Genomic DNA, 56,002 nt, shown 5'->3' on the forward strand with positions numbered 1-56,002 from the left:
GCTGCCGCGCGAACCGTCGACGCGGTCTGCGCCGCAATCGGCCGCGCACTCGATGCCTTCACATCCGAGGAATGCGCCAACTACCTCAAAAATTCAGGCTATCGAACCTAATGCCATCACGCTTTAGTCGACCGCCATGCGCGGGCGGCGGTGACCGGTCTGGAGCTCCGGATAGCCTGTGAGCATCAGCTTGTCAGCGCGCACCCCCCAGCTCTCCAGCCGGTCGAGGAAGCTCATGCCGAGCAGATTGGTCTTCATCTGCCCGCGTTGCACGATGAGGGCTGGCACCGATTTCTCGACGAGGTGGCCGACGGAGAGGCGGTCGATCGTGAGGCGGGCCGCCTTGGTATGGCCGCCCGCGGTTTCGAGATCGACGTCGTATTCGAGCATCTCGAGCGGCAGTCCGATCGCCTTCGCGGTTTCCCAGGTCAGCACCACCGAGGTCGCGCCGGTGTCGATCACCATCGGTGCGGCCACGCCGTTGATCTTCGCGCGCAGCGCGAATTCGCCGCCCTGGCCGCGCTGGATCTGTACGGCGGGGGCAGGCGATGCGATCTGTGTGCGGAAGATGTGCGAAACCTTGCTGCTCGCGCGCGCGATCTGGTCGGAATCGCCGTAGGCGACGACGGCACCTGCGGTGCCGGCGAGCATGATGAGAACGAGCAGGAAGCGGATCATTGCGCACCTCCGGATGCGCGCAGGCCGGTCAAGTGCGTTTCGGCGATCCCGCGACGGCCGCAAGTCCAGCCTGATTCATACGCGTGGGCAGCCGCGCCATGACCGCTAGCCGTTCCGCGCTTTCCATGGCGTGCCAGCGCGCGATCTCCGGCAAGGTGCGTCCGCAGCCGAAGCACAGTTTTGTCTTGGGATCGATCATGCAGACGGCCACGCACGGCGTTTCTTTGCTCATTCGGGCATAGTGGGGGATGGTCGGCCATGTCTGCAAGCATCTCGTTACAAGCCTGTACCTGCGCTCATGATCGGCTTGTGGCGAGGCCTGCGCTTCTCGTCCGCCACCGCGGAACTCTCCGGCTGGAGCGGCGGAGAATCATCCGACATCGGCGCCAGCGCGCTCATCACGCGCTCCGGCGGGAAGGTGACGATCACTTCGGTGCCGATGCGCAGCTTCGATTTCAGCGTGAATGTACCGCCATGCAGGTCGATCAGATTTTTGGCGATCGGCAGGCCGAGACCCGCGCCCTGTTCAGCCGATTTGATCGAGTTGGAGCCTTGGCCGAACGAGGCGAGCACGACAGGGATCTCGTCCTCGGGAATGCCGGAGCCGGAATCCTTCACCGAGAGATATTGTCCGCCCGAGGCGGTCCAGCCGGCCTTGAGCCAGATCTCGCCACCCTGCGGGGTGAACTTGATCGAGTTGGAGAGCAGATTGAGCATGACCTGGCGGATCGCGCGCTCGTCGGCCCAGAGCCGCGGCATTGCCTGCTCGAACACCTCGTGGATGGTGATGCCGCGGCTCGAGGCGCGCAGCTTCATCAAATGATGGCAGTCGGCGACAATGCCGACCAGCGAGACCGCTTCCTCGTTGAGCTCGTAACGGCCGGCCTCGATTCGCGACAGATCGAGGATCTCGTTGATGAGGTTGAGCAGGTGGACGCCGGAATTATGGATGTCGCCCGAATATTCCTTGTAGACGGCGACCTGATGCGCGCCGAAGATTTCGCTCTTCATCACCTCGGAGAAGCCGAGGATGGCGTTCAGCGGCGTGCGCAGTTCGTGGCTCATCTGCGCAAGAAAGCGCGACTTGGCGACGTTGGCGGATTCAGCGCGGTGACGGGCTTCGTCCGAGATCGCCTTGGCCTGTTCGAGCTCGCCGATCAGCGCGTCCTTCTCGGCGCGCGCCTCGAGCGTGGCGAAGGTCGAGGAGTGCAGGCGGTGCGCCAGCAGCACGAAATAGCCTTCGGCCGAGAGCGCGAGCGCGGCCAGGACGTAATTGTCCAGCGAGCCGGTCATCACAAAGCTCAGCGCCATCGCGACCGCGACCGGCGCGGTGGCGGCAAGGGCTGCGATCGGCAGATTGGCGGCCAGCATGCTCGATACTGCGATCACCAGCAGCATCAGGAACATCATCAGCGTTTCCGTGACCATGTCGAGCACGGGATGGATCAGGATCGCCATCCAGCACAGGCCATAGAGCAGGTCGAGCACGACGAAGCGTGTCCGCCAGGCGCGCGTCGCGGTCGGCGAGGAGGGCTCGGCCAGGAAGCGGTGGCAGCTGCGGATCATCGCTGCGTGGATGCAGAGCATGCCGGCGGTCCAGGCCGCGGCCGGGATCGGCTGCATCCACAGCCCGAACAGCACGCCGGTGGCAACGACCAGCAGCATCGCGACGTAGGAAGCCGACAGCCGCGTCTGGGCATATTGGCGCAGCATCTCGGCGTCGAAAGCCGGCCGGGTTCCGCTGGTCGACGTTAACTTGTCGCGCGCCTCGCGTACCCGCTGCGCCGCAGCCCTACGGCTGCTCGCCGACGGCGCGCTCACCGGCTCGGCCGGAAGCTGCACAACCTCGGGCTTTTCAGCGGGTTTACTCATCGCACAACAACAGTTCCTGCCCGCGCGAGACGGGCCTTCTGCATTGTCTATCTCTGGCAAGAAATCCTTAAGAGGTGACTTAAGGAGCTAAAGAATTACGTTAACCCGGCGTTAATTTGGATCGCGCCTGTGCCGCTCAATGCAGCGCCGCATGCTGTGCGATATACACCACGGCTCCCGCCAGATAGCCGGCGAGCGCCGGAGCGGCGATGCGGCGGGCGTACCAGAGGAACTCGATGCGCTCGAGCCCCATGGCGGCGACGCCTGCGGCCGAGCCGATAATCAAGATCGAACCACCGGTGCCGGCGCAATAGGCGATGAACTCCCAGAGGAAGCTGTCGGCCGGATAATGCGTGAGGTCGTACATGCCCATCGTCGCGGCCACCAGCGGCACGTTATCGATGACGGCGCTGAGCAGCCCGAGCACGACGACGATGACGTCCTGGCGGCCAATCGCGGTGTCCAGCCATTTAGCCAGCATGGAGAGCAGGCCGGCATGTTCAAGGCAGGCGACTGCGAGCAAGATGCCGAGGAAGAACACGATCGAGCCCATGTCGATCCGCGTCAGCGCATGCGCAAGCGTGAGCGGGCCGCGGACATGCTCATCCTTGTTGCGATGCACGATCTCGCCGACCAACCACACGATGCCAAGCCCGAGCAGGACGCCCATGAAGGGCGGCAGCTGCGTGACCGTCTTGAAGGCGGGCACCGCGATCAGTACGCCGAGTCCGAGATAGAACATCACGTTCCGCTCGAACGGATCGACGCCCTGCAACCCGTCCTCTTTCGTCGGCGGTGCGATGGTCTTGCCCCGTAGCGAAAAGCTGATGAATGCGAGCGGCACCAGCAGGTTGAGCAGCGAAGGCAGGAACACCGCGCCCATGATTTTCAAGGGCGAGATCTGCCCGCCGATCCACAGCATGGTCGTGGTGACGTCGCCGATCACGGTCCATGCACCGCCGGCATTTGCGGCGATGACGATGAGGGAGGCGAACAGCAGGCGGTCGTCGCGCTTGGCGATCAGCCGCTGGATCAGTGAGACCATGACGATGGTGGTGGTCAGATTGTCGAGGATTGCACTGAGGAAGAAGGTCACGAAGCCAATCAGCCATATCAGACGGACCTGGCTCGTCGTGCTGATGCGCGAGGTGATGACCTCGAAACCGTCATGGGCGTCGATCACTTCGACGATGGTCATCGCGCCAACCAGGAAGAACACGATCTGCGCGGTGGAGGCGACGGACTCGTCAAGCTGACGCCCGACCAGCGTGTGGTCTCCCGTCGCGAGCGCGTAGATTGTCCAGAGCACGCCTGCGCCGAGTAGCGCAGACGCACTCTTGTTCACCCCGATCGGGTGCTCGAGCGCGATCGCCGCATAGGCGAGGACGAAGACTGCGGCGAGTGCGATCAGCAAGGCGGGGTCACCTCGTCAGGTGTCAGCGATTAAGGCGCGCGAGCAGGCTCGATGTATCCCAGCGCTTGCCGCCCATCTTCTCGACCTCGGCGTAGAACTGGTCGACCAGCGCGGTCACCGGCAGATTGGCGCCGTTGCGGCGGGCTTCGGCCAGCGAGATCGAGAGGTCCTTGCGCATCCATTCGACCGCGAAGCCAAAATCGTACTTGTCGTCGTTCATGGTCTTGTAGCGGTTCTCCATCTGCCAGGACTGCGCCGCCCCTTTTGAGATGGTCTCGATCACGGCGGCGACGTCGAGGCCGCTCTTCTTGGCGAAGTGGATGCCCTCGGAGAGTCCCTGAACCAGGCCGGCGATGCAGATCTGGTTGACCATCTTGGTCAGCTGGCCCGAGCCGGCGGGTCCGAGCAATTTGCACATCCGCGCATAGGCGCTGTTGATGATCGGCTCGGCGCCGGCATAGGCGCCCTCGGCGCCGCCGCACATCACCGTCAGCACGCCGTTCTCGGCACCGGCCTGGCCGCCGGAGACCGGGGCGTCGATGAACTTGAAGCCACCCTTGGTGGCGGCCGCATCGAGCTCACGCGCGACCTCGGCGGAGGCGGTGGTGTGGTCGACGAAGGTCGCACCCTTCTTGATGCCGGCAAACGCACCGTCGGCGCCGATCGTGACCGCGCGCAGATCATTGTCGTTGCCGACGCAGCACATCACGAAGTCCTGGCCCTCGGCCGCAGCCTTCGGGGTCGCCGCAGTCTTGCCGCCGAACTTGTCCGCCCACTCCTTCGCCTTGGCCGCCGTGCGGTTGTAGACGGTGACCTCATGGCCCCCTTTTTTCACGAGGTGTCCGGCCATGGGGAAGCCCATGACGCCGAGACCGAGGAAAGCGACTTTAGCCATGTGTGGTACCTTGTCCGTAGTTCGGGTTTTACGGTTTTTGCCGGCCGAGGACGCCAATCGGCGCCCTCAAAAGTTCCGCCATTGCGGCAGATCGCGCGCACCATAAACCGTTGAGGCCGGAGGGCAACGGCTTCGTTTGATGCCCTCCTGTGCTAGGATGGCGGACCTAAGGACTTCGAAAAAGGGAGCGAAAGCATGAGCGGCGTAAGCGTGGGCGTGCTCGATCATTTCAACATCCGGACCCGGAATCTGGCCGAGACCGTCCGCTTCTACGAGGAGGTGCTGGGCCTGGAAAATGGCGCCCGGCCGAATTTCGCCTTCCCCGGCGCCTGGATGTACAGCGAAGGCAGGCCGGTGGTGCACCTCGTCGATATTTCGCCGACCGCGGAGCCACAAAAGCCGGATTCCGGCGTTGTCCACCACGTCGCCTTCGTCAGCCGCGGGTTTGACGGCATGAAGCAGCGTCTGGCCTCAAAGGGCATGAAGTTCGACTCCCGCCAGGTGCCCGGCGGCGACCTCTGGCAGATCTTCGTCCACGACCCCAACGGGGTCATGATCGAGCTCAACTATGAGGCGGCCCTGGAGCAGGGGGCCGCCCCCGCCGAGATGGCTGGCGATATCGGCAGGCAGTAGCCTTTTGGGTGTTTCCGCTCTAATGGGGCACCCTAAAGCATTGAGCACGATTGTCGGAAAACCGCTCTACCCTTTTCCGCATCGTGCTCCGTTCAGGAGATGCGCTTTGAGCGTGACGCAGCAACAGGTTCTCGACAGCCTCGCCAGGATCAAGTCGCCCCGCGGGGTCGCGCTCGCCAATGCCAATGTGCTGAGCGCGATCAGCGCCGCCGACGGCAAGGTGTTCTTCTCGATCAATGTCGATGCCGCCGAGGCGCGGGCCTGGGAATCCGTCCGGGCCGAAGCGGAGGCCGCCGTGCGCGCCATTCCCGGCGTCACCACAGTGTTGGTGGCGCTGACCGCCGAGCGCAAGCCCGGCGCGGCGCCGCCTGCGCCGCCAACGCCGAGCCGCGGCACGCCAGGCGTCCAGCCGGTCCACGCCCACAAGCCGCCGCAGGGCGGAGGGTCGCCGATGGCGCGGCAGTCCGAGATTCCGGGCGTCGCTGCCGTGATCGCGGTCGCCTCGGGCAAGGGCGGCGTCGGCAAGTCCACCACCGCGCTCAATCTGTCGCTGGGCTTGCGCGATCTCGGCCTCAAGGTCGGGCTGCTCGATGCCGACATCTACGGCCCCTCGATGCCGCGGCTGACGGGCCTGCACGACAAGCCGGAGCTGAACGCCGAGCGCAAGATGATTCCGCTCAGGCGTTTCGGCCTCGCCATCATGTCGATCGGCTTCCTGGTGGAGGAAGAGACCGCGATGATCTGGCGCGGTCCCATGGTGATGTCGGCGGTGACGCAGATGCTGCGCGACGTCGAATGGGGCACTCTCGACGTCCTCGTCGTCGACATGCCGCCGGGCACCGGCGATGCCCAACTCACCCTGGCGCAGAACGTGCCGCTGAAAGGCGCCGTGATCGTCTCGACCCCGCAGGACCTGTCCCTGATCGACGCAAGGCGGGGACTTGCGATGTTCAAGAAGGTCAACGTGCCCGTGCTCGGCATCGTCGAGAACATGAGCTATTTCCAGTGCCCGCATTGCGGCACGAAATCGGATATTTTCGGCCATGGCGGCGCGCGCCACGAGGCCGAGAAGCTCGCGGTGCCGTTCCTGGGCGAGGTCCCCCTGCACATGGCGATTCGCGCCACCTCGGATGCCGGCACCCCCGTGGTCGACAGCGAGCCGGACGGTCCCCATGCGGCGATCTACCGCGCCATTGCGGGACAGGTCCGGGACCAGCTCAAGGGCGTCATCGCCGCGGCATGACCCGGCCCTGCGTCCATCGGCTGGGGACATGCGACTTTCGTAGAGCCCCGTCATGCCAATGTCGCGTTTCGAAAGCTGGGCTTCCGTGTTAAAGGCCCACGGCAGTCAAGCCCCTTCGGTTCGACGCGGCCCAAGAACGCGTCGCCGGAATGAGCGGCAGCAAAGAGGAAGTTAGGGGAAACGCCCCAACAAGGAGAGACTGAAGATGAAGCGTCGTGATTTCTTGAAAGTGTCGGCAGCAGGCGCGGCGGCGACCGCCGCGGTGGCCTCGCCGGCGATCGCGCAGTCCTCGCCCGAGATCAAGTGGCGCCTGACGTCGAGCTTCCCGAAGTCGCTCGACACCATCTATGGCGGTGCCGAGCAGATGGCGAAATACGTCGCCGAGATGACCGACAACAAGTTTCAGATACAGGTCTTCCAGGCGGGTGAAATCGTTCCGGGTCTGCAGGCGCTGGATGCGACGCAGAAGGGCACCGTCGAGATGTGCCACACGGTGTCGTATTATTACGTCGGCAAAGACCCGACCTTCGCAATCTTCGCGTCGGTGCCTTTCGGCCTGAACGCACGCCAGCAGAATTCCTGGCTCTACCAGGGCGGCGGCAACGAGCTTGCCAACGAGTTCTTCAAGAAGTCGAACGTGGTGGGCTTCCCCTGCGGCAACACCGGCACCCAGATGGGCGGCTGGTTCCGCAAGGAGATCAAGACCGTTGCCGACCTCTCGGGCCTCAAGATGCGCATCGGCGGCATTGCCGGCCAGGTGCTCCAGAAGGTCGGCGTGGTGCCGCAGCAGCTCGCCGGCGGCGACATCTATCCGTCGCTGGAGAAGGGCACGATCGACGCCGCCGAATGGGTCGGCCCCTACGATGACGAGAAGCTCGGCTTCGCCAAGGTCGCGAAGTACTACTATTACCCGGGCTTCTGGGAAGGTGGTCCGACCGTCCACGCCTTCGCCAATATCGACAAGTGGAACGAGCTGCCGAAGAACTATCAAGCGATTCTCACCAACGCGACCGTCAACACCAACACCTGGATGGCCGCGCGTTACGACATGCAGAACCCGGGCGCGCTGAAGCGTCTGGTCGCCGGCGGCACCCAGCTTCGTCCGTTCACCAACGAGGTGCTCGAAGCCTGCCTCAAGGCGACCAATGAGCTGTGGGGCGAGATCTCGGCCAAGAACGCCGACTTCAAGAAGTCGATCGACGCCATGCAGGCCTACCGCTCCGACGAATATCTGTGGTGGCAGGTTGCCGAATATACCTACGACAGCTTCATGATCCGCTCGCGTACCCGCGGCTGATCGTCTTAAGACCAAAGTCGAGAACGGGAAAGCCCGACCTCCTCAGGAGGCCGGGCTTTTTCTTTGCCGCAGTGCGATCACGATGGAAATCGGCAACGCGATGTTCCATGCTCGATCCCAAGCCTCGGCAAGAAGGCTCAAAATCACAATCCATCAGGGTAGGACATCATGAAAAGAAGAGACTTCATCAAAGTCACGGGACTTGGTGCGGCTGGCGCCGCGACGTTTGCCGCGCCGGCCATCGCGCAGTCGATGCCGGAGATCAAATGGCGCATGCCGACGAGCTGGCCGAAATCGCTCGACACGCTCTATGGCGGCGCCGAGATGATGGCCAAGATGGTGGCGGAAGCGACCGACAACAAATTTCAGATTCAGACATTTGCCGGCGGTGAAATCGTGCCGGGCCTTCAGGTGCTAGATGCCGTGCAGAACGGCACCTGCGAAATCGGTCACACCGCATCTTATTACTATTTCGGCAAGGATCCGACTTTCACTTTCGGCTCGTCCGTGCCGTTCGGACCGAACATGCGCATCAACCAGGCCTGGTACATGTTGGGGGGCGGCAGGGAAATCCTCAACGAGTTCTACAAGAAGTACAACGTCGTCTCGCTGCTCGCCGGCAACACCGGCTGTCAGATGGGCGGCTGGTTTCGCAAGGAAGTCAAAGTGCCCCAGGACTTCAACGGCCTGAAGTTTCGCATCGGCGGCTTTGCGGGTCGCGTGCTGCAGAAGCTCGGCGCGGTGCCGCAGCAGATCGCGGGCGGCGACATTTACCCGGCGCTCGAGAAGGGCACCATCGACGCCGCCGAATGGGTCGGACCGTACGACGACGAGAAGCTCGGCTTCGTCAAGGTGGCGCCGCGTTACTACTTTCCGGGCTGGTGGGAAGGCGGGCCGATGCTGCTGGCGTTCGTCAACCAGGACAGATGGAATGCGCTGCCAAAGCACTATCAGAGCATCCTCGAGCAGGCGGGGCACTTCGCCAACAACTGGATGATGGCGAAGTACGATCAATCCAACCCGCCGGCGTTGCGCCGCTTGCTCGCCGCCGGCGCCAAGCTGCATCCGTTCTCGCCGGAGATCATGCAGGCCTGCTTCAAGGCGGCGAAGGAGCTGCACACCGAGGTCTCCTCGACCAACGCGGATTTCAAGAAGGTGTACGATTCGCTGACGGCCTTCTCGAACAACGGCTACCAGTGGTTCCAGGTCGCCGAGGTCGGGTACGACAATTTCATGGCGCGCAACTCGCAGAGCTGATCGCGCCACATCGCGAATGCAAGGCCCCGGTGCGAAAGGCCGGGGCCTTTGGTTTTGCGACCGGGCTCGGGGGCTCACAAAAAAAAATCTGGAAAACAACCCCATGCACAGTAGACGAGGGGTGAGGGCATGAGGCGCCGTGAAGGCGGCTAACGGCTTGATACGTCGGGGATAGTTCGAGCGGGAAGGCGCGATCAACGCGCAATTGGGTCAACTGCGAACTTTGAGTCCAGATCAAGCGCACGGAGACCGCCGGGTCGGAAACCGGCCGAGCGATGGGCGGCCGCCACGTCGCTGTTCCCATCCTGCGAGCAACGAAGCCGTTTGACTCGTCAGGCAAAACAGTGGCAAACAGCGATAATCGCATAATCCGAAATGAGAGTCCTTTGCATGGATCCCGGGGGCGATGAGCTTCGGCCCTGACGAAGTCCAACGCGCGCTGCGCAAGGCCTGGTCGTTGTCGACTGCCAGCCAGTGGACCGCGAACAATCCGGCGGCAGGGCAATGCAACGTCACGTCGCTGCTCGTTCACGAACTCGGAGCCGCCTCAGGCTGCTGGGTGATGCTGGACCTGGATCAACGGCGTGGCCGCGACGCCAGGGGCATCTGTCCATGAGCGCGCGGCGGCTTGTTAGGACCCGGCCAACGGCCGGATCGGTCAAGAACGCACTTCGAAGATCATGTTGAACGGCGTCTCGGTGGCGCGGCGGAAGCGCCTGAAGCCCGCTTCAGTCGCGACCTGACGCAATCTGCTTTCACCCGCTTGTGCGCCGAGCCCCAAGCCCACTTCCTGAGACAGTGACGCCGGCGTACAAATGAATGTCGAGGCGTGATAGAAGATGCATCCGACCGGGTTGAGATTGTCCTTGAGATTGTCATGAGCAAACGGCTCGACGATCATCCACGACCCATCCTTGGCTAGCGTTTCCTTGACATGCTTGCCTGCACCTACGGGATCGCCCATGTCATGCAGGCAATCGAAGAACGCCACCAGATCATAGTCTTTCGCCGGAAAATCCTTGGCACTGGCCTGCGCGAACGTGATGCGGTCTCCAACTCCTGCTTCTTGCGCCAAGACCTTCGCGCGTTCAATCGAAGGCTTGTGGTAATCGAACCCGAAGAATTCTGAATTGGGGTAGGCCTGCGCCATCACAATCGTAGAGGTGCCGTGGCCGCATCCGACATCGGCCACCCTGGCGCCAGCTTTCAGTTTCGCTTCGACGCCTTCGAGCGTCGGAATCCAGTTCGAAACCAGATTGGCGTTATAGCCCGGCCTGAAGAAGCGTTCGGTGCCAGAGAAAAGACACTTCGAATGCTCGTGCCAACCAACGCCTTTCCCGGTTCGAAACGCTTCGGCGACTTTGGGTTCGTCGAGATAGGTGGACTGCACGACATCGAATGCGCCGGCAAAGAAGGCTGGCGACCCCTCTTCGGCGAACGCCATGGCTTGCTCCGCCGAGAGTGAGAACGCATTTCTTTCGGGATGGTAGTCGATGTATCCGGAAGCGGCCTGCCCGGACAGCCATTCGCGCACATAACGCTCATGCAGGCCGGTCTTCTTCGCAAGCTCGGACGGAGTGATCACAGCACCATCCGCCATCGCCTTGTAGAGCCCGAGGCGATCGCCGAGCAGTATGCTTGCGCCACCAAGCGAGATGCCGAGGTCGCCGACCAGCTTTCCTACGAGCGCGTTCAACTTTTCAAGGTTTGGTTCACGCATTGCAGCTTCCTCCTCTTTGAGAACAGCCTCATCGTTGGTCAAAAAGCCCCGGGCGACCGGCGGATCGCAAGTGTGAAAGGGGGCACGTTCCGGCGAATAGCCGTGGGCCGCTCGATGTCAGATTGGGTCAGAAGCAATAACGTTTAATCGAGCCGCGGATTCCTGCCTGCGGCCCAAGAGCCGACATGCGCGGCCGTATGGGCACGCGCCTGCCTAGCTTACACCAACCTGACAGAGTTAAAAGCGGAACCGGGACGCTTTTGTTCTGGCCGAAACCGTGCGGATGATGGAAGAGATCGTAAATGCGGCGCGAGCCGTGCTTGCACCGGAGCATCCGGCGGGAATGCCATGCGTCTACTGATCGTCGAGGACAATGCGGAGCTGTCGCGGCTCGTTGCCGGCGGGCTGTCGGCGGCCGGCTATGAGAGCGACATCGTCGGCAGCGCGGCCGAGGCGCGCGAGGCGGTGAGCAGCGTCAGCTATGCCGCGATGATCCTCGACCTCGGACTGCCCGACGGCGACGGCCTGTCGGTGCTGCGCGAGCTGCGTCGGCAAATGGAGCCGTTGCCGGTGCTGGTGCTGACCGCGCGCGGCGGCTTGCAGGATCGCGTCAGCGGCCTGCGCAGCGGCGCCGACGACTATCTCGCAAAACCGTTCGCGATGGAGGAGCTGGTGGCGCGGCTGGAGGCGATCTTGCGCCGTCCGGGCCAGTTGCTCGGTCGCTCGCTGCGCCTCGCCAACCTCGTCTACGACACCGAAAGCCGCCAGATCTTCGTCGACGACCAGCCGCGCATCATTTCCGCGCGCGAGACCTCGGTGCTTGAGATTTTGCTGCGCCGGCAGGGGCGGGTGGTGCCGAAGAAGAACGTCGAGGACCACATCTTCGGGCTCGACGGCGAGGTCGCCTCCAATGCGGTCGAGGTCTACGTCTCGCGGCTGCGCAAGCAGCTCACGGAGCACGGCGCCAAGGTCGTGATCCACACCATCCGCGGCGTCGGCTATCTCATGGCCGAGGAGAAGTAGCGTGGCCCAGGTCGGATCTCGCGCCGGCATCTATGCGAGATCGCCGACCTTCAAATCGCTGATCTGGCGCATCGTGTTCCTGCACATCGTGGCGGTCGCGGTGGTCGCGATCTTCCTGCCGCTGGTGCTGTTCTGGCTGCTCAATTCCGAGATCGACCAGTTGCACCGGGATGCCATGCGCGCGCAGGCCGAGGTGCTTGCCGAGCGCATCGTCGCCCAGCCGGACGGCCTGTTGACGTTCAACCTGCCGGACAGTCTCAAGGGCCTCTATTCGGAAGCCTATGGTCGCTACCAATACGATATTCGCGATGCCGAGGGACATCTGCTGTTCTCGTCGCGCCGCAAGACCGGCACTGCCACGGCCGCGCCGCCGCCGCTCTCCGAGACGATTTCCGGCGCCGGCGTCACCCGCATTGTCGACGGCAAGGTGATACGAATTCGCGTCGCGGAGGACCTCGCGCATCGCGACGTCATCATCGACGACATCGTCTCGAATTTCTTTCGGCGGGTGGGATGGACCACCATTCCGATCCTGCTGATCCTGCTCGCCACCGACATCATCATCTTCCGTCGCGCGATCGCGCCGCTGTGGAAGGCCTCGGAACAGGCCAGCAATATCGGGCCAGCGCGCACCGACATCCGCCTGCCGACCGAGCAGATTCCGCGCGAGATCATGCCGCTCGTCACCGCCGTCAACCAGGCGCTCGATCGCCTCGAGGACGGCTTTCGCGTGCAGCGGCAGTTCACGGCCGACGCCGCGCATCAATTGCGCACGCCGCTCGCAATCCTGCGCACGCGGATCGAGACGCTTCACGACGGCGCCGCACGGCAGGCGCTGCATGCCGACATCGAAGCCATGAGCCGCATCGTCGCCCAACTGCTGGAGATCGCCGAGCTCGACACGCTGGTGCTCGATCCCGGCGAGACCGCGGATTTGCGCGCCGTCTGCGCCGAGGTGGTCGGCGCGATCGCACCGTTCGCGCTCGCCCAACACAAGGACATCGCCCTCAAGGGCAGCGACGCGCCGGTGCTGATCCACGGCAATTCCGAGATGCTCCAGCGCGCGATCTTCAATCTCGCCGAAAACGCCATCAAGTTCACGGCCAAGGACAGCTCCGTCGATGTCGAGGTGAGCGAGGACGGTGCGGTGCGGGTGCGCGATTGCGGCCCGGGCATCGCGGAAGCCGAGCGTGAGTTGATCTTCCAGCGCTTCTGGCGCGCCGACCGCCAGCGCAGCGACGGCGCCGGCCTCGGGCTCTCGATCGTGCGCGCCGTGGCCGACGATCACGCGGCGACGGTCGCGGTGGAGAACCTTCCGGGAGGCGGCGCGGAGTTTACGCTGCGGTTCAGGCTGGCGGAGGGAGCAAAGGTCGCTGAGAAGAATTGGCGCAGCACTGACGCTGCACCCTCTCCCCTTGTGGGAGAGGGTGGCTCGTCGCGATAGCGACGAGACGGGTGAGGGGTTTCTCTCCGCGAGTCCATTTCTCAATGGAGTGCGCGGAGGCAACCCCTCATCCGGCGCTTCGCGCCACCTTCTCCCACATCCGCCCTTCGCCAAGGCTTCGGCGGACATGAGGGGAGAAGGAAGAAAGCGCTATTTCAGCTTGCCGGTGGACAGGTCGATGATCATGCGCGTGGCCAGGTAAAGACGCGGCACGATGCTGTTGAGCTGCACATATTCGGCATCGTTGGAATGCGCGCCGAAGCCCGACAGGCCCATGCCCTCCACCACGGCGCCGCTGGTCTTCAGCGCTGCAAACGCAGCGTCGGTGCCGCCGCCGGTCGCCTTCTCGTCGACCTTGAGGGGCAGTCCGAGCTCCCCATAGATCGTCTTGCCGTAAGCTGCCACGCGGCGCGAGGCGTCGTTGGCCTCGAGCGGCGGGCGGCGCACCTCGAATTTCAAGTCGACCTTGGACTCGGGCAGCAGGTGATTCTTGATCTTGTTCTGGAGCGCCTTCTCCAGCTCGTCGAAATCCGCCACCTTGAGCGCGCGTGCATCGGCCTGGGCCGTGGCGTCGGCGGGGATCACGTTGCGGTTGGTGCCGGCCTTGGAGACCGTCCAGTTCAGTTTCAGGCTCTGCTCGGGTTTGGATAGGTCCTTCATCTGCAGCACCTGATGCGAGAGCTCGTACAGCGCGTTAACGCCGCCCTCGGGCCGTGCGCCCGCATGCGACGACTTGCCCTGCACCGTGAGATAGGCCGAGCCGATGCCGCTGGTGGCCAGCCGCAGCGTGCCGTCGGTGCCGCCGCCTTCAAACGAGAACACCACGTCCTGATCCGAGGCGAACTTGGTGATGGTGCCGCGCCAGCCGGGCGAGGAGATCTCCTCGTCGCCATTGGTGAGCACCGTGAGCGTGCCGTAATCCCTGAAGTTCAGCTTCTGGAGCAATGCCACGGTGTGGAGAATGAGCGCAACGCCTTGCTTGTCGTCGGCAATGCCGAGGCCGTAGGCCTTGTCGCCGTCGATGCGGAACGGCTGGTCCTTCAGCATGCCCTTCAGGTAGACCGTGTCCATGTGGGCGATCAGCATGATCTTCTTGCTGCCGGTGCCCTTGAAGACGGCGTGCACGGCCGGGCCGATCTTCTCGGGCGTGTCGTCGAGGCGGTAGACGTCGGTGGGTTGCAGGATCTCCACCGCTCCGCCGAGGTGCTTGAGCTGGCCGGCAACACGCTCGGCGATCTGGTTCAGACCTTCGAAATCCTTGCTGCCGGATTCGATGCTGACGAGATCGCGCAGCGTGTCGAGCAGCGGCTGCTGCTCCTTTTGCGCCAGCGCATGGACGTCGGCCACGACATTGGCATTGGGCTCGGCATGCGCCATCGTTGCGGCGCTTGCGAGCCAGAACGAGGCTAGCAACGAACCGGCGAACGACGGAGCAGAGTGCGATCGGAACATGCGCGGCGGTCCCTGGGTTGGAGGATGGCCCGGTATGCCTGCGTTTCCAGCGCTTGTCACGCCGGCCGGCTCTCGATCGTGCGCGGCGTCGCCATAGCCGAAGCTCCGCTTCGGCGTTCTTGAGAACGGCGGCCGAAGGCCGCCTATGGCACCTTCTCCGACAAGGGAGAAGCGGGCAGCGGGAACCGCGCCAGCTACTGCTTCGGCTGGCCGAAGTCGAGCGGCGGCAGTTCGATCTGCGGAATCTCGATCTTGATGCTGTTGGGATCGACGGTGGACTGCACGCCCTTGTAGTGCATCACCATCGACGGGAACGTGATCACGAGCAGCACCATGATGACCTGGATGACCACGAACGGCACCGCGCCCCAATAGATCTGTCCTGTCGTGACCGGATCCATCCTCTTGCCGGTGACACGATCGGTGTAGCGCTCCTTCGGCGCGACCGAGCGCAAATAGAACAGCGCAAATCCGAACGGCGGATGCATGAACGAGGTCTGCATGTTGACGCCGAGGATGACGCCGAACCAGATCAGGTCGATGCCGAGATGCTCGGCAGCCGGCCCGAGCAGCGGGATCACGATGAAGGCGAGCTCGAAGAAATCGAGGAAGAACGCCAGGATGAAGACGAAGGCGTTGACGAAGATCAGGAAGCCGATCTGGCCGCCGGGCAGGGAGGTCAGCAGGTGCTCGACCCAGACATGGCCGCTGACGCCGTAGAAAGTGAGCGAGAACACGCGGGCACCGACCAGGATGAAGACGACGAAGGCCGAAAGCTTTGCCGTCGCCTCGGTGGCCTGGCGGACCAGGTCCCAGGTCAGCCGCCGCTTCGCCGCGCCGAGAATGAGGGCGCCGGCTGCGCCCATCGCGCCGCCTTCCGTCGGAGTGGCGATGCCGATGAAGATCGTCCCCAGGACCAGGAAGATCAGGAACAGCGGCGGCACCATCACGAAGGTGGTCTGCTGCGCCATCTTCGAGAGGAAACGGAAGCCAGTGAGCTTGTCGACGATCCAGTTCACGACTGCGACGGCAAACGCGAACAGGATGCCAAAGAACATGCTCAGCACCACGAAATCGGCGCCATGCGTGTCCGAACTCCGCATCATGAGCCATCCGAACGCGCAGCTTGCGAGGAACAGCACGCCGAGCGAAGGCAAGCCACGGCTGCCGCTTTCCTCGCGGAAGCCGATCGCTTCCTTCGGCAGGCCCGGCACCGCCTTCGGGAAGATCAGGCTGACCAGAAAGGCATATCCCGCATACAGGCCTGCGAGCACGAGGCCCGGAATGAATGCACCCTCGTACATGTCGCCGACCGACTTGCCGAGCTGATCGGCCATCACGATGAGAACGAGCGAGGGCGGAATGATCTGGGCCAGCGTGCCGGACGCGGCGATGATGCCGGTCGCCACCCGGCGGTCGTAGCCATAGCGCAGCATGATCGGGAGGGAGATCAGCCCCATGGAGATCACCGATGCCGCGACCACACCCGTGGTGGCCGCGAGCAGCGCGCCGACGAAGACGACGGCATAGGCAAGGCCGCCGCGGATCGTGCCGAACAATTGGCCGATGGTGTCGAGCAGGTCTTCGGCCATGCCGGAGCGCTCGAGCACCAGTCCCATGAAAGTGAAAAACGGAATCGCAAGCAGCGTGTCGTTGTTCATCACGCCGTAGACGCGCTCGGGCAGAGCCTGCAGGAAATCCGGATGGAATTGGCCGAGCTGGATGCCGATCACGGCGAAGAACAGCCCCACGGCGCCGAGCGAAAATGCCGCCGGGTAGCCGAGCAGCAGTACGACCACCAGCGCCGCAAACATGATCGGTGCCATATTGGCGATAATAAACGCGGTCATTGAATCCCCCTACGAAGCCGCTCGCCGATTACTTCTTTTCGATCGCTTCGACGAGGTGCTCGACCTCGGCCTCCAGCGCCGAAACCTGCGACTCGTGAGGATCCGGGATCATGCCGCGCATGATGGCGATCCGCTTGATCAACTCGGAGATGCCCTGAACGAGCAGCATCGCGAAGCCGATCATGATGAGTGATTTGGCCGGCCATTGCGGCAAGCCACCGGCGTTGCCTGATTGCTCGTTGATCTGGAACGAACGCAGGAAGAACGGTACGCCCGTGATGATCATGACGACGGTCAGCGGTATCAGGAAGAACAGGTGCCCGACCAGGTCGATCACGTTGCGCATCCGCTTCGGCAGCATGGCGTTGACGATGTCGATCCGGATGTGCTCGTTGTCCAGCAGCGTCCAGGACGAGCACAGCAGGAACACGATGCTGAACAGCACCCATTGCAGCTCGAGCCAGGAATTCGAAGACGTGTCGAAGGTCTTGCGCACGATCGCATTGACCGCCGAGATGATCACGGCGACCAAAATCAACCAGGCCAGGCGCTTGCCCGTCCAACGTGTAAACGCGTCGATGCCGCCGCTCAGTTTCAGGAGCGCTGTCAAAGATAGGTCCTCCCCGCTTATGCCTCGGCCGTCTTGTCTGCGCCGACTTGGGCGCGTTCGGCTTGTCTCGCCGCGCAGGCATGAGGCAGCCGCACAAAATCAGCGGGCGTGCCGTCCGTCAATTGGAAGTTTGTTGATAGTTAAGGGAAATCGCCCGGAAGAGGCAAGTTGACGCTAGCCGCCGGTGACGCTCATGTGCCGGGAGACGCTGGGGCGGTTGTGGCGGCGGTCGATGATGAAATCGTGGCCCTTGGGCTTCAGCCCGATGGCGCGGTCGATCGTATCCGCAAGCAGCGCATCGTCGTCCGATGCACGCAGAGGTTTGCGCAAATCGGAGGCATCCTCGTGGCCGAGGCAGGTGTGCAGCGTTCCCGTGCAGGTGATGCGCACCCGGTTGCAGGATTCGCAGAAATTATGGGTCATCGGCGTGATGAAGCCGAGCTTGCCGCCGGTCTCGGCGACGCCGACATAGCGCGCCGGCCCGCCAGTGCTTTCGGCAAGATCCGTCAGCGTGAATTGCTGGGCGAGTCGCGCGCGCACCAGCGACAGCGGCAGATACTGGTCGATGCGGCCCGATCCGATCTCGCCCATCGGCATGACCTCGATCAGCGTCAGGCCCATGCCCTTGCCGTGAGCCCAGCGCATCAGGTCGGGGAGTTCGTCCTCGTTGAGGTTCTTCAGCGCCACGGCATTGATCTTCACGGCGAGGCCTGCGGCGCGCGCGGCCTCGATGCCTTCCAGCACCTTGTCGATCTCGCCCCAGCGGGTGATCTCGCGAAATTTCTTCGGATCGAGCGTGTCGAGCGAGATGTTGATGCGGCGGACACCGCAATCGGCGAGCTCCTTGGCATGCTTTGCCAGCTGGGTGCCGTTGGTGGTGAGCGTCAGCTCGTTCAGCGCGCCGCTCGTCAGATGCCGCGACAGCGAGCGCACCAACGTCATCACATTGCGGCGGACCAGCGGCTCGCCGCCGGTGAGCCGCAGCTTCTTCACGCCCTTGGCGATGAAGGCGGTGCAGAGCCGGTCCAGCTCTTCCAGCGTCAGCAGGTCCGCCTTGGGCAGGAACGTCATGTCTTCCGACATGCAGTAGAAGCAGCGCAGGTCGCAGCGGTCGGTGACGGACACGCGCAAATACGAGATGGTCCGCCCGAACGGATCGGTCATCGCGCTCGACAGCGCGGCGCGGGGGCTCGCGGAAAGTCCGTTCATACCAAATGCCTTGTCACTTGCGGCGACAGCCGCAGCTTTGCTTCAGCGGTGCCTTGGAAGCAATCTAAGCATCGGAGGCGTCGGAGACAATTGGGGGGATAACGGAGGTCAGCGCTTGCTCGCGTTCGGATCGGGGAACGGCGAACCCGCGGTCGGTGCGGCCTCGGCCGGGACGGCGGAGGACGCCGCCGGTTTCGGCTTCTTGGGCCGGTGCGGCTTGCGGACCGGTTTTGGCGGGGTGGCCGGCTGGAGCTCGGCGAAAACCGGGTTCGGATCGGTGGTGACCGAGGCGGGTGTAGTGAAATCGCCGGGATTCTTGATCACGTTCACCGGGACGCTCGCCGGCTGGTATTTTGGCAGCGCGAAAGCCACCGTGAAGGGGGCGTCGGGGGCGGGAACCGAGACGGAGCAGGGGGTCTTGCAGCCCTGTCCGAGCGAGGTCGTGGCGTCAGCACCCGGGGGATTGGATTCGAGCCGGACCTGGACGGTCGGAGGGGCCGATTTGAACACGTTCCAGGACATTGAGGAGCAGCCGGCAAGACTTGTTGCTCCCAGGATGCTTACCCCAGCTAACGCAATCGCGATGACACGACGCATGACCATCCCCCTACTGCGACGAACCGCCACATCCCCGAGCGAACTTAGGAGCGTCGTTCCAAGCAAGCAACCGGCGGGCCGCGCATAGTTAATAGATGGTTAACGCAGGGTTCCGTGGAATCACCAAGTCATGTCAGTGCCTTGAGAGGTGCCTACGCCGTCATCAGGCTGCTTGCGGCGGCCGGCAGGTCGCGCATGTGATGGATCAGCCGGTCCGGCTTGAGCTCGGCGATCGGCACGTCCGTATAGCCGAAGCTGACCCCGATCACGGGAACTCCGGCGCGCCTGGCCACGCCGACATCGGGTCCGGCGTCGCCGACCATGATGCTGGCTTTGACCTCGCCGCCGGCCCGCGCCACCGTTTCGCGGAAAATGGTCGGATCGGGCTTCTGGACGCCAAAAGTGTCGGCGCCGCAGATCGCCGCGAAGCGCCGGCTCAGATCGAGCTGGTCGAGCAGCCGCTTCGACAGCCATTCCAGCTTGTTGGTGCAGACCGCGAGGCGGTGGCCCTGGGCCGCAAAATGGTCGAGCGCGGCCTCCAGCCCCTCGAAGGGGCGGGATTCGACGGCGATATGGTCGGCGTAATAGGCGATGAAATCGACCGTCAGCCGGTCCATGTCGGCCGGCGTGACGCTGCGGCCCTCGGCCTCCAGCCCCCGCTCGATCAACTTGCGGGCGCCGGCGCCGATCATGTTGCGGGCCGAGGCCATCGGCACGGGCGGCAGCCCTTCGCGGTCGAGCACGTAATTGAGCGCAGTGATCAGGTCGGGCGCCGTATCCACAAGCGTGCCGTCGAGATCGAAGACGATGGTGTGTGGGGAGGTCATGGTCCAGCGCTACCGGCCCGGCCCCGCCCGCGCAAGGGCCGAAGCCATAAGATCACCTTATAAGATCGGCCCGGAGGCCTGTTCCCCAGACCCTGTTCTCCGAGGGAAAACGAGGCTACATAAGCCGCCGCGAGCCTATCCGGCAGCACACTCGTAATTCAGGGGCGGGCGCATCGTGAACATGGACCAGTTGAAGCGGCAGGCTGCGGCGCGCGCCCTCGAGGAGGTGCGTGACGGCATGCAGCTCGGGCTCGGTACCGGCTCGACCGCAAAACATTTCGTCGAGCTGCTCGGCGAGCGGGTCCGCGCCGGGCTGAAAGTGATCGGCGTGCCGACCTCCGAGGCCACGCGTGCCGATGCCGTGCGCTGCGGCGTGCCGCTGACCACGCTCGACGAGATCGAGCATCTCGACCTGACCATTGACGGCGCCGACGAGATCGATCCCGAGCTCAATCTGATCAAGGGCGGTGGCGGCGCGCTATTGCGCGAGAAGATCGTGGCGGCCGCCTCGGACCGCATGATTGTGATTGCCGACGACACCAAATGGGTGCCGATGCTCGGCCGCTTTCCGCTGCCGGTCGAGGTCATCCCGTTCGGGCTCGGCGCAACGCGGTACGCGATCGCGAAGGCATTTGCGGAATGCGGCGTTTCCGGGCAAATGGCGGTCCGCAAGGGCAAGGACGGCCACGTTTTCGTCACCGATGGCGGCCACTGGATCGTCGATGCCCAACTCGAACGGATTGAGGATCCCGCCCGCCTCGCCACGGCGTTGAGCGCGATCCCCGGCGTTGTCGAGCATGGTTTGTTCATCGGCTTGGCCAGCTCGGCTGTTTTGGCGGGTGGCGAGGGAATCCGCGTGATTGAACGGCGAAAGCCGAAAGGAGACTGGGAATGAAGAGTGTTTTGAAATTCTTGCCGGCCGCGATCCTCGCCGTGGGACTGGCCCTCTCGGCCGCTCCGGCCGTGGCCCAGCAAGGGACTCCGCCGAAATCGTCGCCGGCGGCCATCGCGGCCGCCAAGGAGATCCTCACGATCAAGAACGCCGGCGCGATGTACGCCAACGCGGTGCCCGGCCTGGTCGAGAAGACCAAGATCGCGCTGATCCAGCAGAACCTCAACTACCAGAAGGACCTCAACGAGGTCGCACAGGTCGTTGCCCAGCAGCTCAAGGGCCGCGAGAACGAAATCGGCGAAGGCATGGCGCAGGTCTATGCCAGCGAGTTCACCGAGCAGGAGCTGAAGGATCTCGTCACCTTCTACAAGTCGCCGCTGGGCAAGAAGCTGATCGAAGCCGAGCCGCGCGCGATCGGGCTGAGCATGGCCTTCATGAACTCCTGGGCCCAGAACTTCTCCGAGACCGTAATGGGCAACTTCCGCGCCGAGATGCGCAAGCGTGGCAAGGAGATCTGACAGACACTATCTGATCAGAAGTCTCTACAGGAGGTCGGAGTGGACAATGGCTGAATTCGACGTCGACCTCTTTGTCATCGGTGGCGGTTCGGGCGGCGTGCGTGCCGCCCGCATCGCGGCCGGCTACGGCGCCCGTGTGATGGTCGCGGAAGAGTACCGCATGGGCGGCACCTGCGTGATCCGCGGCTGCGTGCCGAAGAAGCTGTTCGTGATCGGCTCACATTTCCGTCATGAACTCGAGGACGCCGCCGGTTTCGGCTGGACCGTTCCGCCCGCAACCTTCGACTGGCCGACGCTGATCGCCAACAAGGACAAGGAGATCGCCCGGCTCGAGGCGGCCTATACGACGAATGTCGAGAAGTCGGGCGCGCAAATCGTCAAGAGCCGCGCGGTGATCGAGGACAAGCACACCGTCCGCCTGCTCGAGAACGACAGGAAGATCACGGCGAAGTACATCCTGATCGCCACTGGCGGCGCGCCGAACCACGGCGCCATGATTCCCGGTATCGAGCACGTGATCTCCTCCAACGAGGCGTTCCACCTGAAGACGCTGCCGAAGCGGATCGTGATCCAGGGCGGCGGCTACATCGCGCTGGAATTCGCCGGCATCTTTGCCGGCTACGGATCCGACGTCACCGTGATCTATCGCGGCGACAACATCTTGCGCGGCTTCGACGAGGACGTCCGCGCCCATGTCCGCGCCGAGATGGAGAAGCAGGGCATCACCATCCTCACCGGCTGCACGGTGGCGAAGGTCGATCGGCACGGCGAGGAATTCACTTCGCATCTGTCGAACGGCTCGAGCATTGCTTCCGACCAGGTCATGTTCGCGATCGGCCGCCACCCCGCCGTCGCCAATCTCGGACTGGAGAAGGCCGGCGTCGCCATCAATCCGCGGAACGGCGGCATCGCCGTCGACCATTTCTCCAACAGCTCGGTCGACAGCATCTATGCGATCGGCGACGTCACCCACCGTCACAATCTGACGCCGGTGGCAATCCGCGAGGGCCACGCGTTTGCCGACACCGTGTTCGGCAAGCGCGAGGTGCAGGTCGATCACGCCACCATCCCGACCGCCGTGTTCTCGCAGCCGGAGGTCGGCACCGTCGGCCTCACCGAGACCGAGGCGCGCGCGCAATTCAGCCATGTCGACGTTTACAAGGCCACGTTCCGTCCCATCAAGGCGACGATGTCGGGCCGCGATACCCGCGTGCTGATGAAGCTCGTCGTTGACGGCTCGACCGACCGCGTGCTCGGCTGTCACATCGTCGGCGATGCCGCGGCCGAGATCACGCAGGCGGTCGCGATCGCGGTGAAGATGAAGGCGACCAAGGCCGATTTCGACGCGACGATCGCGCTGCATCCGACCGCGGCCGAAGAGCTCGTCACCATGCGCACCCCGACCTCACGCCACGTGCGGCAGGCGGCGGAGTAACCCCGCTCAGCCGTAGAGGTACCCGACCGGCTTGCCTTCGGTGCGCAGCGGACGGACGTCCTTCTGCGTGATGATCTGACCGGCGAGGCCGTCGATCTCGTCGCGCTGTGTCGGCGACCAGCTGCAAAGCTCGTTCATGCCTTTGAGAAGGCCGAGCCGGAGGACCTGGGTGTTTTCGCCGATGCCGACGAGGCTGATCGCGTTCTTGCCCGCCGTCACGACGTCGCCAGCCGCGAGTTCAAAGGTCTCGCCGGTCGTCTTCTTGAACTCGGTCGTGCCGCGGATGACGCGATAAATCACGACCTCGCCCTTGGCGAAACAGGCAGCGTCCGCTACTGCCGACGTGCTCTTGGGCAACAGCGACTGGCCGCGCGGGTCGGTTGCGATGATGTGGCCGGTGACGAGATGACCGCTCGGCACTTCGATGCCGATGTCGCGCACATAGACCGGCATGGATGATTTGACCGGGCTGTCGGTGAGCGGCTTGAACAGCGCATCCAGCGCCAGCGGGTCCTGCAGCCAAAAGCCTGCGTCCGCAGGGCGATCATGCAAAGGGTGGCTCCATGCCACCCGTGGCGTCTCGTCTTCGTTGATCTGATCCGGACCGACGATGGTCGGGTTCGGAAAGGTCGTCGGATCGGTGATGAAGGCTTCGAGGAATTTGCCGGAATAGCCCATGGAAATCGGATCCGGCGCCACCGTCTGTGGCGTCTTCAGGTTCTCTTCGGTCGACAATCCGGACCAGGTGTAAAACAGCTGGCGGTGCACGATCGCGCTCTGCAACATCACCGCGCCCGGGCCGACATTGTAGAAGCGCCCGTCATAGTCGAAGGTGAACGCGCCCGAGGTGACCAGCACGAGCTGAAAGCCGCCCGGCGGAAGATGCAGGTGGAAATCGGTAGGGCCGGTGTCGGGACGGTAGATCGGCAGGTTGGTCGCGACTTCGTGGAGCAGGAAGGTTTCGTTGTTGGCGTGAAAGCCATCGTTGGCGCGATTGTAGAGTGCCTGCGGCCGGTACGTCGGCTCGAACTTCGCATTCCGGTCGCGATCGATCGCCACGAAATCCTGAGCGTTGAGGCGAAGGGGCGCGCCGTCCGGACGGGTGAGGCCGGTGAATTTGAGATCGCCGGCGGCATGCACGTTCATGGCATTCTCCGATCTGGGCCGCTCATCCGGTCTCTCGGCGCACGCATCTTGCTGCTCCAATTCGTGGGACGGCAGGGAATCAGGCCTGATGCTGCCTTGCGAATTTTGGGCCAGTCGAGGTGCCGCGCGGCAGGCAGGCTCTCCGGCTCGCCGCCACGCGAAGAAAAATCGAGGTTGCACCTGAGGTTAGATGACACGCGTCACCGGCCTGCCTGGCCATGTTGGCCAAGCCGGCAGGTCCAGTGACGAGACGTGGCTTGTCTATTTTGTCGGCATCCTGGCGCGGACGTGCAGTCGCGCCGGTCAGTAAATGCCGGCAGCCGGGTGTCTGAAGCCGTTCATTCGAAGGATCGACGGACGGTCCGCTCGGGCTTGCCGTACGGGCTGTCAGCCCACTTCGCCATGTCCACTGCACGCGCGTCGATGAGTTCGCACCACAGGCAGCTGAGCTCCGCGCGGCCTTTGGCCGAGAGCATCGGAATGAGTCCATGGCCGCAGCCAGCGCAACACGTGACGCGATTCATGCTTCTCTCCGCGACCTTCCGAATTCAGGAACGACATTGTCGCTCTCGAAGCTTGCGCGGGCGCTATGAGGGCGCACGGACGCTTGCGGCCGCTGCGCTCGTCCCCGAGGTTGTCGCGTGTGCGATCCAGCGCGACACAGCGGCGATGTCCTCCGCATTGTCGCGGAAGGCGCGAAGCTGGAATTCAGCCGAGCTGCCACGCTCCACGATGGTGCGGCAGTGTTCGACCTCGGCGGCGCAGTTCAGCGCGGCCGCGTCCCCGGCGATGTCGTCGATCACGCGGGAGAGCAGCTCGGAGATCGTGACCGGCCCGTCCTTGGAGGCAAAGATGCAATCGGTGCCGTAGCGCTGGGCGCGCCATTTGTTCTCCACCGCAACCGCGCGTTCGACCGCTGTGACCTCTTTCGACAGATGAGGTCGCAGGTAGAGATAGCGGGTCAGGCAGCGATAGAGCGAGGCAATCGCGACGGCGTCGTCGACGAAGGTGCAGGTGTCTGGCGCGCGAAGCTCCAGCGTCGGGTGCTTCATGGAGGGACGCATGGCCCACCAGATGTGGCTTTCATCCGGGATCACGCCGGAGCGCTGCAACGCGTCGACATATTCGTCGTAGTCCTGCCTGCTCTCGAACAATTCGGGCAGGCCGGTGCGCGGCAGCTCGGAATAGGCCGCGAGCCGGTAGCCTTTCAGTCCGGTCTTGTGTGAATTCCAGAACGGGGAGGAAGCCGACAGCGCGATGAAGAGCGGCAGATGCGGCAGCATCGCCCGCATCACCGCCATACGCTTTTCGGGATCGGGCAACTGGACGTGCACATGCATGCCGCACATCAGGTTGCGGTGGCCGATGCTACGCAGATCCTCGATCATCTCCTCGTAGCGCGGCTTGGGGCTCGGTTGCGACATGCGCCAGAGCGCGGTCGGATGCGTGCCGCAGGCCATGATCGCGAAGCCGTATTGTGCCGCGACATTCGCGACTTCGCGGCGCAGGAAGCGAAGCTCTTCACGCGCATCGGTGACGTCGACGTGAACGTTGGTGGCGACCTCGAGCTGGGATTGCAGCATCTCCCTCATCGCCTGGCCGCCGGTCGACCAGTTCGCCGATTCGAACAGCTCATCGGGAGTCTGGATCGCGACCTCCAGGCTGCGGCGATCGGCGAGGAAGTATTCCTCCTCGATGCCGAATGAATATTCCGCAGCCTTGCCGCGTCCGCCGGCCGAGCGAATGACGACATGCTGCCTGTCCTCGGAGGAATCGAGCCGCAGCAATTTCAAAACGTCTGAAGCGAATATCATCGTGCCACCCCGCCGAGGTATTACCTGCGGGCGATAATCCTTCTGACCGGAGCGGGTTCCGCGTCGGATCCACCGGAAATTGCAAGGTCGAGCGGAACAATTTTCGCGCTTTCGGATGCCTGCGCGACCAGCGCGTGATTCGCGGGCACTTCCGTCCAGTCCGGTTCCTTGTCGAACGGCTCGGACACCACGATGACCTGGCCGCCGGCCTCGCGGAAATATAGCGTGTTGGCGGCATCGTTGACTGCAACCCGGAAGGCATAGAGATCCCGGCCGTTGGCGATGGCGCTGGTGAAGCGTAGCCGTTCGCGAAGCTCGCCTTCGTTGACGAGGCCGACGAGGGCTTGCAGCACGCGCGCCGTTGCGCCGAGCGGATCGCTATCGACGCCCGCGCCCATCATCGCGAGGAACACGGCTTCCGAATCGGTCGTGCCCAGCCGCGAGGGGTAGTAGGCGTCGGGGATCAGCGCCTCGACCTTGCGCCGCAGGCGATTCCAGCTGCCGACGAAGCCGTTGTGCATGAACATCCACTGGCCGCAGGCAAAGGGATGACAATTCTGCCGCGTCACCGCCGTGCCGGTGGCGGCGCGCACATGGGCGAAGAACAAATGCGAGCGCAGATGGCGGCAGAGGTAGCGCAGATTCTCGTCCGACCAGGCGGGGCGTGTTTCACGATAAAGGCCAGGCTCCGGATGCTCGCCGTACCAGCCGAGACCAAAGCCGTCACCATTCGAGCCGGCCGTCGATTGGAGCGAGCGGATGCTCTGCGCGATCAGCGAATGCTCGGGCTCGGTGACATAAGGTTCGAACGAGGTCGTCTCGCCCCGGTATGCAATCCAGCGGCACATGGGAATCCTGTCAGGAGATGCGTGCTGAGATGCATCAACGAACCTGACAGGACGATGGTTCCCGGCAGCGAATGCCGGGAACAGAAGTGGCCATTTACACCGGAACCGGAATCAACGGCGCGACTTCGCGATCATCTGCGTTCTCGCTCGCCGCGAGACCTTGTGCGACGCCGACACGGTCGGCCTCTGGACGGTTCTGGCTCATCTTGCGCTTGCCTTCGAACCGGACGACGGGAATGCGTACGCCGACGATTCCGCGCAGCTGCGCGGCGATGAAATCGGCGGGGGCATCCGTAACGGCCCACGGCTTGGTACGCGATCCTTCGTGCCTGTTCGTGAGCCGCGTCACGACGTCGAGCAGGCGCTCCGGCTCCTGGAAGAATTCGACCGGGCCGTAAGCATGCACCGCGACGTAGTTCCAGGTCGGCACGACCTTTTCGGTCTCCTGCTTGGTCGCGTACCACGACGGCGTCACATAGGCGTCGGGACCGCTGAAGATTGCCAGCGCGTCTCCGATCGGCGGCAGCTTCCATTGCGGGTTGGCTTTCGCCACATGCCCGTACAGCACGCCGTGCTCGCCTTCGCTCTCTTCGAGGAAGAGCGGCAGCGGCGTGGCGACCGGGCCTTCGGTGGTGGCTGTTACCAGACTGGCGAGGCGGGCACCATGAATGGTCGCCCGGATGCTCTCGATGTCGTCTTTGAAGGCGGGAGGGATGTACATGGCTTGTCTCCGGTGTCGTTCGGGAGATAGCCGCAAATCTGGTCTGTGAGAAACTGCCAGTTAGTGTCTATTTCATCAGTCCAGTTCGGCGACGGCCTGCGCGAGAAGCCTGCAGCCGCGTTCGATCTGCGCGGTCTCCAGCGCAGAATAGCCCATGACGAGGCCGACTGTCTTGCGCGTTCGGCGAGGTCCGACGAACAGTGCGGAGACGGGATAGACGCCAACGCCCTTTGCACGGGCCGCCTTGATCAAGATGTCCTCACGCTTCTGCGGCAGATCATCGAACCACGCCACGATGTGCAGGCCGGCGGCCGTGCCCTCGATCCGAACGCGATCCCCGAACCGGCGGCGAAGCGCGTCGAGCAGCGCCCGCTGGCGTTCGGCGTTGCGCCGGCGCACGCGCCTGATGTGGCCGTCATAGGCGCCGCTTTCGAGCATCGCGGCGAGGGCGTCCTGTTCGATCAGCGGCGTGTGCCGGTCCATGATCTGCTTGGCGGCGGCGAACAGGGATCGCAGGGCGGCGGGCACCACCAGATAGCCGATCCGCAAGGTGGGAGAGAGCGTCTTGGAGACGGTGCCGAGATAGATCACGTTGTTGCTGCCCTCCAGCGCATGCAGCGGTGGAATCGGCTTGGTGTCGTAGCGATACTCGCTGTCGTAATCATCTTCGATCACGTAGGCGTCGTTTGTCCTGGCCCAGGCGAGCAATTGGTGCCGGCGTCCGATCGGCATGACGCCGCCGAGCGGATATTGATGCGACGGCGTGACATAGGCGAGGCGGGCCTCGATGCCGTCGAGCCGCGCTGTCTCCAGTCCATCCGCGTCAACGGGGATCGGCATCGTTTCGGCGCCCGTTGCCGCGAAAGTGTGCCGCGCCATCTGGTAGCCGGGATCCTCCATCACGAAGCGGTCGCCGGCATCGAGCAGCAGGCGCGCGCAGATGTCGAGGCCCTGCTGCGAGCCGTTCACGACGATGATCTGATCGACCTCGCAGCGGACGCTGCGCGATCGCCACAGATAACCTTGAAGCGCGGTCCGCAGCCGCAGCGCGCCGCAGGGATGGTCATAGGCCAGGCGCTCGGGCTTGCGCGCCATCGCAGCAGTCACGGCCTTCTTCCATGCCCGCACCGGGAAATCCGACGGCGCGAGCTCGCCATAGCGGAAGTTCGCGACGAGCCCGCGCGGCGGCTCGGTCCAGCGCGGCGGGTCCCGAAGCAGCCGCTCGCCGAAGGCCGACAGCCGCACCTTCCGCGCCGAGGGCCGCGACGCCACGCGCGTGCGTTCCCGCTCGACGACGGCGCGGGCCACACGCGGCCGCGCGCCATGGCGTGTCTCGATAAAGCCTTCGGCGGCGAGCTGTTCGTAGGCGACGGTGACGGTCGAGCGCGCCACGCCCATCTCGCCGGCAAGCGCGCGCGAGGACGGCAGCCACCCGTCGATCCCGTACACCCGCGCCATGATCTGATCCCTCAGGGCTTCGTAGATCTGGCGCGCGCCCATGCGGCCGGCACGGGCAGCGGGACTGGTCTTCATCTGGATCATCCACATTCCAAGCCGGCATTCGCCCGAGCGGACGATGTCGGAACGTGATTCTAATCCTGTTCACCGAGAGTTTCGACGTAAGCCTTGCCGTAGGGATAAAAATGCTCCTTGCCGCCCTGGTCCCACAGCGCCCTGAGGCCGGGCGCCGCGATATCCCAATCCGGTCGGCACTTCATGCTGACCGCCCTGAGGTCTTGGCGGAGTTCTTCGACGGTCGGACGGCCGAAGAACCAGTAGCCGTTGTAGATCTTGTGAACGACGAGGCGGGGCTCCAGCACGATTACGTGCGGAATCATCGGATTGTGGACGGCGTCGGTGTATTCGGCGATGTCGAGATCCTTCTGAAGAAGGCGCCGCGAATCCGAGAGGAAGGGCCAGTGCGCTCCAACGCCGCTGCGATATTCGCTGGTCTGGGTGATGCTGTCGGTGGTGATCGTGACCATCCGGCAATAGCCCACCTCCATCTCGCGATGGAGCTGCAGCAAGCCTTCGGCCTGGCGGCGATCCTTCGGACAGAATCCGCCGCGGCCGAGCACGAGCACCATCGGGTCGCCACCCTGTAGCTCGGAGAGCTTTCGGTGCTTGCCGGTGTGGTCGCTGAGCTCGTAATCCGGGAAGGTTGCTCCCGGCATCATGTCAGGTCGCATAAGGCTCTCCCACTTTCACAGATCAATCACGACATCGCTTCGGGGCCGCGAGCAGCAGATCAGGACGTTGCCGTCCGCCGGTCCGTCGAGCGGATCCGGCGCATAGCCAACCGCTCCCGCGATCAGTCCGCTCTCGCAATTGTGGCAGACGCCGGTCCGGCACGACCAGCGCACGGGGACGTCGCATGCTTCGGCCAGCTCCAGCAGACTGGCGTAGGATGGTCCCCAGCAGACATTGAGGCCGCTGCGGGCGAACGAAACCATCGGACCCGGGCCGGGTGCACCGACCGGCACATGTGCGGGCGTCGGCGGTGAAGCCGCGATGCCGGGCGTCAGGGATGGCCTGGCGCCGAACAATTCGGTGTGGATCTGATCGGGCGAGACGCCCAAATTTGCCAGACCCGCCGTGAGATCGCTCATGAAAGCGGCCGGTCCGCAGAGATAGAAGTCCGCATCGCGCGGCACGTTGAGCATCTGGAGCAGGCGCACATCCAGATGACCGGCGGTGTCGAAATCCGCCTCCGGGCGATCGCCCGGATCGGGTGCGCTGTAGCAGACATGGCTGTGATGGTGAGCTAGCCGGGCCAACAGCCCGCGCGCCTCGGCGGCGAACGCATGTTCGCGGCCGTTGCGGGTGCCGTGCAGCCACCACACGTCCCGCGTCGTCTCCTCCGCGGCGAGCGCGTGGAGCATTGCCAGCACGGGCGTTGCGCCGATGCCGCCGCTCAGCAGGACGACGGGCCGGGCATCTTGCCGGAGCGTGAAACTGCCGCGTGGCGCACCGAGCTGAACGGGAGCGCCGGCCAGCAGCTCGTCGGCGATGTAGTGGCTGGCGGCGCCGTGCGCTTCACGCTTGATGCTGATGCGATAGGACGCGGCATCGGGCCCGCCCGACAGCGAATAGCTGCGCGTCATCGCTTGCGCAGCGGAAGGCTCGAGCCTGACGACGACGAACTGACCGGGCAGGGCGGCGGCGACGGGATGTCCGTCGATGGGTTCGAGTATCAACGACGTCACGTTGCCGCTTTCGGCGATCTTGCGCGTTACATGAAACGGACGGAATCCGCGCCATGCCGGAGGTGGGCTCGCCACCGATCCAAGCCCAGCGTTTCCCGCGGCCCTGTTCTCCTTGCGCTGCTGCTCGAGCAGCGCCTCGAAGGAACGGCGCCAGCCGCGGCTCAGCGCGGGAATCCGTAGCGCGCGCTCCAGGCGTTCGCGCGGGTGAGGCGGCATGTAAAGCAGTGCGTTGATCTCGAACACGCTCATGCGCCCGGGCCCGGCGGCGACCTGCATGATCTCGTCACCGGCCTCGACGTCGCCTTCCTCGATCACACGAAAATAGAAACCGGGCCGGCCGTGCCTGACGAGCAGCGCGGCCATGTCCGGTTCGTCCATGCGAATGCCGAGCCGGTAGCAGGTGACGCGCGGCTGCGTCACCTCGAACAGGGCAGAGCCGATCTTGTAGCGGTCTCCGATGCACACCTTGGTGTCGGCGAGGCCCTCGACCGTAAAATTCTCGCCGAACTGGCCATGGACGAGGTTCGATCGACCCAGATGCTCCTGCCAGTACCGATAGGAATCGTCCTGATAGACGAACACGGCACGATGTTCGCCGCCATGACCGGCCGTATCGCCCTGGCCGTCGCCATCGATGTTGAGCCGGCGCACCCTGCGCGGGCCTTTGACCTGTGCCTTCCAGATGCCGGTGTGGACGGTCCTTCCCTGCCAGGCGACGTCGCGCGGCAGGCCGACATTGACCGAAAGCAGACGTGCCATTGCGTGTTCCCGATCGTGACTGCGCGGCTCTGCCGTCATCCTTGCATCCGGACCGGGTTTTTGGCTCGTTAGTCGTTGTTAGACGTTGCGAGCAAGCCTTGTCACCGGCTGCCTGCACGCCAATCTGAGATCGCGTAACGAGAACACAGTCGGCAAAGACGGGAGATCACGATGGATGATCAGGGCAAGCTGGCCGCGCTCCAGCGCCATTGGGACGCTTCGGACGCGAACGATTTCGAGGCCGAGCACGACATCTATCGCGAGGACGCAGTGCTCGACTATCCGCAGTCCGGCGAGCGCATCCGCGGTCGCGGGAACATCCAGCAGAGCCGTTTCGTGCAGCCGAACAAGAAGCGCTTCACGGTTCGGCGAATTGTCGGCGGCGGCGATCTCTGGGTGAGCGAATTCGTGCTGAGCTATGACGGGGTGCCATCTTACGTGGTGAGCATCATGGAATTTCGCGGCGGCCTGGTGGCGCACGAAACGCAGTATTTCGGCGACAGGTTCGAGCCGTCGCCCACGCGGGCGCATCTTGTCGAGCGGGTAGGATAGGCTGAGCGCTCCGCACTTCGCTGTCATTCCCCGCGCAGGCGGGGAATCCAGTACGCTGCGGCTGCTCGACAAACTACGGACGTCTCGGAGTACTGGATCGCCCGCCTGCGCGGGCGATGACAGCAAAAGACATGATCGCAGGTGCGAAGCGCGCAGAACTGCTTAGCCAATGTGGAAACACGGAACCCGATGCGGCGGCTAGTCGCAGTCTCATCGCCTTGATTCCGACAGGCCCATCTTTATTTGTTGAAGGGAATCCGGGCCCCTCTGGCGAGGATGCCGACACTGTCGGCAAAACCTCGTGATGTCGGATGACCTGTCCCGCGCGAATGCGATGGATCGGCCGATCGTCGGGCCTTCTTGAAAGTCTCTCCGACCCAATCGTCCCCATCGCAGCTCCGTGCGGTCATTTCGCAAGATAAGGGAGCAACGATGTCTGACGCCAAGCATTCAAATAAGCATTCAAATCCGATCGAAATCGAGATTACCGAGCCGTCCAGCCTGAACGAACAGGCTGCGGTGGCGCTGGTGATCGTAGGCGCACTGGTTGCAGTCGCCGACCGGCAAGTTTCGCCGGTCGAACGCGACGAGGTCGTCCGTTTCATCCGGGATCGCAAGCTGGCGCCGCACATCTCGGACGACCGGCTCTACGCGATGTTCGACGAGCTTGCCGAGCGGCTCGAGGAGCCGGATTTCGCCAATGTGGTGATCGACAATTTGCGTCCGGTCTCGGACCTGCCGCTGTCGTCTCATCTGATGGAACTGTCGGAGCGCGTCGCCGCCGCGGACGAGGACGTCCATCCCCACGAGCTGCAGGCGATCAAGCTATTGCGCTTGCTGACGCTGGTGCTGCCGCGCGCAAAGCAGGTGACGCCGGGCGGGGCGGGTGCTCAACAGCCCGCCGCCATGCAGGAGTGAGCATGAGCGTAGCTTCGGACGAGCGCACGACGGAAACCGAGGGCACCACCGGCCATCTCGCCGGTGGCGATCCGCGTCTCGACAAGCTTGTCCGTCGCCTGCCGCCGCGCGTGGGCGACACCGTCACCCATCTGCTCAAGCCGTCCAGCCGCTGGGTGAGAATCCCCTCTGGCGCGCTGCTCATTGTCGGTGGCGTGCTCTCCTTTTTGCCGGTGCTCGGCATCTGGATGCTGCCGCTCGGCCTCGCTTTGCTCGCAGAAGACGTGCCCGCGCTGCGCTCCTCGCGCGCCAAGGTTCTGGATTGGGTCGAGCGGAAGAAGCCGCAATGGCTCGATCCGTCCCCACCGAAAAATGATCGATCATGACTGAATTCATCACCACCGATGCGCTGACCGCGCTGCTTCAGGTCGTTCTGATCGACCTCGTGCTCGCCGGCGACAACGCCGTCGTCATCGGCCTTGCCGCCTCCGGCCTGCCGGCCGAGCAGCGCCGGCGCGCCATCGTCGTCGGCATCATTGCCGCCACCGCCTTGCGCATCGTCTTTGCCGGCGTCGCGACCCAGCTTCTGCAGGTGATCGGGCTCTTGCTCGCCGGCGGCGTGTTGCTGCTCTGGGTCTGCTGGAAGATGTGGCGCGAGCTGCGCGAGCAGGCCGCGCATACGAACGAGCTCGCGTTCAGCCATGGCGGCGGCAGCGCTGCTCCTGCTCCGCGCAAGACCTTCACACAGGCGGCCGTGCAGATCGTCGCCGCCGACGTCTCGATGTCGCTCGACAACGTGCTCGCGGTCGCGGGCGCCGCGCGCGAGCATCCCTACATCCTCGCCTTCGGCCTGTTGCTGTCGGTCGCGTTGATGGGCGTCGCCGCCGATTTGCTCGGCCGCGTGCTCCAGAAGCAGCGCTGGATCGGCTATGTCGGCCTCGCTATCATCGTCTACGTTGCCTTCGAGATGATCTATCGCGGCTCGCTCGAGCTCGCGCCTGTGATCGCGAGCCTGTAAGGCAACGCGTCTTGTTGGCAATCCGGAGTGATCAATGACGTCTGAACCCAACGCACCTTCGGCGGATTCCGCGCCGGGGCCGCAAATCGGCCCGTTTGCCCAGCTCATCTTCGGCTCGCGCTGGCTGCAAGTGCCGCTTTATGTCGGCCTCATCGTCGCGCAGGCCGTCTATGTGCTGCTGTTCCTGAAGGAGCTCTGGCACCTGGTCGTGCACTCGTTCGACGCCAGCGAGCAGCAGATCATGCTGGTCGTGCTCGGGCTGATCGACGTCGTGATGATCTCGAACCTGCTGGTGATGGTGATCGTCGGCGGTTACGAGACCTTCGTCTCGCGCCTGAACCTGAGCGGTCATCCGGACGAGCCGGAATGGCTCAGCCACGTCAATGCCAGCGTGCTCAAGATCAAGCTTGCGATGGCGATCATCGGCATTTCCTCGATCTCGCTGCTCAGGACCTTCATCGAGGCGGGTAATCTCGGCACGACGCGCAGCAATTTCACCGAGACCGGCGTGATGTGGCAGGTGCTGATCCACCTGACCTTCATCATCTCAGCGATCGGTATCGCCTGGGTCGACCGCCTCAGCGAGAACGGCCACCGCAAGGGAGCCGACCACGGCTGAGCGTCGACCGGCGGCGCTTAATCACGCAACTTGGGGGTGCGCCGCGTTCTCCCGCCGCTCGCGCTCGCCGAGTTCGCGCACCAGCTCCTGGAGGAATGATTCCGTGTAGGCGGGCAGGGTGCGTTCAGCGCGAACGTAGATGCCGAGATCCGACCACACCGGACTGCCGGCGTTGTCGAGCGGCAGGAAGACGAGCTGGCTGTCGCGCGACAGGCGGCCGATGCCGAGCTGGGTCTGGAACGCAACGCCGACGCCGCGCGCGGCGAGCTCGCGCATCAGGTCGATCGAGTTGGCCTGGATGGCCGGCTCCGGCGTCTCGGACAGCTGCGCGATCAGCGGCTGGAGCAGATGGTAGATCGACAGCTCCGGCAGCGCGTGGATGACGGGAAAGGCGAGACATTGGGTCAGCGTGACCGTCTTGCGGCGCGCCAGCGGATGCTCGCGGGCGACGACGGCGCCGAGGCGAAACCGCTTCAAGGCGACCTGCCGCAGGTCCGGCGGACATGGCGATGCCGATGTCGGCTTCACCACGGCTGAGCGCCTCCAGCACGTCCGAAGATCCCTTCACCTCGGTGGTGAAGTTGACGCGCCGGGCGCGGCCACGGTGCGAGGCGATCAGGTCCGGCAGCACCGACTCGGTGAGCGACTCGATGCAGGCAATGCTGACGGTGCCGTGCCAGGCGCCGGACAAGGATGCGACGTCCGAGCGGAAGCGGTCGAGGTCCTGGAGCACGTTCATAACATGCCGGGCCAGCATCTCGCCGACCGTCGTCAGCGTCAGGCCGCGCGCAGTTCGCTCGAACAAGGGCGATCCAACCTCTTGTTCCAGCTTGAGGATCTGTCGGCTGACCGCGGAGGAGGCGACGTTCAGGACGCGCGCCGCGGCCCGGATCGAGCCGGTGCGGCGGACCGCATGGAAATACTGGATCGCAGGTGAGTGAAAGCGCATGGGACCCCCGGCTGACTATAGCTGTTGCCGAAACGGCATCAACCTGTACGAAATTCTCTGCTTTTCGAGAGCGCTTGTCCCACCTAGGTTCGCCGCCGGCTTGGCTGGCCTCGCCGCCAGGCCTGCGCAACGACGCGCCAGGGGATTTTGGGGTGGAGCAGAATATCGCTTGCGAGCCTGAAGTGGTGCGGGACACCCGTCTGGTCGATCGCCGGAGAGCCGCGGCCTATGTCGGCGTGACCGCCGGCCGCTTTGAGCAACTGGTGCGCGACAATGTCGTGCCGCCACCGGTCATGGTGGACAACAAGCGGCGGTGGCTGCTCGCATTGCTTGATGTAGCCAAGGACGCGGTCGTCAGCAGCTTGCCGTGCCTGCCGCCGGTTACGGCCGATGCGATTGCCGAGGCGCGTCCCTGCGAGCGGGATCCTGCGCCGGCGCCGCAGGAATTGCCCGACCAGGCGTGGTTCGAGCAGCGTGCGCGGTTCGTCCAGCGCGTGCGCCGGTCGCTGCTCTCGGGCAACGAGATACGTCTCTTGCGCGAGTTCAAGCTGCTCAGGCAGAACCAGATCAGCATGTTCGGATATTACGGCAGCTTCGAAGCGCTGATGGTGCGCGGCTACATCGTCGAACTCGCGCGCAAGCCGCCGTCGAGCCGACCGCTGGTGACGTACCGATTGACAGTGCAAGGCGAGCAGGTGATCGCTGCGCTGAAGGACGAGCCGGTCGTCTGACCGGCGCGGACAAGACGACGACATCCTTCGGCATCATCGCACGGCGTGCATCGCCAGAAACGCCTTCACGCCGGTGACAGTGCCCGTGTCCGACGGCACATAGCCGGGCAGGGTCGCGACGGCCGCGCGAAAATCGGCGCTGCGGATGATCTCGAGGATGCGCTGCATCGGCCCCGTGTCCAGGAAGGCGCGCTTGCAGACGAAGAAATAATCCTCGGTCAGGAGCCGGATGAAGTCGAGGCCGAAATGCCGGGCCGCAGCCTCGACGCCAAAACTCGCATCCGCCATGTCGCTTGCGACATAGGCCGCGACCGCTGCGTGGGTGAATTCGATCTGCTGCGCGCCGTTGATGCGGCTCTCGTCGATGCCGTCGGCCGCGAGCAGTTGGTCGAACAGAAGTCGCGTGCCGGAATCATGGTCGCGGTTGACGAAGCGGACTTTTGGTCCAGTGAGATCATCAAGCGAAGCGATGCGCAGCGGATTGCCGCGCGCGACCATCAGCCCCATTTCGCGCGTGACAAAACTGATGATGCGGTCCTCGCGCGGATCGAGCCACTCGCGGGCAGCCTTGATGCCCTGGGCCCGCAGCGCGCCGTGCGGCAGATGCAGGCCGGAGAGATCGCAGGCGCCTTGCGCCAGCGAGACCAGCGAATTCTGGTTGCTGACGTAGCGCAGGTCGACGCCGATGCCGGGCTCGCGATCGAGGAATTCGCGCAGCTTTGCCACCGCAAAGCCGTGGCTGGCATGGACGCGGATCACCGAAGGCCGCTGCTCGAGGAACGGCTTGATCTCGCTCGCGAGCTCCTGCGCGAGGTTTTCGAGCTGGGGCCCGAGCCGCGCCTGCATGCGCTCGCCCGCCCACACCAGCCGCTCGCCGAACGCGGTCAGCTTGGTGCCCTTGCCGCGCTGGGTTTCGACAAGCGGCGTGCCGAAGAACTCCGACCATTGCTCGATCAGATTCCAGACGTGGCGGTAGGAGAGGTGGGCATCGCTGGCCGCGCTGGAGATTTTTCCGGTCTTCCGGATCTCATTGAGAATGCCGATCATGACCACCGCGGTGCGGGGGCTGCCCTCGCGGCGAAACCGCCAAACAGCCTCGATCTCGATTTGAAGCATGGGCAAGCCTTATGAAGTCAAGTTCATATATGAGACGTCCATAGGCACAGCATATCATATTTACACCGGCCATTGTCCGCCTAGTCTAGTATACCAGAAGAGGAGGAAATATGATGTCTGTTGCATATGACTTTGCACATTCGCCGGCCACCGAGTTCATGTCCCGGCCGCAGCATCTGCTGATCGACGGCCGCCGCGTCCCCGCAAGCTCCGGGCGCACTTTCAAATCGCTCAATCCCGCGACCGGGCACGTCATCGCCACCGTCGCCGAAGGCAACGAGGCTGATGTCGACCATGCGGTCGCCGCCGCGCGGCGGGCGTTCGAAGGCCCGTGGCGGACGATGCGGGCCTCCGAGCGCGGTCAGATCCTGCTGCGCTGGGCAGAGCTGCTGAAGCAGCACGCCGACGAGATCGCCGAGATCGAGTCGATGGACGCGGGCAAGCCGATCTCGGCAACGCTGCGCCAGGATTTCCCGGCCGCCATCGACACGCTGGTCTATTACGCCGGCTGGGCCGACAAGATCAGCGGCGACGTCGTTCCTGTGCGCGACGACGCCCTGACCTACACCGTGCGCGAGCCGGTCGGCGTGGTCGCCGCGATCGTGCCCTGGAATTTCCCGCTGATGATCGGCATGTGGAAGCTCGCGCCGGCGCTGGCCTGCGGCTGCACAATCGTGATGAAGCCGGCCGAGCTGACCTCGCTGTCGGCACTACGCATCGCCGAGCTGGCACTTGAAGCTGGCCTGCCGGCGGGCGTCTTCAACGTCGTCACGGGGCCGGGCCGCGTCGTCGGCGACGCGCTGGTCAATCACCCCGACGTCGACAAGGTCACCTTCACGGGCTCGCCGGGTGTGGGCCGCGGAATCATGAAGGGCGCCGCCGGCAACTTCAAGCGCGTCTCGCTCGAGCTCGGCGGCAAGTCGGCCAACGTCATCTTTGACGATGCCGATCTCGAAGCCGCATCGAAGGCGGCTGCATCCGGCATCTTCTTCAATGCTGGCCAGGTCTGCTCGGCCGGCTCCCGCGTGCTGGTGCAGGAAAAGGCCTATGACGAGGTCGTCGAGCGACTGGCGGCGCGCGCAAAGTCGCTCAGGATCGGTGATCCGCTCGATCGCAAGACCGTGCTCGGGCCCGTGATCTCGGAGACGCAGATGAAGTCGATCCTCGACTATGTCGACATCGGCCGGAAGGAGGGCGCGACCCTCGTCACCGGTGGCGAGAAGGTCGGCGATCGCGGCTACTTCATCAGCCCCGCGGTGTTCGCGAATGTCGCGCACGAGATGCGGATCTCGCAGGAGGAGATCTTCGGCCCCGTCGTCAGCGTCATCAAGTTCAAGGACGAGGCCGATGCGCTCAGGATCGCCAACGGCACGGCCTACAGCCTCGCCGCCGGCGTCTGGAGCCGCGACATCGGCAAGCTGCAGCGCTTCGCCAAGCGGGCGCGCGCGGGCACGGTCTGGATGAACACCTATGGCTACACCGACGTGCGCCTGCCCTGGGGCGGCGAGCGCGACTCCGGCCTCGGCCGCGAGCACGGCACCGCCGCGCTCGACAATTTCACCGAGCCCAAGACTGTCTGGATGAACCTGGCCGTCTGATACCTCCCGAGCGGCCAAGCCTGGAGCCCGCCTGATCGCCCGGTCCGGCGGGCTCTTTTTTTCCAGATCGGTAAAATTGTCTGCATTCCGCTCAGCGGCGGCAAACCCTGCGGACAAGAACCACGCAGCCTTAAACCCCGGCTTTGGAACCGGCGTGCATCCTGCCTGCAAAAGGGTGGGGCATCAGCATGTCAGTTCTCAGGGAGATCGTCGTCGCGGTCGCGGGAGTCTATGCGCTCCTGTTCGCCTGCGACGCATTTTTCGGGGTCGGCGAGGCGCGCTTCGACGACACTTATTACCGCGCCAGCTTCTACGCGCCGCAGCCGAAGGAGTTTCGTTTCGCCGGCGATACGCCGCCGGCGGTTCGCGTCAGCGAGGCCTTCGCGCAATTCGCGCCGGGTGAAGCCAAGCCGAACAGGCGCTACTCGTCTCTGACGACCATCATCCGTTAACCCTCTCAGGCCTGTTCGACCGCCCGGGTCTCGCTGGGATGCTGTCCCGCGCGTTGCGGGATCAGCAGCAGGCAGGCGACCATGAACGCTGCGATCACGGCGGAGGCCAGTGGCCGGCTCAAGGCGAGGCCGCCGTGATCGAGCGGCTTGTCGAGGAAGTCGCCGACGGTCGCACCCAGTGGTCGTGTCAGGATGAAGGCCGCCCAGAACAATGTGACGCGCGATACCCGTGTCCAGAAGTACAGCGCCGCGATGACGGCGAGCCCCGCCGCGAAGATCAGCGCGCCGCCGCGATAGCCCATGTCACCGGTATCGGCGATCCAGTCGCCGAGCGCGGTGCCCAGCGTCTGCGAAAAGGTGATGGCGCCCCAATAAAAAGCCTCGACACGCGGCGTGCTGACGCTGTTGACCGAGATCGTACCTTCAGAGCGATACCAGAGGCCGAGCACCAGCACGAGACAGCTGAGCAGCAGCGTCGAGCCGCCGGTATAGCCGATGCCGAGCGAGCGGTCGGCGAAGTCGGCCATCGTGGTACCGAAGGTCGTTGATGCCACGATGGTCGCCCAGTACAGCGCCGGGTGGAATCTGTCCGCGCGGATTTGCGCTGCGATCAGGGCGATCATCGCCGCCAGGAACAGGCACGTGCCCGCAAGATAACCCCAGTTCAGCGTCATGGTGACGGTATCGCCGCCGGTCTCGCCCAATGTCGTCGCGGCGATCTTGATGATCCAGAAGCCGAGCGTGATCTCCGGGACCTTGCTCTCGCTGATGATGCTGCTCTTGGTGTGATCGTGCATGGTGTCCTCTTCGTTGCGTCAGCCGGGACGGCGGTCCGCGGCTGACGGGATAACGGTGCGCGGAAGCGTCAGGCTTTGGTGACGCTGTCCATGACCGAGAGCAGATCGGTAACGACCTGCTTGCATTTTGCAGCCTCCGGTGTACCCGCGCGCAACGCCTCCAGCGCGCGATCGATCGCCTTGTCGACGGTGTGCCAGTCGGCCGCCGCGCGCGGCTTCAGGCCGGCTTCGGCCTCGTCCCATTTGGTCTCGAGGTCCTTGATCCGGGTCTTGGCGCCGGCGAGGTCGCCCTTGTCGATCAGGGCGGCGACGTCGACCACGATACTCCGGAACGGCGTGAGATCGCCGAGCTTGGCGGTCGCGGCTTCCGCGAGCGGCACGAAGATAAAGTGCTGGCTCGCATGCATCCGCGGCTCGCCGGAAAATGTCGTCACCAGGCAAACGGCGACAGCGGGAATGAGTTTCATCATGTGGGTTCTCCTGTTGTGGTCCCCGCTTGCGTGCAGGGAAGGGTGAGGCGGTTGGAGCTATTGCGCGGGATCCGCCCGGCGCGCGCCGTCGCCTTCGAACGTCACCCAGGCGACGAGTCCGACGATCACGGTCAGGAAGGCGATGCTGGTCTGGATCGTGCCGAGGCCCACGCCGCCATACTCGCGCGACTGCGACAGCAGATCGCCGAGCGAGGCGCCCATTGGACGGGTGAGGATGTAGGCGAGCCAGAAGGTGAGAACGGGATTGGCGCCGAAGTAATAGGCAATCATTACCGCCGCGATCAGCACGCCGAACGCGGCGACGCCGAGCTGGAAGCCGAGACCGAGCGCTTCGGTGGCGAGATCGCCTGCGGCCGTGCCGAGTGCGAAGGTGAACAGGATTGCCGTCCAGTAGAACAGTTCGCGCCGCATCGTGACGATGCTGTGGATCGACAGCGTGCGCTCGGCGCCGTACCAGACCGCGAAGGTCGCCGAGAGCGCGCAGGCGAACGCGGCGGTGCTGATGTAAAGACTGATCTCGAGCTTGTCGGTCAACAGATCCGTGAGCTGCGTGCCGACGATGCTGACGAGGACGACGGTGAGCCAATAGGTCCAGGGCACATAGGTGCGGCGGCTGAGCTGCAGCAGGAGCGCGGCGACGAGGAGGCCGCTCATGCAGATCGCGGTCAGGCTGGCGCCGAGGCCGACATGCACCGCGAGATAGTCGGCGCCGGTCTCGCCGACCGTGGTCGAGAGAAGCTTGATGGCCCAGAAGATCGCCGTGACCTCCGGAACCTTGTTCAGCATCCGTCTTGCGCCAAAGCCCGAATATTGCGACACGCCGAAATCTCCCAAAGCCGAAGCGATGCGGGACCGTCGCGCAGCCGACTTAGGCCCGGCTTAGGGATCAGAAATGTCGGAGCAGTGTGCTCTTCGCCGCAATTTAGGCCCGCTGAGGCTTGCTAACTCTGCGCTAATTCGGGATGGCGATGATGTGACAGCCGGACGGCCCGGCGGTTTCGAGGATCGAGCTTTGCGGGTTCTGCTGATCGAGGACGACAGGATGGTCGGCGCCGCCGTCGAGCAGGCGCTGAAGGATGCTGCCTACGCGGTCGATTGGGTGAGGGACGGCGAGACCGCACTGCTTGCCGCCGCGAGCGAATCCTACGAGGTGCTATTGCTCGATCTCGGCCTGCCGAACGCGGATGGCCGCGACGTGCTGCGGCAGCTGCGCGCGAATGGCTGCAAGTGCCCCGTCATTATCGTCACCGCGCGGGACGGTGTCGATCACAGGGTCGAAGGCCTCGATCTCGGTGCAGACGATTATCTGGTCAAGCCGTTCGAGATTCGCGAATTACTGGCGCGTATGCGGGCGGTGCTTCGCCGCGAAGGCAGCGGCGCGCCCGCTGTGCTTGGTAACGGCAAGCTCAGTCTCGATCCTGCAACCCGTGAGGCCGCGCTGTGTGGGCAAACGGCCCTCCTGACCGCGCGCGAGTTCGCGCTGCTGCAGGCCATGCTGACGCGGCCCGGCACCATCCTGTCGCGAAGCGAGCTCGAACGGCAGCTTTACGGCTGGAACGAGGAGGTCGAAAGCAATGCGGTCGAATTCCTGATCCACACCATCCGAAAAAAGCTCGGTACGGATGCGATCCGTAACGTGCGCGGGATGGGATGGATGGTGGATCGCGCGCCATGATCAACTCGCTGCGCGGCCGGCTGTTCATAAGCTTGACGACGATCGTGCTGCTGACCGGGCTCATAGGAGGCGTCTTTGCGCACCGGTGGGCATTCGATGAAGCGATCGAGACGCAGGACTCCGTGCTGATCCAGATCGCGGGCCTCGTTCAGAGCGGTGGTTTCACGGGAGCCCAGGATCTCCATGGGGTTGATGAGGACTCTGAAGTCTGGCTGATGGAATTGGGCAAGACGCCGCAAGGTACACCCGAGGAGCGCCAGCTGTGGCGGCTTCAGGATGGGATGCGCGATGCGACGCGAAAGGGAAAACCGGTGCGGGTGGTGCTGAAGACGCGATCCGACGGAAGTCGGTTTGCGGTGGCGCAGAGCACGGGGGTGAGGGATGAGATCGCAAGTGACATGGCGCTCCGCACCGTGCTTCCGATCGCGGCGCTGATCCCTTGCCTGATGCTGGCGATCGCCGTTGTCATTGCCGTATCGCTTCGACCCATGGTCCGGCTGGCGGACGAACTCAACGCGCGACGTGCGGACGACATGGCGGGCCTGCCGCTCCGCGACCTCCCAAGCGAACTGAATCCGTTCGTATCCTCGATCAACGGGTTGTTGCAGCGCATGCACGAGATGATGGGGCAGCAGCGAAGGTTTATCGCGGACGCCGCGCACGAACTGCGCACACCACTTACGGCGCTGAGCCTACAGGCCGAAAATCTCGACCAGATCGAACTGCCGCCGGCCGCGCGCGAGCGGCTCGCGGCGCTTCGGCTGAGCATGAGTCGCAGCAAGTATCTTCTGGAACAGTTGCTTGCGCTGGCGCGGCATGACGCTGCGCCCTCCGATGACGGGCGATGGGAGGTTGTGGAGCTAGATCACGCAGCGAAGAGCGTCATCGCCGATCTCCTGCAGCAGGCGATCAGCCGCGGCGTCGATCTCGGCTTCGAGCGAGCCGAGTCTGTTCCCATGCGCGGCGAGCCCGTCATGCTCGCAGCCATGATCCGCAACCTCATCGACAATGCGCTCCGTTTCACGCCGGCAGGCGGCAGTATCGATGTAGCGATCTACCGGGAGGGCGCGATGGCTGTGCTTCAGATCGAGGACAATGGACCTGGCGTTTCCCCCGACGAGATCGGTCGGATTTTCGAGCCGTTCTTCCGCGGCCAGCGCCCGGAAGGCGACGGCGTTGGTCTTGGCCTTTCGATCGTCAAGCGGATCGTCGATGGTCTTGGCGGGTCGATCGACGCTGCGAACATCAATGAGAGCGGGCGAACCGGGCTGCGTGTCATCGTCAAGCTGCCCGCGATGGCCGCGTAAGGTCACTCCCCCTGGATCCATTCCGCCACGCCGCGCCACAGCGTGTCGCGGTGCTCGGGGCGGAAGAAGCCGAAATGGCCGATCGCCTTGGCGCCGACCTCTGACGGTTTGACGGTCAGGACCTCCGGCTTGATCGCGGTGAATCCGCTCGCGAGCAGCTCGACCGCGGGCCGCGTCGCCCAGGGGTCGTCGGAGAAGCAGAGCGTGCGCAGCTCGCCCTTGAATTTGGCAAAATTCTCCAGCGCCGGCAGCTTTGAATCGAACAGATAGCGCGGGCTCGACACCCACTCGGCCCATTGCAGGAAGACGCCCTTGGGCAAATCCTCGCCGATGCCGGCCCAGCCCGGCGCATAGCCGAGCGCGTGGACGAGCGGCACGCCGACGAAATTCATGAAGGCGAAGACGCGGTATTTTTCCGGCGACGTCATCAGCCGCCAGGTCGCCGCCTGCGAGGCCAGGAACGCGGCGCGCGAGATGTCCGTGTTGTTCGCGATCAGCCCGAGCGCCTGACCGCCGAAGGAGTGGCCGACATAGGCAAGGGGAAGGGTGGTGTAGCGCTCGCGCATCCAGCGCACAGCGGCGGTGACGTCGAGCGTCGCCCAGTCCGACATCGAGGCCTTGAAGCCGACCAGCGATTTCGGCTGATTGTAGCCGACCATCGCCGGCTGCCGGGAGTCGCCGATGCCGCGATAGTCGTAGGTTAGGACCGCGCAGCCGCGATGGGCGAGATAGGAGGCAAAGCCGCGATAGATTTTTCGCGGGACGGCGGTCGCCGAATTGACCAGCACGGCGTGACGTTTGGTGCCGCGCGGCAGGAATAGCGTGCCGGTCAGCGCATACCCGTCGGTCGCCGGGAAGCTGATCTCGTCAACGAAAACGTCGTCCAATGCTGCGTCCATGGGCAGAAGGTATCCTGCCAGTTTCCTCGCCGTTTCCCAGCAAATGCGAATTTGGCTTTCCCCGCAAGGGTTTGCAGTGCCGAATGGATTTACAACTGGCGGCCGGAGATTAGCCTGTGTATAAGGCGGCGCTCGCAACCCACAGATCAGGTTGCACTTTTTGCTTCACGGAGATATTGCGATGTCCGAGCGGTGGACGCCCGAGTCCTGGCGCAGCAAGCCCGTGCTACAGGTGCCCGATTATCCCGACGCCAAGGCCTTGGCCGACGTCGAGGCGCAGCTTGCGACCTTTCCGCCGCTGGTGTTCGCGGGCGAGGCGCGCAATCTGAAGAAGGCCTTAGCGCGGGTCGCGGCAGGCGAGGCCTTCCTGCTGCAGGGCGGCGACTGCGCCGAGAGCTTTGCCGAGCACGGCGCCAACAACATCCGCGACTTCTTCCGCGTGCTGCTCCAGATGGCGGTGGTGCTAACCTATGCCGGCGCCGTCCCGGTGGTGAAAGTCGGGCGCGTCGCCGGCCAGTTTGCAAAACCGCGGTCCTCGCCGACCGAGAAGATCGAAGGTGTCGAGCTGCCGAGCTATCGCGGCGACATCGTCAACGACATCGCCTTCACCAAGGAAGCGCGCGTCCCTGATCCTCAGCGCCAGTTGATGGCCTATCGCCAGTCGGCGGCGACGCTGAACCTGCTGCGTGCGTTTGCCACCGGCGGCTACGCCAATCTCGGCAGCGTGCATCAGTGGATGCTCGGCTTCCTCAAGGACTCGCCGCAGTCCCGCCGCTACAAGGAATTGGCCGACCGCATCTCCGACGCGCTCAACTTCATGCGCGCCTGCGGCCTCGATCTCGAGGCTCACCCTGAGCTGCGCGCCACCGATTTCTACACCAGCCACGAGGCGCTCCTGCTCGGCTACGAGCAGGCCATGACCCGCGTCGATTCCACCACCGGCGACTGGTACGCGACCTCGGGCCACATGATCTGGATCGGTGACCGCACCCGCCAGCTCGATCACGGCCATATCGAATATTTCCGCGGCATCAAGAACCCGATCGGGCTCAAATGCGGTCCGTCGCTCAAGACCGACGAGCTGCTGAAGCTGATCGACGTGCTCAATCCCGACAACGAGCCGGGCCGGCTGACGCTGATCGGCCGCTTCGGCTCCGACAAGGTCGGCGAGCACCTGCCGAACATGATCCGCGCGGTGAAGCGCGAGGGCAAAGTGGTGGTCTGGTCGTGCGATCCCATGCACGGCAACACCATCACCTCGACGTCGGGTTACAAGACGCGGCCGTTCGACCGCATCCTGTCCGAGGTGAAGTCGTTCTTCGCGATCCACGCCGCGGAAGGCACCCATGCCGGCGGCGTGCATCTGGAGATGACCGGCCAGGACGTCACCGAGTGCCTCGGCGGCGCCCGCGCGATCACCGACCAGGATCTCAACGACCGCTATCACACGGTCTGCGATCCCCGCCTCAATGCCGAGCAATCCATCGACATGGCTTTCCTGGTCGCGGAGCTCCTCAAGCAGGAGCGCGCCGGCAAGGTCAGGCCGATGCCGGTCGCAGCGGGGCTCTGAGACCTTGCTGCGGATCTGGAAGGCCACGATCAATTCCCGTAACGGTCTGGCCTTTGCGTTCCGCTCGGAGCAGGCCGTCCGCGAGGAGATTTTTGCGCTCCTCTTGTCGCTGCCGCTGGCGTGGTTCGTCGGCGCGACCGCGATGCGCGCGGTCGAGCTGGTGTGTTCAGTCGCGTTCCTGCTGGTGGTCGAGCTGCTCAACACCGCGATCGAGAAGCTTGCCGACCGGCTGACCATGGATCACGACAAGCAGATCGGCCGGGTCAAGGACATGGGTTCGGCCGCGGTCGGTGTTGCGCTCCTGATGGCCGGCGCGTTCTGGATCATCGCCATCATCGAGCGATTGGGGTTCCTCTAAAGCGCGCATCGCGCTTTAGAGTGTTGTTTGAGCATGATCTTTTCGGAAAACCGCTTCACACTTTTCCGGATCATGCACTAATCGGAGCGCGGCGGCCATGACCGAACGTCTCAACGAATTCGCGGTCACGCTTGCCCAGCTCAATCCGACCATGGGCGACATCGACGGCAATGCCGCCAAGGCGCGTGCCGCGCGCGCGCAAGCCAAGTCCGACGATGCCGATCTCGTGCTGTTTCCGGAACTGTTCATCGCCGGTTACCCGCCGGAAGATCTGGTGCAGAAGTCCTCCTTTCAGGCCGCCTGCCGTGCCGCGATCGAGGCGCTGGCGCGCGAGACCGCCGATGGCGGGCCGGCTATGCTGGTCGGCACGCCCTGGGTGGAGGAGGGCAGGCTCTACAATGCCTGCGCGCTGCTCGATGGCGGCCGTATCGCGGCGCTTCGCTTCAAATGCAATCTGCCGAATTATGGCGTGTTCGACGAGAAGCGGCTGTTTTCGGGCGGCCCCGCCGCCGGGCCGGTGACCGTGCGCGGCGTGCGGATCGGCGTGCCGATCTGCGAGGACATCTGGCTGGAAGAGTCCGAGGATTACGAGAACGTGGTCGAGACGCTGGCCGAGACCGGTGCGGAGATCATTCTGGTGCCGAACGGCTCGCCTTACGCCCGCGACAAGGCCGACGTGCGTTTGTCGGTCGCGGTCGCGCGCGTCACCGAGAGCGGCCTGCCGCTGGTCTATCTCAACCAGGTCTGCGGCCAGGACGAGCTGGTGTTCGACGGTGCTTCCTTCGCGCTCAACGGCGATCTTTCCCTCGCGGCGCAATTGCCGGCGTTCGCGGAGAGCATCACCACACTGCGCTTCACGAGAAACGGCGGCGATTGGCGCTGCACCGGTCCGGTCGCGGAGCAACCCGAGGGCGACTGCGCCGACTACGCGGCCTGCGTGCTGGGCCTCCGCGACTACGTCGCCAAGAACGGCTTCCCCGGCGTGCTGCTCGGCATTTCCGGCGGCATCGACTCTGCCCTCTGCGCAGCGATCGCGGTCGATGCACTGGGTGCCGATCAGGTGCACGGCGTGATGCTGCCTTATCGCTACACTGCGGCGAGCTCGATCGCGGACGCCGGCGAGCTCGCCGGCCATCTCGGCATCCGCTACGAGGTCCTGCCGATCGCGGAAGCGGTGAACGGGTTCGAGACCATATTGTCCGGCATCTTCAGCAATCTGCCGCCTGATATCACCGAGGAAAATCTCCAGGCCCGCACCCGCGGCACGCTGCTGATGGCGATCTCCAACAAGACCGGCCTGATGGTGGTGACCACCGGCAACAAGTCCGAAATGTCGGTCGGCTACGCCACGCTCTATGGCGACATGAACGGCGGCTTCAATCCGATCAAGGACATCTACAAGACGCAGGTGTTTCGGCTGGCACGCTTGCGCAATTCGTGGAAGCCTGAGGGGGCGCTGGGGCCCGCGGGTGAGGTCATTCCGCCCGATATCATCACGCGTCCGCCGACCGCGGAGTTGCGCGAGAACCAGGCCGACCAGGATTCGTTGCCGCCTTACGACCTGCTCGATGCCATCCTGGAGCGTCTGATCGAGCGCGAAGAGCCGCTCGACACAATCATCGCCGCCGGCTTCGACCGCGTGACGGTCACCCGCATCGACCATCTCCTCAACGTCGCCGAATACAAGCGCCGCCAGGCCGCGCCCGGCGTCAAGGTGACGGCCAGGAATTTCGGCCGCGACCGCCGCTATCCCATCACCAACCGCTTTCGCGACAAAGGCGAAGCGCCGGCCGCCCCGGACGAGACGCTGGTCTCGCGCGGGAGCAAAGCGTCGATCGACGCGTTCGAGGGGTGAAGATCGGTGCGGCGTATTGCTGGCACGGTCGATTGGACGATCGCTGTCGCCACACGTCGCGCTGTCATCATCCGCGAAGGCGGATGATCCAGTACTCCGCGGCGGTCGTTGTGAAAACCAACTACCGCCGCGGAATACTGGATGCCCGCCTTCGCGGGCATGACAGTTGAATTTGTGGCCGACTACTTCTGCTGCTGCGGCAGGAAGCTCGGGCCGACCGAACGGATCGGCTTGTTCTCGGAGTTGGCAGGGCTGCCCGTATCCGCCGGCGGCGTTGCAGCCGGCGCGGTGGCAGTCGTCGGCGCCGGAGTTGCGCCCTTCTTGGCATTGCTCGCAGGCGCGCCCTTGGTGAGCTGCCGCTGCTGCATCTTCTTGGCGCTCTCCTCGGTGACGATGATGTCACCCTGCTGTTCGGCCGCCGCCTTGTCGTCGGCCGATTTGAGCGCGTCGGCCCAGGTCTGGCCCGCGGCCTTGCAGGAACAGGACGGGTTGAACTCGCTGCGAAATTTGAACGCAGTCGGCAGCGCCGTGTAGGGCTGGCCGCTGGTGGAGACCGCGGAGTTCATGTCTTCGCCGGGATTGCGATGGGTGTAGAGCACGGCTTCGGCGGCCGGGCACAGCGCCTTGCAGGTCTTCTCGTCGTCGGGGAAGCGCGCCGGCACCGTCGCAAACGAGACCGGGAAGTAAGCGCCGTCGCAGGTGCGCACGCAGACGGTGCGATAGGTGCCTGATTGCGGGCCGAGATCGGAAGGCGGCACGCCTTGCGGATTGTTGGGGTTGTTGCCGCCGAACAGATTGCTCAGGAAGTTGCCGCCTTGCGATTGCGCGGCGTTGGCATATTGCGCGCCGCAATTGTTCTGTGTCAGCGCCGCCAGCACCGAGCGGCGCTGGTTGTCACGCTCGGGGCTGAAGCCGCCGGGGCCGCCGCCGCGCAGGCGTTCGAGATTGCCGGTGATCTGGTCCAGATTGGCGCGCATCTGCTGGATCTGGGTGTTGACCGGACCGCATTGCGCCGACTGGCCGTTGAACAGCGAGAAGAAGCCGGAAGAATCGCAGCCCATGCGCTTGGCCTGCATGGTGACGCGGTCGAGCTCGGCCTGCTGCTTGGCTTGGGAATCCTGATAGCGGCGGATCTGGTCTTCGCGCGCGGGGTCACCACCGCCGCCGCCACGATCGAGCGCGGCGAGCTGGCCTTCCAGGCGCGCGCACATCGGATTCGGTCCGAGCCCGTTCTGGCCGGGCTGAGGCGGCGGCCCGGGCGGGCCGGCCTGTGCGAAAGCACCATTGGCGAGCACGACCGTGCTCAGAAGCACGGTGCAGGCAAGGATCGAGCGAGCACGGGAGAGAGACAAAAATTCAGGCATATCCGCCATTCTAGCGAGGTCACGGCCACGCGTGATTTGGGGGCCGAAGCGCGCCCTCCCATAGCCGCTTCCTGCGGCATCGTCACGTCGTTTCAGGGGCCAAGGATGGGCCTAAGGTACGCCAGATCCGAGCGAATTCAGCGCTGGCAGGTGATTGCGACATATTCGTCGCAATGGCCATGGGAGCAGTTTGCGCCGGATTTGGGGACAGAGCCGGTAATTTCGTCGGGATCGACCCGGCGATAGGCCGAAGCCTGGGCAAAATCGCGTGACTGGCAATAGCTGCGCGCAACCTGCGCGCCGCATTTGTCGCCCTTGGCCAGGCACTGGTCGACGCCGTAGCCGTCCGCCTGGTTGGCAATGATGAAGACGCGGGTCTCGGCGAAAGCGCTGGATGCCGCAAGGATGGAGGCGCAGGACATGAGCGCGAGCAATGATCGCATGAAAACACCGGGGGCAAAGAGAAGGAACTGCCGGTTCCAGAATGGGCTCAAATGGTTAAGGATGATGAACCATCAAGGCGGGGCGGCTCGCGCATTGCGGAGACAAACCGGCATTTTCGGGGCTCTCTTGACGCAACACCCCTTCGTGGCCCATATGTCGCCGCATGAACGGTCTCCTCGCCATTTGCGCCATTTGCCGCGAGATTACGAGCTAGCGATTCGCTGGCTGGAGCCGTCTTTTCTCAAAACCATTGAGAGCCCTGGACGCCCGGCCAACAGCCGACGGGTATCCATATGGAATTGCGCCTTTACGATACGCTGAGCAAGGAGAAGCGCACCTTCGTGCCGCTCGATGCGAAGGACGTCCGCATGTATGTCTGCGGACCGACCGTCTATGACTTCGCCCATATCGGCAACGCGCGGCCGGTGATCGTGTTCGACGTGCTGTTTCGGCTGCTGCGCCATCTCTACGGCGAGGCGCATGTCAAATATGTCCGCAACATCACCGACGTCGACGACAAGATCAACGACCGCGCCGCGCGTGATTTCCCCGGCCTGCCGCTGAACGAGGCGATCCGGAAAGTCACGGAGCAGACCGGCAAACAGTTTCACGCCGACGTCGATGCGCTCGGCGCACTGCGGCCGGGCGTCGAACCGCGCGCGACCGAGCATATCGGCGAGATGCGCGAGATCATCGAAAAGCTGGTCGCCGGCGGCTTTGCCTACGTCGCCGAGGACCATGTGCTGTTCTCGCCGCAGGCGATGAACGCGGCCAATTCCGGACTGCCGCGCTATGGCGCACTGTCCAATCGCTCACTGGACGAGATGGTCGCCGGTGCCCGTGTCGATGTTGCGCCCTACAAGAAGGGCAATACCGACTTCGTGCTGTGGAAACCGTCCAAGCCGGGCGAGCCGTCATGGCCGTCGCCGGCCGGCATCGGCGCGCAAGGGCGTCCGGGCTGGCACGTCGAGTGCTCGGCCATGGCCTGGAAGCATCTCGGCGAGCACTTTGACATCCATGGTGGCGGCATCGACCTGGTGTTTCCGCATCACGAGAACGAGATCGCGCAGACCTGCTGCGCCTTCCACCGGGAGCGCATGGCGAACTACTGGATGCACAACGGCTTCCTGCAGGTCGAGAGCGAGAAGATGTCGAAGTCGCTCGGCAACTTCGTCACCATCCACGAGCTGCTCGCGGACTGGCCGGGTGAGGTGCTGCGCCTGAACATGCTCAAGACGCATTACCGCTCGCCGATCGACTGGACGATGAAGTCGCTGGAGGAGAGCGCCAAGACGCTCGACGACTGGTATCGCGTCGCGGCCGACGTCGCGCCCGGTCAACCGGCCGCTTCTGTAGTTGAGCCGCTGCTCGACGACCTCAACACGTCCCTGGCGATCGCGGCATTGCACGGCCTGCGCAACGCGTCCGACGCCGGTGGCCTGGCCGCGTCGCTGCGTCTGCTCGGCTTCCTCTCCGAGAGCGCTGCGCAATGGGAAAGCCGCAAGCAGCGGGCAAGCGGCGTGGACGCAAGCGAGATCGACCGCCTGATCGCGGCGCGCGCGGCTGCGCGTGCGCGCAAAGACTTCAAGGAATCCGACCGCATCCGCGACGAGCTTGTCGCCAAGGGGGTCGTGCTCAAGGATGGCAAGGACGCCGACGGCAAGCCGGTGACGACCTGGGAGCTGGCGTGATGGCACAAGCGCTTCCAAAGCCTGGCTTGCGGCCCTTCCTGCCGGACGACGTGCCGGTTCTCGCCGCGATCTTCACGGCCAGCATCGAAGAGCTGACCGGGGACGACTATAGCGAAGCGCAGCAGCAGGCCTGGATGGCGGCGGCGGAGGACGAAGAATTCGGCAAGCGGCTCGCCTCCGACCTGACGCTGATCGCAACGCTGGAAGGATCACCGGTGGGCTTTGCGTCGCTGCACGGCAAGGATCATATCCACATGCTCTATGTGCATCCGGCCGTGGCCGGGCAGGGGCTGGCGACGATGCTCGTCGATGCGCTGGAAAAGATTGCGGGCGGCCGCGGTGCCGACAAGCTCACGGTCGACGCCAGCGATAACGCGCAGGGCTTTTTCGCCAAGCGCGGCTATGTCGCCATGCAGCGCAACAGCATCACCGTCAACGACGAGTGGCTCGCCAATACCACCATGCAGAAGACGCTCGGCACCGGACCCGCGTCGGGAGCACTGCAATGAGCAAGGAGCGCCTATATCTGTTCGACACCACGCTGCGCGACGGGGCGCAGACCAATGGCGTCGATTTCACGCTGACCGACAAGCAAATCATCGCGGCGATGCTCGATGAACTCGGCATCGACTATGTCGAGGGCGGCTATCCCGGCGCCAATCCGACCGACACCGAGTTTTTCGGCACCAAGCCGAAGCTCGCCCATGCACGCTTCACTGCGTTCGGCATGACGCGGCGAGCGGGCCGCTCTGTGTCCAACGACCCGGGCGTGGCCGGTCTCCTGGAAGCGAAAGCCGACGCGATCTGCTTCGTGGCGAAGTCATCAGCCTATCAGGTGCGCGTCGCGCTGGAGACCACAAAGGAAGAAAACCTCGCCTCGATCCGTGACAGCGTTGCGGCGGCGAAGACCGCCGGCCGCGAGGTCATGCTCGACTGCGAGCACTTTTTCGACGGCTATAAGGAAGATTCCAGCTTCGCACTCGCCTGCGCCAAGGCCGCCTACGAGGCCGGCGCGCGCTGGGTGGTGCTGTGCGACACCAACGGCGGCACCATGCCGAACGAGGTCGAGGCCATCGTCACCGAGGTGACAAAGCACATTCCCGGCGATCATCTCGGCATCCACGCCCATAACGACACCGAGCAGGCGGTGGCGAATTCGCTCGCCGCGGTGCGCGCCGGCGCGCGGCAGATCCAGGGCACGCTGAACGGCCTCGGCGAGCGCTGCGGCAACGCCAACCTCTGCTCGCTGATCCCGACTTTGAAGCTGAAGCAAGAGTTTGCCGAGACCTTCGAAATCGCCGTCACGCCGGAGAAGCTGGCGACGCTCGTCAAGGTGTCGCGTACGCTCGACGACATGCTCAACCGCGTGCCGAACCGGCATGCGGCCTATGTCGGCGAGAGCGCCTTCGTCACCAAGACCGGCATCCATGCCTCCGCCGTGCTGAAGGATCCGCAGACCTACGAGCATGTCCTTCCTGAATTGGTCGGCAATCACCGCAAGGTGCTGGTGTCCGACCAGGCCGGCCGCTCCAATGTCATCGCCGAGCTCGACCGCGCGGGCATCGCTTACGAGAAGAGCGATCCGAAGCTGACGCGGCTGGTGGAGGAATTGAAGGAGCGGGAGGCGCAAGGCTACGCCTATGAATCCGCCAACGCCTCGTTCGAGCTCCTGGCGCGCCGCACGCTCGGCAAGGTGCCGCATTATTTCGAGGTCGAGCAGTTCGACGTCAATGTCGAGCAGCGCTACAATTCGCACGGTGAGCGCGTTACGGTCGCGCTTGCGGTCGTGAAGGTCGACGTCGCCGGCGAGCATTTGATCTCGGCCGCCGAAGGCAACGGTCCCGTCAACGCGCTCGACGTCGCGCTGCGCAAGGATCTCGGCAAGTACCAGAAATATATCGAGGGCCTGACGCTGATCGACTACCGCGTCCGCATCCTCAATGGCGGCACCGGCGCGGTCACGCGCGTCTTGATCGAGAGCGAGGACGAGAACGGCGACAGCTGGACCACGGTCGGCGTGTCCCCCAACATCATCGACGCCTCTTTCCAGGCGCTGATGGATTCGGTGATCTACAAGCTGGTGAAGTCGGGGGCGCCGGCGTAAGGCGAGGGCGACGAGGAGGGGAGAGGGAAGCGCGACCCATGATCGACCACATCTCCGTCGGCGTCAGCGATCTCCAACGCTCAGCAAAATTCTACGAAGCAACTCTTGCCGCCCTCGGCCTCACGCGCGTCGTGACGCGGCCGCGGACGATCGGCTTCGGCAAGACCTATCCGGAGTTCTGGATCAATTTACGCGAGGGCATGCCGCGCGTGCCGCCGGAGAGCGGCGTGCACATCTGCCTCCGGGCGAGGACAACGGGTGAAGTCGATGCATTTCACGCCGCAGCCCTCGCGGCCGGCGGTGCCTCCGACGGTGCGCCGGGTATCCGCCCGCACGACCGCGTGCGCTATTACGCAGCCTTCGTCGTCGATCCCGACGGTAACCGGATCGAGGCGGTGACGTTTCCTGCGGACTAAAGCTTGCGCGCCATTTCCGGGGCGAGCTGCTTTTCCGCCTCGTCGATCTGTGCCGCAGCCGCCTTCAGCTTCGGCAAAATCTCTTCGATCCGATCGGCCTTGAGGATGTCGACCGAAAGGCCGGCGCGGATGAACTCGGTCTGGCGCATGTGCGACAGCAGCGAGAACAGCGGCTCCCAGAAATTATCGATGTTGGCGAGCAGCACCGGCTTGGCGTGACGGCCGAGCTGCTTCCAGGTCAATTGCTCGACCAGCTCCTCCAGCGTGCCGACGCCGCCCGGCAGCGCCACGAAGGCGTCGGAGCGTTCGAACATCAGCCGCTTGCGCTCGTGCATGTCGGGGGTGACGATCATCTCCTGCACGCGGGTCAGCGCGTTCTCGCGCATCCGCAGGAAGTCGGGGATGATGCCGGTGACGGTGCCGCCGTGATCGAGCACGGAGGTTGCGACCGAGCCCATCAGGCCGAGCGAGCCGCCCCCATAGACCAGACGGATGCTGTTCTCGGCGAGCGCCTTGCCGAACGCCTTGGCGCCTTCGGTGAAGCGGGGATTGGTTCCGGGGCCGGAGCCGCAATAGACACAGACGGTTTTGATGATGCTCATTGTTGTCATGATGCATTGCAGCGAAGAGGCGTCAAGCCCAATCGGTGATTCGGGCCACCCGGAAATCTACCGGTAAATGGCGGCAAACAATCAAAGATTCGCCATCTGGCGGGGTGCGCTGGCATTGGGAAGGCTCTATATGACGAGCGAAAATCGCAAATCGTACCGCGCCCGCATCCGGCGGGCTTTCAGGCTTTTTGATGGACCAATCTCAATCGTTCGACGGCGCCGACGTTCCTGATCCTCCCGCCGTGGGACCACTGGAACGGGCCACGCTGATGGGCACGCTGGCGCATCTGTGGCCCTATATCTGGCCGGGCGACCGCTTCGACCTGAAGATGCGCGTGGTCTGGTCGATGGTGCTGCTGCTCGCGGCCAAGCTGATCACGCTGACGGTTCCTTTCAGCTTCAAATGGGCAACCGACGCGCTGACCGGTGCCAACACCGCGCCGGTGCAGGCGGACAATTGGCAGCTCTGGGTGATCGCCTCGCCATTGCTGCTGACCGCCAGCTACGGCGTGATGCGCATCGTGATGGCGGTGCTGACGCAATGGCGCGACGGCATTTTCGCGCGCGTTGCCATGCACGCGGTGCGCAAGCTCGCCACCATCACCTTCATCCACATGCACGAACTCTCGCTGCGCTTTCACCTGGAGCGCAAGACCGGCGGTCTGACACGCGTGCTCGAGCGCGGCCGCGAGGGTATCGAGGTCATCGTGCGCATGGTGATCCTGCAGCTGATCCCGACCATCGTCGAGGTCTCGCTCTTGATGGCCGTGCTGCTCTGGCAGTTTGACTGGCGCTACGTGGTCGCAACCCTGATCACGGTCGCGGTCTACATGTACTACACCTACATCGCCACCGAGTGGCGGATCGGCATCCGCCGCAAGATGAACGATTCCGACACCGAGGCGAATACCAAGGCGATCGACTCGCTGCTCAACTACGAGACCGTGAAGTATTTCAGCGCCGAGACCCGCGAAGCGCAGCGCTATGACAAGTCGGTCGCGCGCTACGAGGAGTCAAGCGTCCACGCCTATACCTCGCTCGCGGTGCTCAACACCGGCCAGGCCGTGATCTTCACGCTCGGGCTGACCGCGACCATGCTGATGTGCGCGATCGGCGTGCGCAACGGCA

General features: G+C 64.3%; 56 protein-coding genes and 1 pseudogene (1 of these 57 cut by a window edge). 28 read left to right on the forward strand and 29 right to left on the reverse strand.

The window, feature by feature from the left end:
- Positions 1–123 precede the first annotated feature (123 nt).
- From QCM77_RS03505 to QCM77_RS03525, 5 genes are all read right to left on the reverse strand, one after another.
- Positions 124–678 carry a TIGR02281 family clan AA aspartic protease gene (locus tag QCM77_RS03505; protein WP_279662883.1) on the reverse strand — a complete coding sequence of 185 codons (555 nt, stop codon included), beginning with the start codon at positions 676–678 and terminating at the stop codon, positions 124–126.
- Positions 679–706: 28 nt separating this feature from the next.
- Positions 707–910 carry a DUF1289 domain-containing protein gene (locus QCM77_RS03510; RefSeq protein ID WP_279683668.1) on the reverse strand — a complete coding sequence of 68 codons (204 nt, stop codon included), beginning with the start codon at positions 908–910 and terminating at the stop codon, positions 707–709.
- Between the two features lie 44 nt (positions 911–954).
- Complete coding sequence (locus QCM77_RS03515) at positions 955–2,550, reverse strand: sensor histidine kinase (RefSeq protein WP_279662882.1); 1,596 nt, start codon at positions 2,548–2,550, stop codon at positions 955–957.
- A gap of 136 nt (positions 2,551–2,686) precedes the next feature.
- A complete protein-coding gene (gene nhaD / locus QCM77_RS03520; RefSeq protein ID WP_279662881.1) occupies positions 2,687–3,964 on the reverse strand; it encodes a sodium:proton antiporter NhaD in 1,278 nt (425 codons plus the stop codon).
- A 22-nt stretch (positions 3,965–3,986) separates the two neighbouring features.
- Positions 3,987–4,859 (reverse strand): NAD(P)-dependent oxidoreductase, encoded by an 873-nt coding sequence (locus QCM77_RS03525; protein ID WP_279662880.1) that lies wholly within the window; start codon positions 4,857–4,859, stop codon positions 3,987–3,989.
- Positions 4,860–5,054: 195 nt separating this feature from the next.
- Here QCM77_RS03525 and QCM77_RS03530 point away from each other — a divergent pair, with 195 nt between their 5' ends.
- From QCM77_RS03530 to QCM77_RS03550, 5 genes are all read left to right on the forward strand, one after another.
- Positions 5,055–5,492: a VOC family protein gene (locus QCM77_RS03530; RefSeq protein ID WP_279683563.1), complete on the forward strand. Its 438-nt coding sequence runs from the start codon at positions 5,055–5,057 to the stop codon at positions 5,490–5,492.
- Positions 5,493–5,598: 106 nt separating this feature from the next.
- Entirely contained in the window at positions 5,599–6,735 is a 1,137-nt protein-coding gene (locus QCM77_RS03535; RefSeq protein ID WP_279683565.1) for an Mrp/NBP35 family ATP-binding protein, read from the forward strand.
- Positions 6,736–6,940: 205 nt separating this feature from the next.
- Positions 6,941–8,032: a TRAP transporter substrate-binding protein gene (locus tag QCM77_RS03540; RefSeq protein ID WP_279662877.1), complete on the forward strand. Its 1,092-nt coding sequence runs from the start codon at positions 6,941–6,943 to the stop codon at positions 8,030–8,032.
- A 168-nt stretch (positions 8,033–8,200) separates the two neighbouring features.
- Positions 8,201–9,289 carry a TRAP transporter substrate-binding protein gene (locus tag QCM77_RS03545; RefSeq protein ID WP_279683567.1) on the forward strand — a complete coding sequence of 363 codons (1,089 nt, stop codon included), beginning with the start codon at positions 8,201–8,203 and terminating at the stop codon, positions 9,287–9,289.
- A gap of 406 nt (positions 9,290–9,695) precedes the next feature.
- Positions 9,696–9,905 carry a YunG family protein gene (locus QCM77_RS03550; RefSeq protein WP_279662959.1) on the forward strand — a complete coding sequence of 70 codons (210 nt, stop codon included), beginning with the start codon at positions 9,696–9,698 and terminating at the stop codon, positions 9,903–9,905.
- Positions 9,906–9,947: 42 nt separating this feature from the next.
- Here QCM77_RS03550 and QCM77_RS03555 read toward each other — a convergent pair whose 3' ends face one another.
- The gene (locus QCM77_RS03555) at positions 9,948–11,009 is read right to left on the reverse strand and encodes a class I SAM-dependent methyltransferase (protein WP_279662875.1); all 1,062 of its coding nucleotides are present in this window, start codon (positions 11,007–11,009) and stop codon (positions 9,948–9,950) included.
- Positions 11,010–11,357: 348 nt separating this feature from the next.
- Between QCM77_RS03555 and QCM77_RS03560 the strand changes: the two genes are divergently transcribed.
- Both QCM77_RS03560 and QCM77_RS03565 read left to right on the forward strand, forming a co-directional pair.
- On the forward strand, positions 11,358–12,032 hold the full coding sequence (locus QCM77_RS03560) for a response regulator transcription factor (protein ID WP_027517249.1): 675 nt from the start codon (positions 11,358–11,360) through the stop codon (positions 12,030–12,032).
- 1 nt (position 12,033) lies between these two features.
- On the forward strand, positions 12,034–13,476 hold the full coding sequence (locus QCM77_RS03565) for a sensor histidine kinase (protein ID WP_279662874.1): 1,443 nt from the start codon (positions 12,034–12,036) through the stop codon (positions 13,474–13,476).
- A gap of 150 nt (positions 13,477–13,626) precedes the next feature.
- On the opposite strand, the gene QCM77_RS03570 is transcribed toward QCM77_RS03565, so the two are convergent.
- From QCM77_RS03570 to QCM77_RS03595, 6 genes are all read right to left on the reverse strand, one after another.
- Entirely contained in the window at positions 13,627–14,928 is a 1,302-nt protein-coding gene (locus tag QCM77_RS03570; protein WP_279683569.1) for a M20/M25/M40 family metallo-hydrolase, read from the reverse strand.
- Between the two features lie 194 nt (positions 14,929–15,122).
- Positions 15,123–16,778: a TRAP transporter large permease gene (locus QCM77_RS03575; RefSeq protein WP_279683571.1), complete on the reverse strand. Its 1,656-nt coding sequence runs from the start codon at positions 16,776–16,778 to the stop codon at positions 15,123–15,125.
- A gap of 28 nt (positions 16,779–16,806) precedes the next feature.
- Entirely contained in the window at positions 16,807–17,388 is a 582-nt protein-coding gene (locus QCM77_RS03580) for a TRAP transporter small permease subunit (protein ID WP_279662871.1), read from the reverse strand.
- A 174-nt stretch (positions 17,389–17,562) separates the two neighbouring features.
- Positions 17,563–18,597, reverse strand: coding sequence for a GTP 3',8-cyclase MoaA (gene moaA, locus QCM77_RS03585; RefSeq protein ID WP_279683572.1), 1,035 nt, complete (start codon positions 18,595–18,597; stop codon positions 17,563–17,565).
- Positions 18,598–18,705: 108 nt separating this feature from the next.
- Entirely contained in the window at positions 18,706–19,194 is a 489-nt protein-coding gene (locus QCM77_RS03590; RefSeq protein ID WP_279683574.1) for a hypothetical protein, read from the reverse strand.
- A gap of 152 nt (positions 19,195–19,346) precedes the next feature.
- The gene (locus QCM77_RS03595; protein WP_279683576.1) at positions 19,347–20,021 is read right to left on the reverse strand and encodes an HAD family hydrolase; all 675 of its coding nucleotides are present in this window, start codon (positions 20,019–20,021) and stop codon (positions 19,347–19,349) included.
- A gap of 175 nt (positions 20,022–20,196) precedes the next feature.
- Here QCM77_RS03595 and rpiA point away from each other — a divergent pair, with 175 nt between their 5' ends.
- From rpiA to gor, 3 genes are read left to right on the forward strand one after another with little or no spacing between them, the layout of a single operon-like run.
- Positions 20,197–20,916, forward strand: a complete 720-nt coding sequence (gene rpiA, locus QCM77_RS03600; protein WP_279683578.1) for a ribose-5-phosphate isomerase RpiA — start codon at positions 20,197–20,199, stop codon at positions 20,914–20,916.
- Positions 20,913–21,431, forward strand: coding sequence for a DUF2059 domain-containing protein (locus QCM77_RS03605; protein WP_279683579.1), 519 nt, complete (start codon positions 20,913–20,915; stop codon positions 21,429–21,431). The genes rpiA and QCM77_RS03605 overlap by 4 nt, the downstream gene beginning before the upstream one ends.
- A gap of 46 nt (positions 21,432–21,477) precedes the next feature.
- Positions 21,478–22,866: a glutathione-disulfide reductase gene (gene gor / locus QCM77_RS03610; protein ID WP_279683580.1), complete on the forward strand. Its 1,389-nt coding sequence runs from the start codon at positions 21,478–21,480 to the stop codon at positions 22,864–22,866.
- A 6-nt stretch (positions 22,867–22,872) separates the two neighbouring features.
- Here gor and QCM77_RS03615 read toward each other — a convergent pair whose 3' ends face one another.
- The 8 genes from QCM77_RS03615 to QCM77_RS03650 form a co-directional block, all read right to left on the reverse strand.
- On the reverse strand, positions 22,873–24,012 hold the full coding sequence (locus QCM77_RS03615) for a hypothetical protein (protein ID WP_279683582.1): 1,140 nt from the start codon (positions 24,010–24,012) through the stop codon (positions 22,873–22,875).
- 338 nt (positions 24,013–24,350) lie between these two features.
- Positions 24,351–24,536 carry a hypothetical protein gene (locus QCM77_RS03620; RefSeq protein ID WP_279662863.1) on the reverse strand — a complete coding sequence of 62 codons (186 nt, stop codon included), beginning with the start codon at positions 24,534–24,536 and terminating at the stop codon, positions 24,351–24,353.
- Between the two features lie 63 nt (positions 24,537–24,599).
- The gene (locus tag QCM77_RS03625) at positions 24,600–25,826 is read right to left on the reverse strand and encodes a carboxylate-amine ligase (protein WP_279683584.1); all 1,227 of its coding nucleotides are present in this window, start codon (positions 25,824–25,826) and stop codon (positions 24,600–24,602) included.
- A gap of 20 nt (positions 25,827–25,846) precedes the next feature.
- Positions 25,847–26,674, reverse strand: coding sequence for a class II glutamine amidotransferase (locus QCM77_RS03630; protein ID WP_279683585.1), 828 nt, complete (start codon positions 26,672–26,674; stop codon positions 25,847–25,849).
- A 94-nt stretch (positions 26,675–26,768) separates the two neighbouring features.
- Positions 26,769–27,395: an FMN-binding negative transcriptional regulator gene (locus tag QCM77_RS03635; RefSeq protein WP_279683586.1), complete on the reverse strand. Its 627-nt coding sequence runs from the start codon at positions 27,393–27,395 to the stop codon at positions 26,769–26,771.
- A 75-nt stretch (positions 27,396–27,470) separates the two neighbouring features.
- The gene (gene pdxR, locus QCM77_RS03640) at positions 27,471–28,937 is read right to left on the reverse strand and encodes a MocR-like pyridoxine biosynthesis transcription factor PdxR (protein ID WP_279683588.1); all 1,467 of its coding nucleotides are present in this window, start codon (positions 28,935–28,937) and stop codon (positions 27,471–27,473) included.
- 50 nt (positions 28,938–28,987) lie between these two features.
- Positions 28,988–29,584, reverse strand: a complete 597-nt coding sequence (locus QCM77_RS03645) for a redoxin domain-containing protein (protein WP_279683590.1) — start codon at positions 29,582–29,584, stop codon at positions 28,988–28,990.
- A 15-nt stretch (positions 29,585–29,599) separates the two neighbouring features.
- Positions 29,600–31,360 carry an MOSC domain-containing protein gene (locus QCM77_RS03650; RefSeq protein WP_279683592.1) on the reverse strand — a complete coding sequence of 587 codons (1,761 nt, stop codon included), beginning with the start codon at positions 31,358–31,360 and terminating at the stop codon, positions 29,600–29,602.
- 171 nt (positions 31,361–31,531) lie between these two features.
- Between QCM77_RS03650 and QCM77_RS03655 the strand changes: the two genes are divergently transcribed.
- The 5 genes from QCM77_RS03655 (at position 31,532) to QCM77_RS03675 (ending at position 34,446) form a co-directional block, all read left to right on the forward strand.
- Positions 31,532–31,912 carry a nuclear transport factor 2 family protein gene (locus QCM77_RS03655; RefSeq protein ID WP_279662856.1) on the forward strand — a complete coding sequence of 127 codons (381 nt, stop codon included), beginning with the start codon at positions 31,532–31,534 and terminating at the stop codon, positions 31,910–31,912.
- A gap of 432 nt (positions 31,913–32,344) precedes the next feature.
- Positions 32,345–32,830 (forward strand): tellurite resistance TerB family protein, encoded by a 486-nt coding sequence (locus QCM77_RS03660; protein ID WP_279683594.1) that lies wholly within the window; start codon positions 32,345–32,347, stop codon positions 32,828–32,830.
- 2 nt (positions 32,831–32,832) lie between these two features.
- A complete protein-coding gene (locus tag QCM77_RS03665; RefSeq protein ID WP_279683596.1) occupies positions 32,833–33,195 on the forward strand; it encodes a hypothetical protein in 363 nt (120 codons plus the stop codon).
- On the forward strand, positions 33,192–33,827 hold the full coding sequence (locus QCM77_RS03670; protein WP_279683598.1) for a TerC family protein: 636 nt from the start codon (positions 33,192–33,194) through the stop codon (positions 33,825–33,827). Before QCM77_RS03665 ends, QCM77_RS03670 begins: the two co-directional genes overlap by 4 nt.
- Before the next feature lie 34 nt (positions 33,828–33,861).
- Complete coding sequence (locus QCM77_RS03675; RefSeq protein ID WP_279662852.1) at positions 33,862–34,446, forward strand: TIGR00645 family protein; 585 nt, start codon at positions 33,862–33,864, stop codon at positions 34,444–34,446.
- Positions 34,447–34,467: 21 nt separating this feature from the next.
- Here QCM77_RS03675 and QCM77_RS03680 read toward each other — a convergent pair.
- Positions 34,468–35,395, reverse strand: a pseudogene (locus QCM77_RS03680) (LysR family transcriptional regulator).
- A 152-nt stretch (positions 35,396–35,547) separates the two neighbouring features.
- Between QCM77_RS03680 and QCM77_RS03685 the strand changes: the two are divergent.
- Positions 35,548–36,126 carry a hypothetical protein gene (locus QCM77_RS03685; RefSeq protein WP_279683601.1) on the forward strand — a complete coding sequence of 193 codons (579 nt, stop codon included), beginning with the start codon at positions 35,548–35,550 and terminating at the stop codon, positions 36,124–36,126.
- Between the two features lie 33 nt (positions 36,127–36,159).
- Here QCM77_RS03685 and QCM77_RS03690 read toward each other — a convergent pair whose 3' ends face one another.
- Positions 36,160–37,242, reverse strand: a complete 1,083-nt coding sequence (locus QCM77_RS03690; RefSeq protein WP_279683602.1) for a substrate-binding domain-containing protein — start codon at positions 37,240–37,242, stop codon at positions 36,160–36,162.
- A 113-nt stretch (positions 37,243–37,355) separates the two neighbouring features.
- On the opposite strand from QCM77_RS03690, the gene QCM77_RS03695 reads away from it, so the two are divergent.
- Together QCM77_RS03695 and QCM77_RS03700 are read left to right on the forward strand one after the other, a co-directional pair.
- Entirely contained in the window at positions 37,356–38,840 is a 1,485-nt protein-coding gene (locus QCM77_RS03695) for an aldehyde dehydrogenase family protein (RefSeq protein WP_279683669.1), read from the forward strand.
- A 188-nt stretch (positions 38,841–39,028) separates the two neighbouring features.
- A complete protein-coding gene (locus QCM77_RS03700; protein WP_279662847.1) occupies positions 39,029–39,292 on the forward strand; it encodes a hypothetical protein in 264 nt (87 codons plus the stop codon).
- A gap of 5 nt (positions 39,293–39,297) precedes the next feature.
- Here QCM77_RS03700 and QCM77_RS03705 read toward each other — a convergent pair whose 3' ends face one another.
- From QCM77_RS03705 to QCM77_RS03715, 3 genes are all read right to left on the reverse strand, one after another.
- A complete protein-coding gene (locus tag QCM77_RS03705; protein ID WP_279683604.1) occupies positions 39,298–40,089 on the reverse strand; it encodes a COG4705 family protein in 792 nt (263 codons plus the stop codon).
- Between the two features lie 68 nt (positions 40,090–40,157).
- On the reverse strand, positions 40,158–40,496 hold the full coding sequence (locus QCM77_RS03710) for a hypothetical protein (protein WP_279683671.1): 339 nt from the start codon (positions 40,494–40,496) through the stop codon (positions 40,158–40,160).
- Positions 40,497–40,616: 120 nt separating this feature from the next.
- Entirely contained in the window at positions 40,617–41,366 is a 750-nt protein-coding gene (locus QCM77_RS03715; RefSeq protein WP_279662947.1) for a COG4705 family protein, read from the reverse strand.
- A 226-nt stretch (positions 41,367–41,592) separates the two neighbouring features.
- Here QCM77_RS03715 and QCM77_RS03720 point away from each other — a divergent pair, with 226 nt between their 5' ends.
- Together QCM77_RS03720 and QCM77_RS03725 are read left to right on the forward strand one after the other, a co-directional pair.
- A complete protein-coding gene (locus QCM77_RS03720) occupies positions 41,593–42,255 on the forward strand; it encodes a response regulator transcription factor (RefSeq protein WP_279662845.1) in 663 nt (220 codons plus the stop codon).
- Positions 42,252–43,562 (forward strand): ATP-binding protein, encoded by a 1,311-nt coding sequence (locus QCM77_RS03725; protein WP_279683605.1) that lies wholly within the window; start codon positions 42,252–42,254, stop codon positions 43,560–43,562. The genes QCM77_RS03720 and QCM77_RS03725 overlap by 4 nt, the downstream gene beginning before the upstream one ends.
- Before the next feature lie 2 nt (positions 43,563–43,564).
- Here QCM77_RS03725 and QCM77_RS03730 read toward each other — a convergent pair whose 3' ends face one another.
- A complete protein-coding gene (locus QCM77_RS03730; protein ID WP_279662843.1) occupies positions 43,565–44,461 on the reverse strand; it encodes an alpha/beta hydrolase family protein in 897 nt (298 codons plus the stop codon).
- Positions 44,462–44,642: 181 nt separating this feature from the next.
- Here QCM77_RS03730 and QCM77_RS03735 point away from each other — a divergent pair, with 181 nt between their 5' ends.
- The 3 genes from QCM77_RS03735 to QCM77_RS03745 all read left to right on the forward strand — a co-directional run bounded on the left by QCM77_RS03735 (position 44,643) and on the right by QCM77_RS03745 (position 48,244).
- Positions 44,643–46,031 carry a class II 3-deoxy-7-phosphoheptulonate synthase gene (locus tag QCM77_RS03735; protein WP_279683607.1) on the forward strand — a complete coding sequence of 463 codons (1,389 nt, stop codon included), beginning with the start codon at positions 44,643–44,645 and terminating at the stop codon, positions 46,029–46,031.
- Positions 46,032–46,035: 4 nt separating this feature from the next.
- On the forward strand, positions 46,036–46,389 hold the full coding sequence (locus QCM77_RS03740) for a diacylglycerol kinase (protein WP_279662841.1): 354 nt from the start codon (positions 46,036–46,038) through the stop codon (positions 46,387–46,389).
- A gap of 97 nt (positions 46,390–46,486) precedes the next feature.
- Positions 46,487–48,244 carry an NAD+ synthase gene (locus QCM77_RS03745; protein ID WP_279683609.1) on the forward strand — a complete coding sequence of 586 codons (1,758 nt, stop codon included), beginning with the start codon at positions 46,487–46,489 and terminating at the stop codon, positions 48,242–48,244.
- Between the two features lie 182 nt (positions 48,245–48,426).
- Here the strand turns inward: QCM77_RS03745 and QCM77_RS03750 are convergent, their stop codons facing one another.
- Positions 48,427–49,617: a DUF2865 domain-containing protein gene (locus QCM77_RS03750; RefSeq protein WP_279683611.1), complete on the reverse strand. Its 1,191-nt coding sequence runs from the start codon at positions 49,615–49,617 to the stop codon at positions 48,427–48,429.
- Positions 49,618–49,745: 128 nt separating this feature from the next.
- Positions 49,746–50,051, reverse strand: a complete 306-nt coding sequence (locus tag QCM77_RS03755) for a hypothetical protein (protein ID WP_279662838.1) — start codon at positions 50,049–50,051, stop codon at positions 49,746–49,748.
- A 294-nt stretch (positions 50,052–50,345) separates the two neighbouring features.
- Here QCM77_RS03755 and cysS point away from each other — a divergent pair, with 294 nt between their 5' ends.
- From cysS to QCM77_RS03775, 4 genes are read left to right on the forward strand one after another with little or no spacing between them, the layout of a single operon-like run.
- Positions 50,346–51,743: a cysteine--tRNA ligase gene (gene cysS, locus QCM77_RS03760; protein ID WP_279662837.1), complete on the forward strand. Its 1,398-nt coding sequence runs from the start codon at positions 50,346–50,348 to the stop codon at positions 51,741–51,743.
- A complete protein-coding gene (locus tag QCM77_RS03765; RefSeq protein ID WP_279662836.1) occupies positions 51,743–52,252 on the forward strand; it encodes a GNAT family N-acetyltransferase in 510 nt (169 codons plus the stop codon). The genes cysS and QCM77_RS03765 overlap by 1 nt, the downstream gene beginning before the upstream one ends.
- On the forward strand, positions 52,249–53,847 hold the full coding sequence (cimA, locus tag QCM77_RS03770) for a citramalate synthase (protein ID WP_279662835.1): 1,599 nt from the start codon (positions 52,249–52,251) through the stop codon (positions 53,845–53,847). Before QCM77_RS03765 ends, cimA begins: the two co-directional genes overlap by 4 nt.
- Before the next feature lie 38 nt (positions 53,848–53,885).
- A complete protein-coding gene (locus QCM77_RS03775) occupies positions 53,886–54,263 on the forward strand; it encodes a VOC family protein (protein WP_279662834.1) in 378 nt (125 codons plus the stop codon).
- Here the strand turns inward: QCM77_RS03775 and QCM77_RS03780 are convergent.
- The gene (locus QCM77_RS03780; RefSeq protein ID WP_279662833.1) at positions 54,260–54,865 is read right to left on the reverse strand and encodes an LOG family protein; all 606 of its coding nucleotides are present in this window, start codon (positions 54,863–54,865) and stop codon (positions 54,260–54,262) included. The genes QCM77_RS03775 and QCM77_RS03780 overlap by 4 nt on opposite strands.
- Before the next feature lie 200 nt (positions 54,866–55,065).
- Here QCM77_RS03780 and QCM77_RS03785 point away from each other — a divergent pair, with 200 nt between their 5' ends.
- Positions 55,066–56,002 carry the 5' end (the start) of an ABCB family ABC transporter ATP-binding protein/permease gene (locus QCM77_RS03785; RefSeq protein WP_279662832.1) on the forward strand. Its footprint extends 1,022 nt past the window's final position, so only the first 937 of its 1,959 coding nucleotides appear in the window; its start codon is at positions 55,066–55,068; its stop codon lies beyond the right edge, outside the window.

Source organism: Bradyrhizobium nivariense, from assembly GCF_029846695.2.
Lineage (GTDB): Bacteria > Pseudomonadota > Alphaproteobacteria > Rhizobiales > Xanthobacteraceae > Bradyrhizobium.

Bases quoted from the DNA above. Each gene is read 5' to 3' on its own strand.
- QCM77_RS03735 (WP_279683607.1), top strand. From the start codon at position 44,643: ATGTCCGAGCGGTGGACGCCCGAGTCCTGGCGCAGCAAGCCCGTGCTA.
- QCM77_RS03530 (WP_279683563.1), top strand. From the start codon at position 5,055: ATGAGCGGCGTAAGCGTGGGCGTGCTCGATCATTTCAACATCCGGACC.
- QCM77_RS03725 (WP_279683605.1), top strand. From the start codon at position 42,252: ATGATCAACTCGCTGCGCGGCCGGCTGTTCATAAGCTTGACGACGATC.
- QCM77_RS03715 (WP_279662947.1), bottom strand. From the start codon at position 41,366: ATGCTGAACAAGGTTCCGGAGGTCACGGCGATCTTCTGGGCCATCAAG.
- QCM77_RS03690 (WP_279683602.1), bottom strand. From the start codon at position 37,242: ATGCTTCAAATCGAGATCGAGGCTGTTTGGCGGTTTCGCCGCGAGGGC.
- QCM77_RS03595 (WP_279683576.1), bottom strand. From the start codon at position 20,021: ATGACCTCCCCACACACCATCGTCTTCGATCTCGACGGCACGCTTGTG.
- gor (WP_279683580.1), top strand. From the start codon at position 21,478: ATGGCTGAATTCGACGTCGACCTCTTTGTCATCGGTGGCGGTTCGGGC.
- QCM77_RS03670 (WP_279683598.1), top strand. From the start codon at position 33,192: ATGACTGAATTCATCACCACCGATGCGCTGACCGCGCTGCTTCAGGTC.
- QCM77_RS03620 (WP_279662863.1), bottom strand. From the start codon at position 24,536: ATGAATCGCGTCACGTGTTGCGCTGGCTGCGGCCATGGACTCATTCCG.
- QCM77_RS03575 (WP_279683571.1), bottom strand. From the start codon at position 16,778: ATGACCGCGTTTATTATCGCCAATATGGCACCGATCATGTTTGCGGCG.
- QCM77_RS03525 (WP_279662880.1), bottom strand. From the start codon at position 4,859: ATGGCTAAAGTCGCTTTCCTCGGTCTCGGCGTCATGGGCTTCCCCATG.
- QCM77_RS03755 (WP_279662838.1), bottom strand. From the start codon at position 50,051: ATGCGATCATTGCTCGCGCTCATGTCCTGCGCCTCCATCCTTGCGGCA.
- QCM77_RS03655 (WP_279662856.1), top strand. From the start codon at position 31,532: ATGGATGATCAGGGCAAGCTGGCCGCGCTCCAGCGCCATTGGGACGCT.
- QCM77_RS03625 (WP_279683584.1), bottom strand. From the start codon at position 25,826: ATGATATTCGCTTCAGACGTTTTGAAATTGCTGCGGCTCGATTCCTCC.
- QCM77_RS03765 (WP_279662836.1), top strand. From the start codon at position 51,743: ATGGCACAAGCGCTTCCAAAGCCTGGCTTGCGGCCCTTCCTGCCGGAC.
- cimA (WP_279662835.1), top strand. From the start codon at position 52,249: ATGAGCAAGGAGCGCCTATATCTGTTCGACACCACGCTGCGCGACGGG.
- QCM77_RS03675 (WP_279662852.1), top strand. From the start codon at position 33,862: ATGACGTCTGAACCCAACGCACCTTCGGCGGATTCCGCGCCGGGGCCG.
- QCM77_RS03780 (WP_279662833.1), bottom strand. From the start codon at position 54,865: ATGAGCATCATCAAAACCGTCTGTGTCTATTGCGGCTCCGGCCCCGGA.
- QCM77_RS03590 (WP_279683574.1), bottom strand. From the start codon at position 19,194: ATGCGTCGTGTCATCGCGATTGCGTTAGCTGGGGTAAGCATCCTGGGA.
- QCM77_RS03515 (WP_279662882.1), bottom strand. From the start codon at position 2,550: ATGAGTAAACCCGCTGAAAAGCCCGAGGTTGTGCAGCTTCCGGCCGAG.
- QCM77_RS03540 (WP_279662877.1), top strand. From the start codon at position 6,941: ATGAAGCGTCGTGATTTCTTGAAAGTGTCGGCAGCAGGCGCGGCGGCG.
- QCM77_RS03710 (WP_279683671.1), bottom strand. From the start codon at position 40,496: ATGCATGCGAGCCAGCACTTTATCTTCGTGCCGCTCGCGGAAGCCGCG.
- QCM77_RS03645 (WP_279683590.1), bottom strand. From the start codon at position 29,584: ATGCGACCTGACATGATGCCGGGAGCAACCTTCCCGGATTACGAGCTC.
- QCM77_RS03665 (WP_279683596.1), top strand. From the start codon at position 32,833: ATGAGCGTAGCTTCGGACGAGCGCACGACGGAAACCGAGGGCACCACC.
- QCM77_RS03775 (WP_279662834.1), top strand. From the start codon at position 53,886: ATGATCGACCACATCTCCGTCGGCGTCAGCGATCTCCAACGCTCAGCA.
- QCM77_RS03510 (WP_279683668.1), bottom strand. From the start codon at position 910: ATGAGCAAAGAAACGCCGTGCGTGGCCGTCTGCATGATCGATCCCAAG.
- pdxR (WP_279683588.1), bottom strand. From the start codon at position 28,937: ATGATCCAGATGAAGACCAGTCCCGCTGCCCGTGCCGGCCGCATGGGC.
- QCM77_RS03700 (WP_279662847.1), top strand. From the start codon at position 39,029: ATGTCAGTTCTCAGGGAGATCGTCGTCGCGGTCGCGGGAGTCTATGCG.
- QCM77_RS03545 (WP_279683567.1), top strand. From the start codon at position 8,201: ATGAAAAGAAGAGACTTCATCAAAGTCACGGGACTTGGTGCGGCTGGC.
- QCM77_RS03745 (WP_279683609.1), top strand. From the start codon at position 46,487: ATGACCGAACGTCTCAACGAATTCGCGGTCACGCTTGCCCAGCTCAAT.
- QCM77_RS03630 (WP_279683585.1), bottom strand. From the start codon at position 26,674: ATGTGCCGCTGGATTGCATACCGGGGCGAGACGACCTCGTTCGAACCT.
- QCM77_RS03660 (WP_279683594.1), top strand. From the start codon at position 32,345: ATGTCTGACGCCAAGCATTCAAATAAGCATTCAAATCCGATCGAAATC.
- cysS (WP_279662837.1), top strand. From the start codon at position 50,346: ATGGAATTGCGCCTTTACGATACGCTGAGCAAGGAGAAGCGCACCTTC.
- QCM77_RS03615 (WP_279683582.1), bottom strand. From the start codon at position 24,012: ATGAACGTGCATGCCGCCGGCGATCTCAAATTCACCGGCCTCACCCGT.
- QCM77_RS03650 (WP_279683592.1), bottom strand. From the start codon at position 31,360: ATGGCACGTCTGCTTTCGGTCAATGTCGGCCTGCCGCGCGACGTCGCC.
- QCM77_RS03505 (WP_279662883.1), bottom strand. From the start codon at position 678: ATGATCCGCTTCCTGCTCGTTCTCATCATGCTCGCCGGCACCGCAGGT.
- QCM77_RS03750 (WP_279683611.1), bottom strand. From the start codon at position 49,617: ATGGCGGATATGCCTGAATTTTTGTCTCTCTCCCGTGCTCGCTCGATC.
- QCM77_RS03605 (WP_279683579.1), top strand. From the start codon at position 20,913: ATGAAGAGTGTTTTGAAATTCTTGCCGGCCGCGATCCTCGCCGTGGGA.
- QCM77_RS03635 (WP_279683586.1), bottom strand. From the start codon at position 27,395: ATGTACATCCCTCCCGCCTTCAAAGACGACATCGAGAGCATCCGGGCG.
- QCM77_RS03705 (WP_279683604.1), bottom strand. From the start codon at position 40,089: ATGCACGATCACACCAAGAGCAGCATCATCAGCGAGAGCAAGGTCCCG.
- QCM77_RS03550 (WP_279662959.1), top strand. From the start codon at position 9,696: ATGAGCTTCGGCCCTGACGAAGTCCAACGCGCGCTGCGCAAGGCCTGG.
- QCM77_RS03730 (WP_279662843.1), bottom strand. From the start codon at position 44,461: ATGGACGCAGCATTGGACGACGTTTTCGTTGACGAGATCAGCTTCCCG.
- QCM77_RS03695 (WP_279683669.1), top strand. From the start codon at position 37,356: ATGTCTGTTGCATATGACTTTGCACATTCGCCGGCCACCGAGTTCATG.
- QCM77_RS03560 (WP_027517249.1), top strand. From the start codon at position 11,358: ATGCGTCTACTGATCGTCGAGGACAATGCGGAGCTGTCGCGGCTCGTT.
- QCM77_RS03570 (WP_279683569.1), bottom strand. From the start codon at position 14,928: ATGTTCCGATCGCACTCTGCTCCGTCGTTCGCCGGTTCGTTGCTAGCC.
- moaA (WP_279683572.1), bottom strand. From the start codon at position 18,597: ATGAACGGACTTTCCGCGAGCCCCCGCGCCGCGCTGTCGAGCGCGATG.
- QCM77_RS03555 (WP_279662875.1), bottom strand. From the start codon at position 11,009: ATGCGTGAACCAAACCTTGAAAAGTTGAACGCGCTCGTAGGAAAGCTG.